Genomic DNA, 57671 nt, shown 5'->3' with positions numbered 1-57671 from the left:
CTCCGAGCACGACGAGCCCATCACCGCTTACCTGCGCAAGACGGGTGCCGGCCAGGTCACTGCTGCCGACATCTCCGCTCCCGCGGGTGTCGAGGTGCACAACCCCGACCTCGTCATCGCGACGCTCAACGAGAAGGCCAAGTTCGAACTCGAGCTGACCATCGAGCGTGGCCGTGGCTATGTGTCGTCCGCCCAGAACCGCAACGAGTTCAGCGAAGCCGGCCAGATTCCGGTCGACTCGATCTACTCGCCCGTTCTCAAGGTCACCTACCGCGTCGAGGCAACTCGTGCCGGTGAGCGCACCGACTTCGACCGCCTCGTGGTCGACGTCGAAACCAAGAACGCGATCACCCCGCGCGACGCCATCGCGTCGGCAGGACGCACCCTCACCGAGCTGTTCGGTCTCGCCCGCGAGCTGAACAACCAGGCTGAGGGCATCGAGATTGGCCCGGCACCCGTCGACGCCGTTCTCTCGAACGAGCTCTCGATCCCGATCGAAGATCTCGACCTCTCGGTTCGCTCCTACAACTGCCTGAAGCGCGAAGGCATCAACACGGTCTCCGAGCTCGTCGCTCTGAGCGAGACCCAGCTGATGAACATCCGCAACTTCGGTCAGAAGTCGGTCGACGAGGTTCGCGACAAGCTCACCGAAATGGGTCTGTCGCTGAAGGATTCGGTGCCCGGTTTCGACGGCGCCCACTTCTACAGCGGCTACGAAGAAGAGACCATCTAAGTCTCGTCCTCGAGACACTTTTCACCACATAACTCTGGAGAACGACAAGAATGCCTAAGCCAACTAAGGGCCCCCGCCTCGGAGGCGGTCCTGCACACGAGCGCCTCATGCTGGCGAACCTCGCCGCCGCGCTGTTCACCCACAAGCGCATCACCACCACCGAGACCAAGGCCAAGCGCCTGCGTCCCGTCGCCGAGCGTCTCGTGACGTTCGCGAAGCGTGGCGACCTGCACGCGCGCCGTCGCGTCATGGGAATTATCAGCGACAAGTCCGTCGTGCACGAACTCTTCACCGAGATCGCGCCCCTCGTGGCCGAGCGCGAAGGCGGCTACACCCGCATCATCAAGACCGGTTACCGCAAGGGCGACAACGCCCCCATGGCCGTGATCGAGCTCGTTCTCGAGCCCGTCACGCCCAAGGTGAAGTCGGCCAAGAAGTCCGCAGCCGCTCAGCCGGTCGCCACCGAGGCTCCGGCCGAGGAAGCGCCCGTCGAAGAGACCGCTGCTGACGAGACCGTCGTCGCCGATGACGCTGCCGAGGCCGACACCTCCGCTGCCGCCACCGACGAGGCTGCCGCCGACGAGAAGGCCGACGACGCCAAGTAGTCGACCTCTTCATCACGAACGAAGCCCCCGCGCCCTCGAGGCGGCGGGGGTTTCGTCGTTCCCGGGCGCAGAGGGGAGATCCATCGGGGTGGGGTGACGCCTCCCAGAGGGCCTCAGTAGGGTGGATGGATGACCGAGAGCCTGACACCCCTGGACGAGCGAGTCGATGCGCCCCTCGAACTGCCGGGGCTCGAGCATCCCGACGTCGCGGTGTGGCGACCGGCCACCGAAGAAGACCTGGACGCACTCGTCGAGGCGCAACATGCCATCGATGCGGCCGATCACCCCACGCATGCCACCACGAGGGAGTGGATTGCCGAACAGCTGACCTCGTCGGCCGTCGACAACGCCGCCGACACGATCGTGGGGTTCGACGGGGCGGGGGTCGTCGTCGCGTACGGCGCGGTGGTGCTGCATCCGCTGCACGACACGCGCGTGCAGGTGTACCTCATGGGCGGTGTGCACCCCGAGCATCGTGCGCGCGGCATCGGGCGACAACTCTTCGCCTGGCAGCATGCCCGTGCGCAGCAGCAATTAGCCGCGACATCCGCGACGCTGCCCGGGTGGGTGATGGCCTATGAGGACGAGGGGAACGCGGATGCCGTTTCGGTGGCGAAGCGCACGGGGCTGAAGGTTGCTCGGTACTTCACGACCATGGTGCGCGAGGTGGGCGATCCGATTCCCGAGCTCGTGCCGCCCGAGGGTGTCGAGATCCGCGCATTCGGTGCGGATGTGGCCGAGGAGGCGCGGCTGGCGCGCAACGACGCTTTTCGCGACCACTGGGGGAGTCAGCCGACCGCGACGGAGCGGTGGGAGCACTTCACGGGTGCGCCGAACTTCAGGAACGAGCTGTCGCGCGTGGCCGTCGAGGTGGCGACCGGGCGTGTCGTCGCGTTCTGTCTCGTGACCGTGAACGAGGCGGACTGGGCGGCGCAGGGTTTCACGAGTGGGTACATCGAACTCGTCGGCGTGGCGAGGGACTTTCGCCGTCAGGGGCTGGCACCCGCCACCATCGCGGCCACGCTCGCGGCGCTGCGGACAGTGGGCTACGAACGAGCCATCCTCGACGTCGACTCGGAGAGCCCGACCGGTGCCGACACGTTGTACACGAACCTGGGGTTCCGGCCCGACACGCGCGAGGTCGCGCTGGTGGCCGCGTACTAGACGAGCGCAGGCGGGCAGGATGCAGAAGAGCGGTCGGGATGTGAGGACATCCCGACCGCTCTTGCGTCTCGTGCGTGTGGTGCGTTGTGCGTGTGGTGCGCGGCGCGGTTAGCCGAGGGGGCCGTAGAGCGCCGGGGTGGTGCGGTAGTGGGTGGCCTGCTCGAACGCGTAAGCGAGCCCGATGATGGTGCCCTCGGCGTAGTCGCGGCCGAGGAACTCGAGGTTCACGCCCGCACCCGTGATGGTGTTGTCGGCCGCGATGGCCTGCCCCATGGGGACCGAGATGGCCGGCATACCCGTGTTGGGGCTGAGGCGCATGTTGGTCGACTGGGTGTTGTAGGGCGTGCCAGAGGGGTAGACGAGGGAGTCGAGGTCGAGGTCATCCATCATCTTGGTGACGAGTGCCTGGCCCGTGGCGATCTGGGTGGTGTGGGTTCCCGCGGGGCCGGCCCAGGCCTGGTACTGCGCCTCGGTGATGGCGTCGCGGCTGGTGTAGGTGGATTTGCGGCTGGGCACATAGGTGCCCGACTCGACGATGCCCTGCAGGGAGCGGGCGGCCACGTTCGGGGCGAGGTGCTTGGCGATGTACTCATTCAGGTCGTGCTTGAACTCGTTGGTCGAGCCGCTGCCCTCGTTGAGCACGCGAGTGAACTCGGCGGTCGGCGCGATCGGCACCACGGTGGCACCCTGCGCTTCGAGAGTCGCTTTGGCCTCGTTGAAGAGCCTCACGGTGGTGGCGTTCGTCTGGGTGGGCGTCGAAATCATGGTCGTCACGTAGCCGATGCGCTTACCCTTCAGCGCCTCGGGGTCGAGCGACGACGTGTAGGACTCGGGCACCTTGCCGGTCTGCTCGGATGTGACGGGGTCGGCCGCATCCACGCCCGTGACGGCGTCGAGGGCCACGGCGGCATCCGTCACGCTGCGGGCGATGGGCCCACCCGTGTCCTGGCTGAGGGCGAGGGGGATGATTCCGTCGCGGCTGGCGAGGCCGACGGTGGGGCGGATGCCGACCAGCTGGTTGTAGGTCGACGGGATGCGGATGGAGCCGCCCGTGTCGGTGCCGAAGCCGATGCCCGCGAGGTTGGCCGCGATGGACGCGCCCGTTCCGCCCGACGAACCGCCCGCCGTGCGCGACAGGTTGTAGGGGCTCGCGACGAGCGTCGAGGTGCCGGCCGGCTGGTAGGACGAGAACTCGGAGGCGAAACCGAACGCGAACTCGTCGAGGCTGGCCTTCGCGAGGATGACGGCGCCGGCGTCGCGCAGACCCGCCACCATGGCGGCATCCGTGGTCGTCTGGTTGTCGTTCCAGCAGCCGCAGCCGCCCGTCGTGGGCATGTCCTTGGTGTCGTAGTTGTCCTTGACCGCGATCGGGATGCCGAGCAACATGCTCGTCATGCCCTTCGACGCGCGTTCGGCGTCCGCCGCCGCCGCTGCCGTCAGGGCCTGCTTGTTGACCGTGATGATGGAGTTGAGGGCGCGACCCACGGCCGAGGCATCCGGTGTGGCCTTGTCGTAGGCGGCGATGCGGTCGATGTAGTCCTCGGTGAGCTCGACGGATGTCAGCACGCCCGCGTTCATGGCGGCCTGCATGTCGATGGTCGAGGCCTCGATCAGCTCGAAGTCGCCGTCGTCGTAGATCATGCGCTGCGAGAGGGCGGCGATATCCGTGGCGGTGATGGTCTTGTCGCCGTTGGTGTCCGCCGCGGAGACCGTCGACCACTCGGCGGATGCGCTGGTGTCACCCAGGTGCGAGGCGAGCAGTTCGAGGTCGGCCGTCGTCACCTGGCGGTCGCCCGTGAGGTCGAGGTCGGTGTAGTACGGCGCGAGCAGGGCGGCGGCCGACGGCTCGGCCACGGGCGTCGCGGCCGTGGCGGTGGGCACCACGGCGAGCGTGCCGAGTGCCAGCACGGAGGCGAGGCCCGTTGCGGCCGTCACCGTGAGGCGCGAGCGTCGGGAGAAAGCGGAGGTGTTGGGCACGGAGCGGTTCCTCTGGGAGACGAGGGGTCGGTCGACCCCGCTAGCGGTGGGGGAGGAGCGGAAGGAGCGCATCAGCGGGTACCCGCCTTGCGGCGTCGGGCGACGACGAGACCGGCACCCATGGCGGCGACGGCTGCGGCGGCGAGACCGGCAACGCCGAACCCGACACCCGTCGAGGCGAGCGGGCTGGTCGGGCGGTCTGCGACGGGCAGCGGTGTGGCCGTCGAGGAGGCCGCGGGGGCCGGTGCTGCGGTGGCGGACGACGTGGGTTCGGGTGAGGCCGTGGGGGTGGGGGTCGCGACGGGTTCGACGACGACATCGGCGGCTGCGGCATCCGCGACCGTCGCCGTGGTGTTGGCCGAATCGACGATGGTGACCGAAGAAACCTCGATGCTCGTGTCGCCGGCACCGATCGTGGCGAATTCGAGGCCCGCCGTGAGGTCGCCCGACACGGTGGGGGAGGTGCCGAGGCGCGTGTGCACGATCGTGAGGCTGCCGGTGTTCTCGTCGACGGTGTCGAAGCCGCCATCCGGGCCCGTGATGCTGTCGTCGACATAGTCGAAGACGGCCGGGTCGTAGTCGAGGGTCACGGTGTAGGTGAAGACATCCGCGGTGCCGATGAGGCCGACCGTCAGATCGACGGTGTCGCCGACGGTGACGGTTGCCGGGGCGGCGGTGAGGGTGACCGAGCCGGGCGCCACGGCCGCGAAGGCCGGGCCGGCCGACAGGGCGGTGAGGCCGAGGGCGAGGGTGCCGACGGCGAGAACCGATCGGAGTGGTGGGCGACGCAGGGCAGAGTTATGCATCAGGACGCAGTCCTACTTTCTTTCACGAAGAACGGCTCGAGCGGCGGGGAAGGCGAGGCCGCGGGGGGAGAAACCGTCGGGGAGTGGTGCAGGGTGCCTCACTGTATCCACGGCGTATTGCCGCCCCGGATCGGTGGTGTTTCTCGCGCGTTACGATGGTCGGATGGCTGAAACCCGACCGGATGGCGCAACCACGCGCCTGCGCCTCGACATCGCCTACGACGGCACGGCGTTCGCGGGCTGGGCCAAGCAGCCGGGTCTGCGCACCGTGCAGGGCGTGCTCGAAGAGGCGATCTCGCGCGTGCTCGGCAATCGCGGTCGCCCCATCGTGTTGACGGTCGCGGGCCGCACCGACGCGGGGGTGCACGCGACCGGTCAGGTGGCGCACGTCGACCTCGACGACTGGCAGCTCACGCGCTTCTCGACCTCGCAGAACGACCCGACCGTGACGCACGACCCCGGCCACATGCTGCTGAGACGGGCCAACGGCGCGATCGGCACCTACGCGGATGTCCTCATCCGCGGCGCCCGCATCGTTCCCGACGGTTTCGATGCGCGGTTCTCAGCCCTCTGGCGCCGCTACGAGTACCGCATCGCCGACAGTGTCTCGGTGCGCAACCCACTCGACCGCAACCCGGTGCTTTGGCTCACCGAGACGCTCGACGTCGATGCCATGCAGCGGGCGGCCGATGCGCTCGTCGGGCTGCACGACTTCGCGGCCTTCTGCAAACCGCGCGAGGGCGCCACGACCATCCGCACGTTGCAGGAGTTCCGCTGGCGTCGCGACGAGCACGGCGAACTGCGGGCCCACCTGCGGGCCGACGCCTTCTGCCACAGCATGGTGCGCGCGCTCGTGGGTGGATGCGTGGCCGTGGGGCTCGGCCGCATCCGCGTGTCCGATCTCCTCCCGCTCTTCGACCAGCAGAACCGCGCGGCGCTCTTCCCCGTCATGCCGGCGCGCGGCCTCACGTTCGTCGAGGTCGGTTATCCTGACGACGCCGAGCTCGCCGAACGCGCGCAACTCACGCGTCAGCGCCGCACCCTCAGCGGCCTCGTGGATGACGACGACGATGACGAGTAGCCGCGCCGACGGCCCGTGCGGCGCCTGCCTGAATTGACCGTCACATCGCCCGTGGGGTAATGTTGACCCTTGGTGTCTGCGCATGCTGTCAGACACCCGTAGTTGAGCCCTCCACCTGGCGCGTTCCCCGAGAATCTTCTCGTGAGAACACGCCGCACGGAGTGGGATTCACGAACGACCAACTTACGACAAGAAAGCAGCACTACTGTGACGCGCACTTACACCCCGAAGGCCAGTGAGATCCAGCGTGACTGGGTCATCATCGACGCCGAAGACGTGGTTCTCGGCCGCCTGGCCAGCCACGCCGCCGTTCTCCTCCGCGGCAAGCACAAGCCGACGTTCGCTCCCCACATGGACATGGGCGACTTCGTCATCATCATCAACGCCGACAAGGTGGCCCTGACCGGCTCGAAGGCCGACCAGAAGAAGGCTTACCGCCACTCGGGTTACCCGGGCGGCCTCAAGGCTGTCACCTACTCCGAACTGCTGGAGAAGAACCCGGCCCGCGCCGTCGAGAAGGCCGTCCGCGGCATGCTCCCCAAGAACTCCATCGGCCGCGCCCAGCTGCGCAAGCTGAAGGTCTACACGGGCAGCGAGCACCCTCACGCTGCTCAGCAGCCGAAGACCTACACCCTCGACCAGGTCGCCCAGTAAGCGCCGAGTAGACAGACTTTAAGGATTCCCACAGTGGCGAAGATCGCAGATTCCATCGAAACCCCGGAGACGTTCTCCACCGAGACGCCCGTCGAGGCCGCACCGTCGACCCCGCGCGCACCCCTCAGCGTTCCCGGCGCAGCCGTCGGTCGTCGCAAGCAGGCTATTGCCCGCGTGCGTTTGATCCCCGGCTCGGGCACCATCACGGTCAACGGCCGTGCGCTCGACGAGTACTTCCCCAACAAGCTGCACCAGCAGCTGATCAACGACCCGTTCACGGTTCTCGACCTTGCGGGTGGCTACGACGTCATCGCCCGCATCTCGGGTGGTGGCCCCTCCGGCCAGGCCGGCGCCCTGCGCCTCGGCATCGCCCGTGCCCTGAACGAGATCGACGAAGAGAACAACCGCGCCACCCTCAAGAAGGCCGGCTTCCTCTCGCGCGACGCTCGCGTCAAGGAGCGCAAGAAGGCTGGTCTCAAGAAGGCTCGTAAGGCTCCGCAGTTCTCCAAGCGTTAATCGCTCGCCGAACCTAGACTCAAGCTTTATGCCCCGTCTTTTCGGAACCGACGGCGTCCGTGGCGTCGCGAACCAACACCTCACTGTCGAGCTCGCGCTCGGTTTGGCCCAGGCCGCCGCGCGCGTGCTCGGTGAGGAAGCTCGCGACGCCGGACGCCGTCCGGTTGCAGTGCTCGCCCGAGACCCCCGTGTCTCGGGCGAGTTCATTTCCGCCGCCGTCGCCGCCGGGCTCGCCTCGGCCGGCGTCGACGTGCTGGAAGCGGGCGTGCTGCCCACCCCGGCAGCCGCCTACCTGATCGCCGACATCGGCGCCGACTTCGGCGTCATGATCTCGGCATCACACAATCCCGCCCCCGACAACGGCATCAAATTCTTCGCCCGCGGGGGCCGCAAACTTGCCGATGAGGTCGAAGACCGCATCGAAGAGGCACTCGCCGAGCCGAAACTCGCACCCATCGGAGCCGATGTGGGGCGCATCCGCCGGTTCGCCGATGCCGAAGACCGCTACGTGGTGCACCTGCTCAGCACGCTGCCGCATCCGCTCGCGGGCATCCACGTCGTGCTCGACTGCGCGCACGGCGCCGCCGCCGGCGTCTCACCCGAGGCCTTCCGCGATGCGGGAGCCCAGGTCACCGTGATCGGCAACGATCCCGACGGCATGAACATCAACGACGGTGTCGGGTCGACGCACCTCGACCTGCTGGCCGAAGCCGTCCTCGCCCACGGCGCCCAGGTGGGAATCGCGCACGACGGCGACGCCGACCGCTGCCTGGCCGTCGACGCCGACGGCAACATCATCGACGGCGACCAGATCATGGCCATCCTCGCGGTCTCGATGAAAGAGCGCGGGCGCCTGCGCGACGACACGCTGGTCGCGACCGTCATGTCGAACCTCGGCCTGCGCATGGCCATGGCCGACAACGGCATCACCATGCTGCAGACGCGCGTCGGCGACCGCTACGTGCTCGAAGCCATGAACGAGGGCGGATTCTCGCTGGGCGGCGAACAGTCCGGCCACGTGATCATGAGCGATTTCGCCACGACGGGTGACGGCATCCTGACCGGTCTGCACCTCGTCAGCGAGATGGCGCGCACCGGCAAGAGCCTCGCAGAACTGGCCGGCGTCATGTCGGTCTACCCGCAGATCCTGGTCAACGTGAGCGGGGTCGACCGTGCCGCGCTGCACACCGACGAGCCCCTCGCTGTCGCACTGGCCGAGGCCGAGGCCGAGCTGGGCGAGACCGGACGCGTTCTGCTGCGGCCGAGTGGCACCGAGCCGCTCGTGCGCGTCATGGTGGAAGCCGCCGATCAGCCCACGGCCGACCGCCTGGCGCACCGACTCGCGGATGTCGTGCGCGAACGACTGAGCGTCTGACGCGTTCTCCGAACGCCTGCGTATTTGATGCGTTCTCCGAACGCCTGAGCTTCTGATGCGTTCTCTGAACGCTTGGGCGTCTGACGCGTTGCGCGGGTGCGCTCGCTAAACCTTGCGCAGCAGGACCGAGCTGACCGAGTGGTTCGAGTCCTTGCGCAGGACGAGTTTTGCGCGCGCCTTGGTGGGGCGGATGTTGTCGACCAGGTTGGGCTCGTTGATCTCGGTCCAGTAGAGTCGGGCCCGCTTGCGCGCCTCCTCGGCCGTGAGGTCGGTGAAGACGTTGAAGTAGGAGTTGGGGTTGGCGAAGGCGCCCTGCTGCAACTGCATGAAGCGGTCCTCGTACCACTGCGCGATATCCGATGTGCGGGCGTCGACGTAGATGCTGAAGTCGAAGAGGTCGCTCACCGCGAGGCTGCGACCGTTGGGGGCCGGCTGCAGCACATTGAGACCCTCGACGATCAGCACATCCGGTCGGCGCACCACGACATGCGCGTCCTCGACGATGTCGTATTTCATGTGCGAGTAGACGGGTGTGCGCACCTCGGAGCGGCCGCTCTTGACCTCGGTGATGAAGCGCAGCAGTGCCCGCCGGTCATAGGACTCGGGAAAGCCTTTGCGCGCCATGATGCCGCGGCGCTCGAGTTCGGCGTTGGGGTAGAGGAACCCGTCGGTGGTGACGAGCTCGACGCGCGGGGTGTCCGGCCAGCGGGCCATGAGTTCGCGCAGGAGCCGGGCGACGGTCGACTTGCCGACCGCGACCGAACCCGCCACGCCGATGACGAACGGCGTGCGCGCGGTGCTGCCGCCGAGAAAAGCGGTCGTGTCGTCGTGAAGCTTCTTCGCGTTGGCGACGTAGAGGCTGAGCAGGCGGCTGAGCGGCAGATAGACCTCGGCGACCTCGCCCATGTCGAGACGATCGCCGATGCCCCGCAGTTGCACGATCTCGGCATCCGTCAGCGGTGAGGACGTCGTGGGGGCCAGCCGTGCCCAGTCGGAGCGGAGGATCTCGACGAAGGGCGTCGACTCGGAGGCGGTCGTGACCTGGCCCGTCGCGGGGGACGGGGGTGTGGCCGACGCGTCGGCTCGAGGGGCTCCTGACATAGGGACACAGTCTATTCCGGGTAGGCTGTCGAACATGTGTGGAATCGTTGGATACGTCGGAAACGGCGACTCACTTGATGTCTTGCTCACCGGTCTCGGCCGCCTCGAATATCGCGGATACGACTCCGCGGGTGTGGCTGTGATCGACGACGACGGGGCCATGCACACGCGCAAACGTGCCGGCAAGCTCAAGGTTCTGGTCGACGACATCCAGGCCGACCCCCTGCCCGCCGGGCACACCGGCATCGGGCACACGCGGTGGGCCACGCACGGCGGCCCCACCGACGGCAACGCGCACCCGCACCTGGGCGACGACGGCCGCCTGGCCCTCATCCACAACGGCATCATCGAGAACTTCAACACGCTGAAGACCGAGCTGCTGGCCGAGGGCTTCACGTTCGAGAGCGAGACCGACACCGAGGTCGCCGCCGTCATGATCGGCCGCGAATACCGCCGCGTCGGCAACCTCGAAGAGGCGTTCCGCTCGGTCGTCTCGCGCCTCGAGGGCGCCTTCACGCTCCTCGCCGTGCACCAGGACTCGCCCGGCGTGGTCGTCGGAGCCCGCCGCAACTCGCCCCTCGTCATCGGCCTGGGCGACGGCGAGAACTTCCTCGGTTCGGATGTAGCGGCCTTCGTCGCCTTCACGCGCCGCGCCCTCGCCATCGGCCAGGACCAGATCGTCACCATCACACCCGAGTCGGTCACCGTCACGGACTTCGACGGCGCGCCCGTCGAGGTCGAAGCCTTCGAGGTGCAGTGGGATGCCGCGGCCGCCGAGAAGGGCGGATGGCCGAGCTTCATGGCCAAGGAGATCGACGAAGAGCCCGATGCGGTGGCCAACACTCTGCGCGGTCGCATCGAGGACGGGCAGATCGTCATCCCCGAACTCGCCGACCTCGACCAGCTCTTCAGCGACATCGACCGCATCGTCGTGATCGCCTGCGGCACGGCCGCCTATGCCGGCATGGTGGGCAAGTACGCGCTCGAGAAGTGGGCCGGCATACCCGTCGACGTCGAGCTCAGCCACGAGTTCCGCTACCGCGAACCCGTCATCACGCCGCGCACGCTCGTCGTCTCGATCAGCCAGTCGGGCGAGACCATGGACACGCTCATGGCCGTCAAGTTCGCGCGCGAGTCGGGCGCCAAGACGCTGTCCGTGTGCAACACGCAGGGCGCCACCATCCCGCGCGAATCGGATGCCGTCGTCTACACGCACGCGGGCCCCGAGGTCGCCGTCGCATCGACCAAGGCCTTCGTCGCCCAGATCACGGCCCTCTACCTCTTCGCGCTGCACCTCGCACGCATCCGTGGCACGCAGACGCCGGAGTTCCTCGCCGAGCAGGTCGAGGAGCTGCGCTCGATCCCCGAGAAGATCCGCTTCGTGCTCGACGAGAAGAAGGTCATCGGCGAGCTCGCGCACTGGATGTCCGACAGCCGCGCCGTTCTGTTCCTCGGCCGTCACGTGGGCTACCCGATCGCGCTCGAGGGCGCGCTCAAGCTCAAGGAGCTGGCCTACATCCACGCCGAGGGCTTCGCGGCCGGCGAGCTGAAGCACGGACCGATCGCCCTGATCGAGCCCGGCCAGCCCGTTTTCGTCATCGTGCCGAGCCCCCGCGGATCGGCCATGCTGCACGCCAAGGTCGTCTCGAACATCCAGGAGATCCGGGCCCGTGGCGCGCGCATCATCGCGATCGCCGAAGAGGGCGACGCCGCGGTGCTGCCGTTCGCCGACGAGGTGCTGCGCATCCCGCTCGCCGCGCCGTTGTTCGAACCGCTGCTGGCCGTCATCCCGATGCAGATCTTCGCGATGGAACTGTCGACGGCCAAGGGTCTCGACGTCGACCAGCCGCGCAACCTGGCCAAGTCCGTCACCGTCGAATAACCGAGATGGATGTGGGTCGCCGGTCTCGCGTCGGCGACCTCCCGTCGTCGGCCGTCACGTCAGTAGCCGCTCCCGGAGGTGCGCGATGATCGTCGGAATCGGCGTCGACCTCGTCGATCTGGCGCGTTTCGAGCGCTCGGTGTCGCGCACGCCGCGTTTGAAGGAGCGCCTGTTCACGGCGGCCGAGCGGGAGAAACCGTTGCGGTCGCTGGCCGGGCGGTTCGCCGCGAAGGAAGCTTTGATCAAGGCGCTCGGCTCGTCGGACGGCATCCGCTGGCTCGAGATCGAGGTGTCGAACGGCCCAGAGGGCGACCCGACGTTCCGCTTCACGGGCGGCACGGCCGAACGTGTCGCCGCGCGCGGAATCGACGTCGTGCACCTCTCGATGAGCCACGACGGTGGCGCCGCGATGGCATTCGTCGTGGCCGAGCGTCACTCGCCCGCCGAGCGGGCCCCAGAAGCTGAGGCAAAATAACACCATGACCGACTTCCGAAGCGCCACCATCGACCTTGCCGCGGTCGGCGCCAACCTGCGCCGTGTGCGCGAGATCGTCGGCGACGTCAAGGTGCTGACGGTCGTGAAGGCGGATGCCTACGGCCACGGTGCCGTCGAGGTGGCGCGCGCAGCGGTCGCGGCCGGAGCCGACTACCTGGGCACGGCCGACCTCGACGAGGCGCTGGCGCTGCGGGCGGCGGGCATCGAGGCGCCGATCCTCTGCTGGCTGCACGGGCCCGATGTCGCCTTCGACGAGGCGTTGGATGCGGGCATCGAGATCGGTGTGTCGTCGGCGTCGCAGTTGGAGCGCGTGGCGGCCGCGGCATCCCGCGAGCGACCGGCCGTCGTGCAGCTGAAGCTCGAGACGGGTCTGAGCCGCAACGGCGCCTCCGAGTACGAGTGGGACGCCCTGTTCGCGCGGGCCCAGGCGCTCGAATCGGACGGGCTGTTGCGCGTACACGGGTTGTTCACGCACGTGTCGAACACGTCGCCCGAGGAAGATCGCGCCGCCCTGGCCTGCTTCGAGCGCGGCATCCGCTTGGCCGCTCAGGCCGGTTTGCGACCCACCCTGCTGCACGCGGCGGCGACGGCGGCCGCGATCGACCTGCCCGAATCGCGCTACGACATGATCCGGCTGGGCGTCGGTCTCTACGGCCTCAGCCCCTTCGACGACCGGTCGTCGGCCGACCTCGGTCTCGTGCCCGTGATGCGGCTGTCGGCGCGCGTGGCGGCGGTCAGAACCGTGGATGCCGGAGCCGGCGTCTCCTACAACTACACGTACCGCACCGAAGCGCCCACACGGCTCGCGCTCGTGCCATTGGGCTACGCCGACGGCATCCCGCGGCACGCCTCGAATCGGGGACCCGTCTGGATCAACGGCCGCCGCTACACCGTGGCGGGGCGCGTGGCGATGGACCAGTTCGTCGTCGACGTGGGGTCGGACGAGGTGGCCGTCGGCGACGAGGTCGTGCTGTTCGGTGCGGGGCGAGACGGCGAACCGACGGCGGATGACTGGGCCGACGCCGCCGACACCATCAACTACGAGATCGTGACGCGGATCGGGCCGCGGGTGCGGAAGGAATACCGCTCGTGAGCGGGCCAGAAGCGCTCGTGCTGCCGTTCGACGCCGAGGTGCCGACGGCCGAGGACATGCACGAGCTCGGCATCCGCTTCGCGGGGCTGCTGCGGGCGGGCGACCTGGTGGTGCTCGACGGCCCCCTCGGCGCGGGGAAGACCACGTTGAGTCGCGGCATTGGCGAGGGCCTCGGCATCCGCGGGCCCGTGACCAGCCCCACGTTCGTGCTCGCGCGCACCCACCCCTCGCTCGTCGGCGGACCGCCGCTCGTGCACGTCGACGCTTACCGCCTGGGCAGTGCGCTCGAACTCGACGACCTCGACATCGACTTCGAGCGCTCGGTCGTGGTTGTCGAGTGGGGCAGCGGCATGCTGGATGGCGTGGCCGACGCCTGGTACGAGGTGCGCATCGAGCGCCCCACCGACGTGCGCCGCGTGCGCATCGAGCGGCGGGCGGCACACGCGGCCTCGGCCGAATGAGGCCAGCGCCCCGAAGGTAGGCTGGGGGAGTGCTATTGGTCCTGGATTCCTCCATCGGAACGAGCGTCGCCGTCGTCGACCTCGAACGCGGCGTGATCGCCGAACGCGGCGAGGCCGACACCATGCGCCACGCCGAGGTCGTGGGCGCACTCATCCGCGATGTGCTCGCCGAGGCGGATGTCTCGATCGACGAGTTGTCGGGTGTCGTGGCGGGAATGGGCCCCGGGCCCTTCACAGGTCTGCGCATCGGCATCGCCGCGGCCCGGGTGTTCGCGCTCGGCGCCGGCAAACCGCTCGTGCCCATGGTCAGCCACGACGCCATCGCCGCCGAGTGGTACGAGGCGGGCGGAACGGGCGAGCTGCTCGTCGTGACAGATGCGCGCCGCCGCGAGCGGTACTACTCCACCTACAGTGATGCAGATACGCGCGTGCAGGGGCCTGCCCTGGCGAAGCCCGACGACCTGCCCGAAGCCGCCAACCGGGTGGATGCGACATCCGTGTCGGCCGGCGCCCTCGGAATGGTGGCCGAACGACGATATGCGGCCGGGCTGCCCTTCCCCGCCGACGAACCGCTCTACCTGCGCTCGCCCGATGTGACACTGTCGGCGGGCCCCAAGCGGGTGACGGCGTGACCTGGCAGCTGCGACGCGCCACGGTCGACGACGTTGCGGCCATCATGGCCATCGAGACGAGCGTGTTCGAGACCGACGCGTGGAGCGACGAGATGATGCGAGCGGATGTCGCGTCGCCGCACACCTATTACGTGGTCGCCTTCCATCCCGAAACGCCCGACGCCATCGACGGCTACGCCGGTTTCCTCGCCCCAGCCGGATCGCGCGACGGCGACGTGCAGACCATCGCCGTGGCCGAACACGCACGACGCCGGGGCCTCGGCCGCGTGCTCATGGGCGCTCTCCTGGGTGAGGCGCGGCGCCGTCGCGTCTCAGAGGTTTTTCTCGAGGTGCGCGAAGACAATCCGGTCGCGCAGGGCCTCTACGAGAGCCTCGGTTTCGTGCCCATCGCGGTGCGGCCGCACTATTACCAACCGGATGACGTCGCCGCCGTCGTCATGAAACTCACCGTCCCCGAGCCGCAACCCGGCCTGGCGGTCGGCCACGAGATCACCGCCACGGAGGCACCCGCGTGAACACCGACAACCCGCTCGTCCTGGGCATCGAGACGTCGTGCGACGAAACCGGCATCGGCATCGTGCGCGGCCGCGAACTGCTCAGCAACACCATCGCGTCGTCCATGGATGAACACGCGCGGTACGGCGGCGTTGTGCCCGAGGTCGCCGCGCGGGCGCACCTCGAGGCCATCGTTCCCGCGATTCACGAGGCCGTCGCCGAGGCGGGCATCAGCCTGCACGACCTCGACGCGATCGCCGTCACGTCGGGCCCGGGGCTGTCTGGTGCGCTCATGGTGGGGATCGGCGCGGCCAAGGCGCTCGCCGTGTCGCTCGACAAGCCGCTCTACGCCGTGAACCACCTCGTCGGACACGTGGGCGCCGACATCCTCGACCCCGCGGGGGACGCCTTCGAGTACCCGACCGTGGCGCTGCTCGTGTCGGGCGGGCACACGTCGCTGCTGCTCGTGCGCGACCTCGTGAGCGACGTCGAGCTGCTGGGCGAGACAATCGACGACGCGGCCGGGGAGGCCTTCGACAAGGTTGCCCGCGTGCTCGGGCTGCCCTACCCGGGCGGGCCGCAGATCGACCGCGTGGCGGCATCCGGAGACCCGAAAGCGATTCGTTTTCCGCGCGGTTTGACGCTGCCGAAAGACCTCGAGAAACACCGCTACGACTTCTCGTTCTCGGGGTTGAAGACGGCCGTGGCGCGCTGGGTCGAGAAGAAACGTGACGACGGCGAAGAGGTGCCGGTGGCGGATGTCGCGGCAAGTTTTCGTGAGGCCGTGGCGGATGTCCTGCTGACCAAGGCCATCGCGGCGTGCCACGACTACGACGTGCCTCGTCTGCTGCTGGGCGGAGGCGTGGTCGCGAATGCCCGCGTGCGCGAGCTGGCCGCAGAGCGGGCTCAGGCCGCCGGGGTGCAGCTGAGGATTCCGCCGCTGTCGCTGTGCACCGACAACGGGGCCATGATCGCCGAGCTCGGGGCGCAGCTGATCATGAACGGGCACGCTCCGTCGACGCTCGACTTCCCGGCCGACTCGTCGCTGCCCGTGACCGAGATCCAGGTGCGCTGAGGCGAGGCCCTGCGCGGACGGTGCGCTCGGAGTTATCCACAGGCGGCCCCGTCGGTGGAGTCTGGGTCGGGAACTCAATACGCTAGACCCGGCGGCAGACGCCCGGCTAAGGAGACCTCATGACCGACGAACAACGTCCCCAGGGCGAGCCGCCCGTGCCGCCGCAGACGCAGCCGCAGCAGGGCTGGCAGGCCCCCGCGGTGAACGGCCAGGTTCCCGGCGCGAACGGGCAGGCTCCTGGCGCGAACGGGCAGGCTCCTGGGCAGCCGGCGCCGACGTGGCAGCAGGGCGGGGCGCCGCAGCCGCCTTACCGGCAATCGCAGTCCTATGGCCAGCCGCCGCAGTATGGCCAGCCGCAGCAGAACGGCCCCTCCCACTCGTATGGCCAGCCGCAGCAGTATGGGCAGTCACAGGGCTACGGCCAGCAGTCGTCGCAGAATGCTCAGCCGCAGTCGGCCGGGCAGCGAGACCAGGCATCGGGGTCGTCGCCGGTGTACGGGCAGCCAGCTCAGCAATATGGCCAGCCGCAGCCGCAGCCGCAGCCGCGCGAACAGTCGGCCGCATCGGGGCAGCCCGGCGGGAACGTGCCGGCTTATGGTCAGCCGCAGCAGTATGGACAGCCGCAGCAGTATGGACAACCGCAGCAGTACGGCCAGGCCTCGGCGACTGCTCAGCCTTCGGGCCAGCAGACCACGCAACAGCCGCAGAACCCCGGCTACGCGCACTACCCGACTCAACCGCAGCAGTACGGCCAGACGCAGAACCCCGGCCCGGCGCAGTACCCGGGCCAGCCGCAGCAGTACGGCCAGCCTCAATCCAGCGGCCAGGCGGCCTACGGCGCGCCCACGCAAGCTCCGGCCGGCTACGGCGCCTATCCCGGTTATGACCAGGGCATCGCCGCGGCCAACGCGATCCCCTCGAAGCCGTCGAAGCCCGGGCATCCGCTCGCCACGACGGGTGTCGTATTGGGCGTCATCGGCGTGATCGGCGGCATCATCTTCGGATGGACGCTGCCTGTCGCCATCGTCGCGCTCGTGCTCGGCCTGCGCGCCCGCCGCAAGGAACCGCACGCATCGGGCATGGCGCTCGCCGCGGTGGTGACGGGCGGCGTGGGAACGCTGCTGTCGCTCGCCTGGCTGGCCTACAGCATCCTGACGATCATCGACTATCTGCAGTAACGCGCTCCACGAGAAGCGCCGTGTGGCGGCCGGCGACCCGGGTCAAGATGAGGGTCGCCGAGCCGCGGCCCTTCGGGGCCAAGCGTTTGCGGAATGCGGCGGGGTCGACATCCACACCACGTTTCTTGATCTCGACGGTGCCCACGCCGCGCTCCTTCAGCTCACGCTTGATGCGCTTCTCGTCGAGCGGCCACCGCTCGAGCACCCGGAACACCGACGCGAAAGGCGTCTGCACGGCCTCGTCACCCGTCAGATAAGCGATCCCGTCGCTCACCATGCCCGCGCCGACCCGCGACGCCAGCTGACCGATCAGACGCGCACGGATGACCGCGCCATCCGGTTCGTAGACGAACTCGCCGAGCTCACGCACGTCCACGTCGGCGCTGTCGGCATCGGCCACCAACTCGTCGCTGCCCGCTGCCGACAACACCAGGGCCGCGCGACGCACACCCGCGCGAGCCAGCGAGCCGAACCACAAACCCATCTCGACCACCTGACCGTCGACGCTCACCCACTGCGCCTCGGCCTCGGCCGGAATCAGATCGCGATCGAACCCGGGGCCGAGCTTCACACCCGTCGGCATGCGCGACGCGACATCGAAGACCAGATCGAGCGACGGCGAATAGTCCGACGGTTTCGTCAACCGCGACGTGTTCTGGTGCCCCGCCGTGCGCCGGGCCGGGTCGAAGAACACCGCATCGACGGCATCCACATCGAAAGCCGCCGCATCGCCGTGCTCGGCCCGCGCCGACGGGAACGGCGCCAGGTTGTAGCTCGCCACGACCGCCGTCACCTCGTCGGAATCGACAGCGGTGACCTCGAGATCGAGCGCGGCCAGAGCCATCGCGTCGCCCCCGTTGCCGCACCCCAGATCGGCAACCGAACGGATGCCGGCCGCCTGGAACCGCCCCGCGTGCACTGCCGCGACGCGCAACCGGGTGGCCTGCTCGAGCCCCGCCTCGGTGAACAACATGCGGCTCGCGAAATCACCGAACTTGGTGACGGCCTTGCGGCGCAACCGCGCCTGCGTGAGCACGGCCTGTACGAGCGCCGGTGCATGGCCCGCCTCGCGTAACCGGGCGACAGTCGTCACCGGATCGGACGCCAACGCATCGACGTCGATCGAGTCGAGTAGCGTGAGGCCTGCGGGGGTCAGAAGTTCGACGAGCTCGGTTTTCTCCACCTCGTCAACCTACCGTCAACCTTCCCGGGCCGAGATCAGACGACCGGGCTCGGATCGCCGCAATAATTGGCACTCACGTTGCACGAGTGCCAGCCGGTTGCCTACACTGGCATTAGCACTCTCGCAGTGAGGGTGCTAACGCCCGCCGGGCCTCACGTCCATCGGGCCACCAGTCCATTTCGTACGTTGTTCAGAAAGAGGTCAACCGTGTCGGTCTCCATCAAGCCGCTCGAGGATCGCATCGTCATCAAGCAGGTCGAAGCCGAGCAGACCACTGCTTCCGGTCTCGTCATCCCCGACACCGCCAAAGAAAAGCCCCAGGAGGGCGAAGTCGTCGCCGTCGGCCCCGGCCGCATCGACGACAACGGCAACCGCGTTCCTCTCGACGTCGCCACCGGCGACCGCGTCATCTACTCCAAGTACGGCGGAACCGAAGTGAAGTTCGACGGCAACGACTACCTCGTGCTCTCGGCTCGCGACGTGCTCGCGGTCATCGTCCGATAACGACGACCCCCGGCGCGGCATCACCGCCGCGCACCAGAACCACCGCAACGCCCCGGCTGCTTCGGCACCGGGGCGTTGTCGCGTGTCGGGGCGCTGTCGCCTGGCAGGAACGTGCGCACGCGTGACCGTTCCGACGCGCGACCTGGCCCGAACCCGGGTCTAACATCGAGAGAGTGCAGAACCCCTCGGACCCGTCAGAGGTCGACTTCGACCTGAACCTCTCGAACACCCCCGCCGCCGCGCCCGGAGCCGCCTCGAACGCCGCCTCGAGCGCCGCGCCCCAGTCATCCGGCGGCGCGGCCGAGAAAGCCACGGCCCCCGCCCTGACCGACGCCTCGAACCGCCGCGCCGGCCTCATCTACGCCGTGTCCGCCTACGGCCTCTGGGGTGTGCTGCCCCTCTACTTCCTTACGCTCGTGCCCGCCGGCCCGTGGGAGGTCGTCGCGCTCCGCATCCTGTTCTCGCTCGTCTTCTGCGCCATCCTCATCGCCGTCACGCGCGCGTGGAAGCCCTTCGTGGCCGTCGTGAAGCAGCCGCGCATCCTCTTCACCATGGGGCTCGCGGGCCTCTTCATCTATGCCAACTGGCAGACCTACGTCATCGCGACCCTCACGGGGCACGTCGTCGAGGCGGCGCTCGGCTACTTCATCAACCCCATCGTCACAATCTTCCTCGGCGTGCTCCTACTCAAAGAGCGGCTGCGCGTGTCGCAGTGGCTGGCGGTCGGCATCAGCATCCTCGCCGTCGTCGTGCTCACGATCGGTTACGGCCGTCTGCCGTGGATCTCGCTCGTGCTCGCCTTCTCGTTCGGCTTCTACGGTCTCATCAAGAAGCGCGTCGGCGGGTCGGTGGATGCCGTGTCGGGCCTCGCACTCGAGACCGTGTGGCTCGCACCCGTCGCCATCGTGCAACTCGTCATCGTGGGGCTCACGACGGGCATCACGTTCGGAAACGTGAGCATCTGGCACACGCTGCTGCTCATCGCATCCGGTGTCATCACGGCCGTTCCGCTGCTGTTCTTCGCCTCGGCCGCCCGGCGGTTGCCGCTCGTCTGGATGGGGTTCATCCAATACGTGGCGCCCATCATCCAGTTCGCCGTCGGTGTGGCGATCCTGCACGAGGCCATGCCCCTCGAGCGATGGGTCGGATTCGGCCTGGTCTGGGTCGCGCTGGTCATTCTCAGCGTCGACGCGATAGTGGCCACAAAACGCCAGCGCAAATAAACCTTCCCCCAGAGCGTTACACGCGCGTAACATGACCGGAACGTGGCGGAACCTTCCCGCCTTTAACGTGACCTAACGGCACCTTCGCAGTTGTCGTGCCCTTACATCAGCGACGTCATAAGGAGCACCATGAGCAACACAGCGCCACTTAGTTCCATTCGCAAGAAGCCGCTGCGCTACGCAGCGGGTATCGCCGCCTTCACCGTGTCAGCTCTCGTGCTGACCGCGTGTTCGAGCGGTGGGTCCGGCGAGGAGACGACCTCTTCCGCCTCGGCCGAATCGTGCGGGCCCGACGCGGCCACCTCGACTCCGAACCTCAGCCCCGCAGAACCCGCGGCGGCCGTTGCTCGTGACACCAAACTCAAGATCGGCACCATCCTGCCGACGACCGGTAGCCTCGCCTTCCTCGGCCCGCCCGAGATCGCCGGTGTGCAGCTCGCCGCCGACGACATCAACGCGTCGAAGGACGGCGTCCTCGGCGGCAACGTCGAGATCATCAACCGCGACTCCGGTGACACCACCACCGACATCGCCACCCAGTCGGCCACCGACCTGCTCAGCCAAGGCGTTTCGGGCATCGTCGGCGCGGCATCCTCGGGTGTCACCAAGACGTTCATCGACCAGGTGACGCAGGCTCAGGTCGTGCAGATCTCGCCGGCCAACACGGCCCCCGAATTCAGCGACTACCCCGATGGCGGCTACTACTTCCGCACCGCCCCCTCCGACGTGCTGCAGGGCCGCGTGCTCGGCAACACCATCGTGGGCGACGGCAACGAGAACGTCGGCATCATCTACCTGAACGATGCCTACGGCACCGGACTGACCGAGAACGTGACGCAGGCTATTGAGGCAGCCGGCGGCAAGGTTGTCGCATCCGAGGCCTTCAACGAGGGTGACAGCCAGTTCAGCGCCCAGATCGACGCCGTCCTGGCCGAAGACCCCGACGCCATCGCCGTGATCGCCTTCGACCAGACGAAGGTCATCATGCCCGAGCTCGTCGGCACCAAGGGCTTCTCCGGCGGCCAGACGTACTTCGTCGACGGAAACCTGTCCGACTACTCGAAGGACTTCGACAAGGGCCTCCTCAACTGCGCCAAGGGCACCCTGCCCGGTGTGTTCGCCGAGGATGACTTCAAGTCGAAGCTGCTGGGTGTCGACCCCGACCTGGCCGACTACAGCTACTCCGCCGAGTCGTACGACGCCGTGATCCTCATGGGTCTCGCCGCGATCGCCGCCGGTGACGCCACGGGCCCGGCCATCCAGTCGAAGCTGAAGGATGTTTCGGAGGGCGGCACCAAGTGCACGGCCTTCGAAGAGTGCGCCGACCTGCTCGCAGCCGGCACCGACATCGACTACGACGGCATCTCCGGTCCGATCACGTTCGACGACAACGGTGACCCCACCGAGGCGTACATGGGCATCTACCAGTACGGCAAGGACAACACCTACGCCCCGCTGAACGTCGAGTTCGGCTCGCTCAAGTAAGGCACAACTGCAACGGTCTCGGGCCGGGTCTCCTCACGGAGGCCCGGCCCGTTCGTGTTTCCGCGTCGCGTCGGTGCTGTTGGTTCGTCAGGGCTGTTTGCGCGACGCCGAGTACCTCATCCAGACATCCACGATGTTCCATGCGGCGAGTGCGCCGACCGCGATGGCCACGACGATGTTGACGACCTTGCCGCGGCCCGTCCACTCGGCGATGCCGACGGCGCGCGCGAACTCGGGGTTGATCACATCCTGGGTGAGAAGGATGGAGGCGATCACGGCGAAGGCGACGGACAGTGCCGCGCTGGTGAGGAACAGCATCCGGGTGTATCGGCCCGTCGACCACAGCGCATACGCCCAGACGATCTCGAGAAGCGCGAGCAAGACGAAGACGCCGACCCACAGCGGCCACAGCGCGGGTGCGAGAACCGGGACGGTCTCGCCCGACGCGTCGGTCACGAACGGCCAGAACTGCTGCCCGATGAGCGCCGCGATCCACGCCGCCAACAACACGGTCGTGCAGACGAAGCCCGCGAGGCCCGGCTGCCCGGCGCGCGGGGGCTGAGGCAGGGTGTCGAGCGAGAACGGCACGAGGGGCGACCTCTCGGTGCGCGTGCGCTCGACGATGACGAAGGCGAGCGTGGTCCAGAACGCGACGTGCACGCCGGCCGAGATCGCGAGCCCGATGGCCGAGCCGATGACGCCGCCGAACGTCGCGCCCGTGAGTGCCTGGATGGTGGCCGAGGCGACGGCCGCGAGCGGCATGACGATGGCCAGCAGAAGGATGAGCAGCTGCTTCCAGGCCAGGTAGTACTCGGGGCCGACGAGGTGCAGCGGCCGATCGGCGTAGCGGGCCGCCAGACGGGCGGGTTCGCCGAGATCGCTCAGGATGTCGCGCTCGGCGCGTGAGGCGTCCTCACCGCCCTCCAGGCGCGCCTCGAGGGCGTCCGTGATGCTGGCGCGCAATTCGCGTTCGACGTCGGCGCGCTGTGACTCGGGGAGCGCGCGCACGACGGCCCAGACATAACGGTCGGTGAGGGTGACCCCGGAGGTGGCAGCGTTGCCAGTGCCGGCGGCGCCGGCAGGGGGGGAAGTGGAGGCGGAGGTGTTCATCGTGCGGTCCCTTCGATCAGGTGCCGGAGCGAGTCGGTGAGCCGCTCCCAATCGTCGGCCAGGCGGTGGGCGAGATCGACGCCCTCCTGGCTCGTGCGGTAGAACTTGCGCGGACGGGCCTCGTCGGTGTTCCACTCGCTCGTGAGCAGGCCCTGGGCCTCGAGGCGCCGGAGCAGCGGGTAGAGCGTGTTGCCCTCGACCTCGATGCCCGCGGCCTCGAGGTGCTCGAGCAGGGCGTAGCCGTAGTTGGGCGTGCGTAGCGCCAGCAGGCAGGCGAGCACGGCCGTTCCGCGCCTGAGCTCCTGAAAGTACGTCGCATCCTTGTCTTGCATGTGCCACACGTTAGTGTGTGCCACACAGTATGTCAACGAGAGGTGACAGCCCGGCGCGCACAAAGAAGCCCCGACCGTGCACGCGGTCGGGGCTTCCTGCGTCGCGGGTCGCGCAACGCGTGGGGGGATGCTCGGGGCTAGATCCCCCGCGCCGCATCCTGATCGGCGGCCAAGGTGCCGAGATACAGCTCGATCACCTTGGGGTCCTTCATGAGGTCGCGGCCGGTGCCCGTGTAGGCGTCGCGTCCCTGGTCGAGCACGTAGCCGCGGTCGCAGATCTGCAGGCAGCGGCGCGCGTTCTGCTCGACCATGATGACCGAGACGCCCGTCTTGTTGATCTGCTTGACGCGCAGGAACGTCTCGTCCTGGCGCACGGGGGAGAGGCCGGCGGAGGGCTCGTCGAGCAGCAGAACGCTCGGCTCCATCATGAGCGCGCGACCCATGGCCACCATCTGGCGCTCGCCGCCCGACAGCGACCCGGCGCGCTGCTTGCGGCGCTTGCCGAGCTCGGGGAACAGCGTCGTGACGAAGTCGATGCGCTCGTTCAGCAGCTTGGGCTTCTGGAAGATGCCCATCTCGAGATTCTCTTCGATCGTCAGACCGGGGAACACGTTGTTGTTCTGCGGCACCATGCCGACACCCTTGGCCACGAGCTTGTCGGCCTTGAGCCCCGTGATGTCTTCGCCGTTCAGGTGCACGGTGCCGGAGCGCACGTTCACCTGCCCGAAGATGGCCTTCAGCAGCGTCGACTTTCCGGCGCCGTTGGGGCCGATGATGCCGATGAGCTCACCGGGCATGGCCTCGATGCTGCATCCGTTCAAGATGTTGACGCCCGGCAGGTAGCCGGCGACGAGCACATCGGTGCGGATGACGGCGCGGTCGGCGGTCGCGGTGCCGGTGGTCGAGGTGCCCGTTGTCGGGGCGCCCGCCGTCGTGGGGGTTCCGGATGCATCCGGCTCGGCTGCGTGGCTCATGCCTCGTCCTTCCCGTGCTTGTGTTCGGTGCCAGCGTGTCCGGCGTGGTCGTCGGCGTGACGCGCGGCCGCGGCCTTCTCGGCCTCTTCGACCGGGTTGGGCCCGTCGATGTCGCCGAGGTCGGTGTCGTGGTGTGCGCCCAGGTAGGCGTCGATCACGGCCGGGTCCTCCATGACCTTCTCGGGCGGCCCCTCGGCCACGATCTTGCCCTCGGCCATGACGATGACCCAGTCCGAGATGTGACGAACCATGTGCATATCGTGCTCGACGAAGAGCACGCTCATGCCCTCGCTCTTCAGGTCCTTGATGTGACCGAGGAGCGACTGCGTGAGCGCCGGGTTGACGCCGGCCATGGGCTCGTCGAGCATGACGAGGCGGGGGTTGGTCATGAGGGCGCGTGCCATCTCGAGCAGCTTGCGCTGGCCGCCCGACAGGGATGCCGCGTAGTCCTCGGACTTCTCGTCGAGCTTGAAGCGCGCGAGCAGTTCCTCGGCCTTGGTCGTGATCTCGGCCTCTTCACCCTTCCACAGCGCGCGGAACAGGGCACGGAACAGGTTCTCGCCCTTCTGCTTCTGCGCACCGAGCAGCATGTTCTGCAGCACGGTGAGGCGGCCGAGGGACTTGGTCAGCTGGAACGTGCGCACCATGCCCGAGCGCGACACCTTGTAGGCAGAGACGCCCGCGAGCGACTTGCCGTCGAACTGCCACGTGCCCGTGTTGGGCTTGTCGAAACCCGTCAGCAGGTTGAAGAGCGTGGTCTTGCCGGCGCCGTTCGGTCCGATGAGGGCCGTGATCTGGCCGCGCGGGATCTCGACGTGCTCGACGTCGACGGCCGTCAGGCCCCCGAACTGCCGCGTCACGCCGTCGGCGATCACGATGGGGTCGGTCTTGCGGCATCCGGGGCCGACGGGGCCGTCGACGAGCGGATGTTCGAGCACGGAGGTCGCCGTGCCCGTGGGCGTTGCTGCAGAAGACGAGTGATCAGACACTGAACGACAGCTCCTTCTTGTTACCGAAAATGCCTTGTGGCCTGAATATCACCAGCAGCATGAGCGCGAGGCCCACGAGGATGAACCGGATCTGGCCGGCCTGGCTGGTCGAGATGAACGACAGGATGCCGACATCGATGAGTCCATAGAGGATGCCCTGCGTGAGCGACAGCACGACCCAGAAGATCATGGCGCCGACGATCGGGCCGAAGAGGGTCGCCGCCCCACCGAGGAGCATGATCGTCCAGATGAAGAACGTGAGTGCCGTTCCATAGTTCGCGGGCTGAACGGCACGCGGCAGGATGAAGATCACGCCGGCCAGTGAGCCGAAGACGCCACCGAGCACGAGCGCCTGCATCTTGTAGGAGTAGACGTTCTTGCCGAGGGCGCGCACGGCATCCTCGTCTTCGCGAACGGCCTTGACGACACGGCCCCACGGGCTGCGCATCAACAGGAACACGAGCAGCGTGGCGATGAGCACGACGCCCCAGCCGACGAGGCGCACCCACCACTGATCCGCCGAGTAGACGAACGGGCCGAAGCCGTAGCGGCCGTCGGGCAGCGGGTTGATGGCGTAGAAGCCGCTCGAGAAGTTGCTGAGTCCGTTGGCGGCGCCCGTGACATCCGTGAGGCCCGTGGTGGTGACCACGAAGCGCATGATCTCGGCCGACGCGATGGTCACGATGGCCAGATAGTCGGCCCGCAACCTCAGCGTCGGAATACCGAGCACGAAGGCGAACAGAACGGATGCCAGGATCGCGGCCAGCACGGCCACCCACAGTGGCGCACCGAACGTGAGAACCGAGATGGCGAACGCATATGCTCCGACGAGCATGAAGGCTGCCTGACCGAAGTTGAGCAGACCCGTGTAGCCGAAGTGGATGTTGAGGCCGATGGCCGCGAGGGCGTAGGCGGCGGTGGTCGGGCTGATCAGCTCGCCCGCCGCATTGCCGAGAATATTTCCCCAGTCCATGAGTATCTCCCTAACCGATCCGCTCGCGGCGGCCGAGTATGCCCTGCGGGCGAACGAGCAAAACGAGAATGAGAACGACGAGAGCCGAGGCGTACTTCAGGTCGGGCGGCAGCACGAGCGTCGAGAGTTCGACGAACAGGCCGACGACGATCGAGCCGATGAGCGCCCCGAAGGCCGTTCCGAGGCCGCCGAGCGTGACGGCGGCGAACATCATCAGCAGGATCTGGAAGCCCATGTCCCACGAGACCTGGCGGTACAGCGCGAACATCACACCGGCCAGGGCCGACAGGGCGCCGGCCAGGATCCACACGATGCGGATGATGCGGTCGACGTTGATGCCGGATGCGGCGGCGAGCGACGCATTGTCCGACACGGCGCGCGTGGCCTTACCGATGCGCGTGCGGGTGAGGAAGTATCCGACCGCCAGCAACACGACGACGCTGAGGCCCATGCTGATGAGCGTGGCGATCGTCAGACGCAGCGGACCGATGATGACGGGCGTCGAGAGCCCCACGTTCATGGTCTTCGTCTGACCGCCGATGTTGAAGAGGTAGACGTAGCGCAGCACGATCGACAGGCCGATGGACACCACCATGGCCTGCACGAGTCTCACCCCCCTGCGCCTCAAGGGTTTCCAGAGCACGGCGTCGTTCAGATAGCCGAAGACGGCGCCCAGCAGCACGGCGACGATAGTCGCCACGACGATGTTGAGGCCGAGCAGCACCCCGAACACCCACGACATGATGGCGCCGAACGTGACCATCTCGCCCTGGGCGAAGTTGTTGAGGCCCGTCGTGCCGAAGATCAGCGTGATGCCGATGGCGGCGAGGGCGAGAAGCAGGCCGAAGTTGAGGCCGGCGACGATTCGGATGAGCAGCTGTTCGCCGAACCCGGTGGTCTGCCGGGTGTCCTCACCCGTGGGGAACAGCACGCTGACCGAGTTCGTCTGGGCGAGCGTGATCTCCTTGCTGGCCTCTGTGCCATCGCGCAGGGCGACCCCGTCGGGCAGGGTCGACTCGTCGAGCTCGACCGTGTAGGTGCCGGCTTCGGGAACGTTCACCGTCCAGCGGCCCTGATCGTTGGTGCTGACGGTTTCGTCGAATCCGTTGCCCGAGACGGCGACATCGACATCCGCGACGCCCTCGTCCCCGGACTTGATGATTCCCGACACCGTGAAGGTGCTGGTGAAGTCGCTCGTGGGTTCCGGGCTGGGCGCCGGGGTCGCCGACAGGTGCACGGTGTCGACGGATGCCGGAGCGGCCGCAGAGGCGCTGGCGGCCGGCATGCCGATACTGACGACGAGAGCGAAACAGACGGATAGGACACTGGCAAATACCAGGGCGAGGCGACCCACCATCGCGTGTGGTCGTGAACGGCCCAAGCTGCACCTCCATTGTGTGAGACGGGAGGGCGGTCGCCCCCAGTTTCCGTCTTCGTGCGCTGACTGGTGGCCGACGCTACAGCGGGTATGTGTCGAATATGTTTCCGGCACAGCACTCGTTTTTTTCACCCCGTCCACTTTGACGGCCACTGCCCGATAGTGGGGCCTGCGGCCGAGGAATACAAGGGGGTACAGCTCGTTTAGTATTAAGTACCGGATCCCCAGAGGTGTGAATCCGCCTTCTGCTCGGCCTCGAACATGGAAAAGAGAAATGATGGATCAGCCGGATCCCTTCGGTTTTGTCGGTCTCACCTACGACGATGTGCTGCTTCTGCCCGGGCACACCGACGTCATCCCCAGTGAAGCCGAGACGTCATCGCGTCTCACCAAGCGCATCCGGTTGAATACCCCCTTGCTCTCGAGCGCCATGGATACTGTCACCGAGGCGCGCATGGCTATCGCCATGGCCCGCGAGGGTGGAATCGGCATCCTGCACCGCAACCTGTCGATCCAAGACCAGGCCGACCAGGTCGACCGCGTCAAGCGCAGCGAATCTGGCATGATCACCAACCCCGTCACGACCACGCCCACCGCAACGGTGGCCGAGGTCGATGCGCTCTGCGGACAATTCCGCGTTTCTGGTCTGCCCGTCGTCGACGGTGAGGGCGTGCTGGTGGGCATCGTCACCAACCGCGACATGCGCTTCGTCTCCCCGTTTGAAAAGGCCACGACGCTCGTGCGCGACGTGATGACGAGCGAGAACCTCGTCACGGCCCCGGTGGGTGTCTCCTCCGACGAGGCCATGGCCCTGCTGGCCCAGCACCGCATCGAGAAGCTGCCGCTCATCGACGAGCGCCGCAAGCTCAAGGGCCTCATCACGGTCAAGGACTTCGTCAAGACCGAGCAGTACCCGCTGTCCACCAAGGATGACGAGGGCCGCCTGCGCGTCGGTGCCGCCATCGGCTTCTTCGGTGACGCGTGGCAGCGTGCCGGCGCCCTGCTCGAGGCGGGCGTCGACGTGCTCGTTGTCGACACGGCCAACGGCGACTCCGCGGGTGTGCTCGATGTCATCCGCAAGCTGAAGAAAGACCCGGCTTTCGCGGCCGTCGACATCATCGGCGGCAACGTGGCGACGCGTTCGGGTGCTCAGGCGATCATCGACGCCGGTGCGGATGCCATCAAGGTGGGCGTCGGGCCGGGGTCCATCTGCACCACGCGCGTCGTGGCCGGTGTGGGCGTGCCCCAGGTGACCGCCGTGTACGAGGCATCCCTCGCAGCTCGCGAATCGGGAACGCCCGTAATCGCCGACGGCGGCCTGCAGTACTCCGGTGACATCGCCAAGGCGCTCGTCGCCGGCGCCGACACCGTCATGCTGGGCTCGCTGCTCGCGGGCACCGACGAGAGCCCCGGCGACCTGATCTTCCAGGGCGGCAAGCAGTTCAAGAGCTACCGTGGCATGGGTTCGCTCGGCGCTCTGCAGACGCGCGGCACCAAGACGTCCTACTCGAAGGACCGCTACTTCCAGTCGGATGTCCCCTCCGACGACAAGCTCATCCCCGAGGGCATCGAGGGACAGGTTCCCTATCGCGGACCCGTTTCGGCGGTCTCCTACCAGCTCATCGGCGGCCTGCGTCAGTCGATGTTCTACGTGGGTGCCCGCTCGATCGAGGAGCTCAAGATGAAGGGCAAGTTCGTGCGCATCACGCCGGCCGGCCTGAAAGAGTCGCACCCGCACGACGTGCAGATCGTGGTCGAGGCTCCGAACTACCGCTAGCGGTCGTTTTCCTCGCGCGAGAGCGAATGCCCGGTCGGCCGACACGCCGACCGGGCATTTTTGTGCGCGAGGTGCGGGTGGATGAGGGAAAATGCGGCTTTAGGTCAGGTGAACGCCTGTTTGGGGGGTTTGGTCGGCGGGTCGACCAACGGGTAGCGAGGCGCCGTCGCGTTCGTCGAACCGGCCTGAAGATGCTCCCAGGTGGGGGTGTCGGGTGGGCGGAACAGTTGCTGGCGTGGTCGGCCCGGCTGGCCATGGAAACCCGCTCGTTCAACCTCAAAGGAAGATTTATGAAGAAGTCAACCTCAGCCCTCGCGTCCCTCGTCCTCGCCGGCGGGATCGCCGCCGCCAGCTTCGCGCCCGTGCACGCGGCGCCCGTCTCGCACAGCGCTTTCGGCGCGGCTGCTTCGGCGTCCGTGTCAGCGAACGCCGCTACGACGGCCGCGGCCTCGGCGGCGGCTAACGCCTCGTCCGGCGCCGCTTCGAACGCTGCCGCGTCTGCGTCGTCGCGTGGCACCGGTTCGTCGGTTGGCGTGTCGGGTGCCGCTTCCGCTGCTGCGTCGAATGCTGCGTCGAATGCCGCTTCCGCTGCTGCGTCGAATGCCGCTTCCACTGCTGCTGGTTCCGCGTCGGGCAACGCCAACGGGATTCCGGTGAGCGGTTCGACGTCGGCCGAGAAGGCTGCGGCTGCGAAGGCTGCCGCTGCCAAGGCTGCCGCCGAGAAGAAGGCTGCTGCTGCGAAGGTTGCCGCCGAGAAGAAGGCTGCTGCTGCGAAGGTTGCCGCCGAGAAGAAGGCTGCTGCTGCGAAGGTTGCCGCCGAGAAGAAGGCTGCCGCCGCACAGGCTGCTGCCGAGAAGGCAGCGAAGGACAAGGCGGCCGCAGCACAGCCCGCCCCCACTAAGCCGGTCGTTCCTGCCAAGCCCGTGACCCCGGCGAAACCCGTCACCCCGGCGACCCCCGTCAAGCCCGTCCCCGTCACGAACTCGTCGCAGGGCTGGCTCTCGGGCACGCTCGACGTCGGCAGCAGCGAGGTGGGCGGTGTTCAGGACGGCACCGCCGTCACCGTGCGTCCCGGCGGACGGACTGTGGTGAACGGCGTTGTGGTCGCGCCCGGTCAGTACACGATCGTCAGCGGCAAGCCCGTTCCGGCCAAGAAGTAGGAACGGGCCGTCGCTCGGCGACGGCATCCATTGGTGCGGCCCGCGTCGTTCGCTTCGGCGCGCGATGTGGGCCGCTCGCGCATCGGTGCCGATCGGCCCGGTGATCGAGACGACGATAGGGTAGGAGCGTGAGCTACGAAAACGAAATCGGCGTGTCGAAACGAGCCCGACGCGCGTACGCCTTCGACGACATCGCCGTGGTGCCCTCGCGGCGCACCCGCGACCCCGAAGACGTGTCCGTCACTTGGTCGATCGACGCGTACCAGTTCGGCATCCCGTTCCTGGCCGCGCCGATGGACTCTGTGGTGTCTCCATCCACTGCCATCATGATGGGGCAGCTCGGCGGACTCGGCGTTCTCGACCTCGAAGGTCTGTGGACGCGTTACGAGAACCCCGAGCCCTATCTGGCCGAGATCGCTCAGCTGAGCGCTGCCCAGGCCACATCGCGTATGCAGGAGATCTACTCCGAGCCGATCAAACCCGAGCTCGTCACGGCTCGCCTCGCCGAAATTCGCGCGGCTGGTGTCACGGTCGCCGGCGCGCTGTCGCCGCAGCGCACCCAAGAGCTGTACGAGACGGTCGTCGCGGCCGGTGTCGACCTGTTCGTCATCCGCGGCACCACGGTGTCGGCCGAGCACGTTTCGAAGAACCAAGAGCCGCTCAACCTGAAGAAGTTCATCTACGAACTCGACGTTCCGGTCATCGTGGGTGGGGCATCCACCTACACCGCGGCGCTGCACCTGATGCGCACGGGCGCGGCCGGCGTGCTCGTCGGTTTCGGCGGGGGAGCGGCGTCGACCACACGCGCGACCCTCGGCATCCACGCGCCCATGGCGACAGCTGTCGCCGATGTCGCCGGCGCTCGCCGCGACTACATGGACGAGTCCGGCGGCCGTTACGTGCACGTCATCGCCGACGGTGGCCTCGGCACGTCGGGCGACATCGTCAAGGCCATCGCCTGCGGCGCCGACGCGGTCATGCTGGGCAGCGCCCTCGCGCGGTCGACCGATGCACCCGGTCAGGGCTACCACTGGGGCGCCGAGGCGCACCACTCGAAGCTTCCGCGCGGCAACCGTGTTCCCGTCGAGCAGATCGGCACGCTCGAAGAGGTCCTCTACGGCCCCGCGACGTCGGCCGATGGCACGGCCAACCTGGTCGGCGCGCTGCGGCGTTCGATGGCGACGACGGGCTACTCCGACCTCAAGGAATTCCAGCGCATCGACGTCGTCGTGGCGCCCTACCGCGTGAGCTAACTTCACGTTTCTCGCGCAATCTTCGTGATGCCGGCTCCTTCGGGGGCCGGCATCATGCGTTTTCGGCGGCCTCATACTGTGAGCGGATGTGCGGCACAAGCGCTTGTTCGCATGCCGCGCGCGTATTAGCGTCGGGAACGTGGCCGACATCGCCTGTCGTGGCGGTCACCGATCCGGCGGAAGCGGCAGGCGGTTACCCAGGAGGACTCCGATGGCGCATCCGAATCACGGCCGAGACGACAACGGCAGAACGACGAAGCTCGGGCCGGAGGAACGCGCCCAGGCGATCGCCGCTCTGAAAGAGAAAGAGCTCGACATCCTGGTCGTGGGTGGCGGCATCGTGGGCGCGGGCAGTGCGCTCGACGCCGTGACGCGCGGCCTGTCGACGGGAATTCTCGAGGCCAGGGACTGGTCGTCGGGAACGTCGAGCCGGTCGTCGAAACTGGTGCACGGCGGCATCCGCTATCTCGAGCAGCTCGACTTCCGGCTGGTGCGGGAGGCCCTGACCGAGCGCGGCTTGCTCCTGCAGCGCATCGCGCCGCACCTCGTGAAGCCCGTGCGTTTCCTCTACCCGCTGAAGAAGCGGTTCTATGAGCGTTTCTATATCGGCGCGGGCATGTTGCTCTATGACCTGTTCTCTTACACGGGCGGACGCCCGCCCGGTGTGCCGCACCACCGCCACCTCTCTAAGCGTGGCGTGCAGCGGGCGCTCCCGTCGCTCGCTTCGGACGCGTTCGTCGGCGGGCTCACCTATTACGACGCGCAGGTCGACGACGCGCGCTATGGCGCCTCCGTGGTCCGCACGGCCGCCTACTACGGCGCGCATGCCGCGAGCCGCGTGCGGGTCGAAGGATTCCTCAAGGTCGGCCAGCGGGTCGTCGGCGTCAAGGCGCACGACCTCGAGACGGGTGAGCGATTCGAGGTGCGCGCGAAGCAGGTCGTGAACGCGACGGGTGTGTGGACCGACGACACCCAGTCGATGGTGGGGGAGCGCGGGCAGTTCAAGGTGCGCGCGTCGAAGGGTGTGCACCTCGTGGTGCCGCGCGACCGCTTCCAATCGAACATGGGTCTGCTGCTGCGCACCGAGAAGAGCGTGTTGTTCGTCATCCCGTGGGGCCGGCACTGGCTGATCGGCACGACCGACACGGATTGGCACCTCGACAAGGCGCACCCCGCCGCGACGGCGGCCGACATCGATTACATCCTCGAGCACGTCAACTCGGTGCTCGCGGTGCCGCTGACGCGCGACGATGTCGAGGGTGTCTACGCGGGTCTGCGTCCGCTGCTGGCGGGCGAGAGCGATCAGACATCCAAGCTGTCGCGCGAGCACCTGGTGGCGCATTCGGTGCCGGGGCTCGTGGTGATCGCGGGCGGCAAGTGGACCACGTATCGGATCATGGCCAAGGACGCGGTGGATGCTGCGGCATCCGCTCTCGACGGCAAGATCCCCGAGAGCGTGACCGAGAACGTGGCGCTGCTGGGGGCCGAGGGCTATCAGGCGGCGTGGAACAAGCGCGCGAAGATCGCGAAGGCGTTCGACGTGCACCCCACGCGCGTCGAGCACCTGCTCAACCGCTTCGGGGTGTTGTCGGATGAGGTGCTCGACCTCATCCGCGAACGCCCCGAGTTGAAGGAGCCGCTGCCCGGCGCCGACGACTACCTGCAGGCGGAGGTCGTCTATGCGGCCACACATGAGGGGGCCTTGCACCTCGAGGATGTGCTCGCCCGCCGCACGCGCATTTCGATCGAGGCCTGGGATCGCGGCGTTTCGGCGGCACCGGTCGCGGCCAAGCTCATGCAGGAGGCGCTCGGCTGGGACGATGAGCGCACGCAGCGCGAGATCGACAACTACCTGAAGCGCGTGGAAGCCGAGCGTGCTTCGCAGGAGCAGCCCGACGACGAGTCGGCGGACCGGATCCGTCTGGCGGCGCCCGACATCCAGTCCGGTGCGCACGAATCGGATGTCTCGACGGCCGAGGACCCGCAGCAGCCCGACGAGTCTGCCGCCGAGGCCTCGGCCGACGAGCCGTCGCGCGACGAGGTCACGCACGGCGACACCGACGGCACGGCCGACGACCCGGGCCACGAGAACGACACATCCGGCGTCGAAAAAAGCTAGCTGCACCTGACTCAGGGGCGTGGGAGCGCAGGCGCGCGCCACGCCCCCTTTTCACGCCCAACCGGCACGGGCATCTTTTTCTCGATTTTCCTATTCCAGATGGACTATTCCAGATGAACTATTCCGGATGGAATATTCCAATCGGAACAGTCCTCTCCCGCGACCAGATTGGGCGGAGACCGGGGTAGTTGTGGCGACGGCGAGCGTGAAACCGCGGTATGACATCGCCAGCCGTGACGTCTCGTCTATATTCCAGATGGAATATTCCGGCGGGAATGGTTCAGATGGAATATCTCAGACGCGAAAAAGATGTTCCGTGAGGCTGGTCAGTCGAAGATGCGACGCAGGACGTTGGTGTTGGCGAGATCGACGAGTTCGTCGCCGCGGCCCGAGAGCACGGTGCGGAGCGCGTAGAGCGTGAAGCCGCTCGCCTGCTCGGCCGTGATGGTCGGCGGGATGGACAACTCTTGGCGCGCCGTGACGACGTCGACGAGCGCCGGGCCGTCGTGCTCGAAGGCCTCGCGCAGCGCCTCAGACAGGTCGTTGGGCTTCTCGACGCGAACGCCGTGGATGCCCATGGCCTTCGCGACCTCGGCAAAGTTCGGGTTGACCAGGTCGGTGCCGTAGTTGACGATGCCGGCGGCCTTCATCTCGACCTCGACGAAGTTGAGCGACGAGTTGTTGAAGACGACGATCTTGACGGGCAGCTTGTTCTGCACCAGCGACAGCAACTCGCCCATGAGCATGGTGAGGCCGCCGTCGCCCGCCAGCGCGATGATTTGGCGATCGGGGTGGGATGCCTGTGCGCCCAGCCCCTGCGACACGGCGTTCGCCATGGTGCCGTGGCTGAACGATCCGATGAGGCGGCGCCTGCCGTTCATGTGCAGGTAGCGCGCCGCCCAGGTGACGGGGGAGCCGACATCCGGAATGAAGACGGCATCGTCAGAGGCCAGCTCGTCGATCAGGCGCGTCAGATATTGCGGGTGGATGGGCGAGCGGTTGTGGTCGTTGTCGGCCAGGTCGTCGAGGCCCTTGCGCGACTTCTTGTAGTGCTTGAGGGCGTCCTCGAGGTGAGAACGCTTCTTCTTGCGCTCGACGAGGTTGGTGAGGGCCGCCGCGGTGTCCTTGACGGTTCCGACGAGGCCCAGCGTGAGCGGCGTGCGGCGGCCGAGCTGTTCGCCGCGGACATCCACCTGGATCTTGACGGCCTTCTCGGGGAAGAACTGTTGGTACGGGAAATCGGAGCCCAACACGAGGAGTGTGTCGCACGTCTCCATGGCGCGATAGCCCGACGCGAAACCGAGCAGACCCGTCATGCCGACGTCGAAGGGGTTGTCGTATTCGACATGCTCCTTGCCGCGCAACGCGTGCACGATCGGCGCGCCCAGCGTGTCGGCCAGGGCCAACAGCTCGTCGTGCGCACCCGCGGCTCCCGCTCCGGCCAGAATCGTGACCTTCTCGCCCTTGTTCAAGAGGGCCGCGGCCTCGGCGAGACCCTCGGCCGACGGCAGCACCGAGCTCTGGGTTGGGCGGATCGACACCGTGCGCGGGCTATCGGCCTTCTTCAACAGGATGTCGCCCGGGATCACGATGACCGCGACACCCTTCTTCTCGATGGCCGTGCGCATGGCGATCTCGAGCACACGCGGCATCTGGGCAGGATCGGAGACGAGCTCGCAATAGACGCTGCACTCGCGGAACAGCTCCTGCGGGTGCGTCTCCTGGAAATAGTTCGAGCCGATCTCGGCACTCGGGATGTGGGCGGCGATGGCCAGCACGGGCACCCGAGAGCGGTTCGCGTCGTAGAGCCCGTTGACGAGGTGCGTGTTGCCGGGCCCGCAGCTGGCCGCGCACACGGTCAGCTCACCCGTCAGGGCGGCCTCGGCCGAGGCGGCGAACGCGGCACCTTCCTCATGGCGCACGTGCACCCACTGCAGGTCGCCGTCGGCGCGCAACGCATCGGTGAAGCCGTTGAGCGAATCGCCCGGCAGACCGTAGACGCGTCTCACCCCCGATGCCTTCAGAGTGTCGACGATGTTCGCTGCGATCGTGCCCATGTTTCAGCCCTTCGTGTGCGGATGATTCGTCGGGCGGTCCGCGCTGATCGCCCACCACCATCCGATCACACCGAGCGATCGAATGTGAGGGGTTGCCACGTTATTTTCGACGGCGGGCACGGCGACGGAAGGCCGGGCGGAGGAAAGGGCAGGTGGGCGGCGGAGCGGGCAGGCGGGGCGGCTCGGCTAGGAAGTCGGCGCGACGCGGGCTGCGAAGGGAGCCGTCGACGCGCGCTCGACGAGGCGCACCGGCACGATGGTGGTGCCCGCCGCCGCCGCGTTCTGCTCGATCTCGGCAAGGAGGCGCTGCACGCAGATGCGGCCGACGGCCGAGAAGTCCTGGTGCACCGTCGTGAGTGGAGGCCAATAGGACGAGGACTCTTCGGTGTCGTCGAAGCCCACGACGCTGACGTCGTCCGGCACGGGCCGCCCGGCCTCGTGCAGGGCGCGCAAGACGCCGAGTGCCATCTGATCGTTGGCCGCGAAAATGGCCGTGACGGCCGGGTTCTGCGCCAGCCGCGCCCCGATGCGATAGCCCGACTCTGCAGACCAATCGCCCACGAGCGGTTCGTCGACGGGCGCGCCGACCGCCTCGAGCGACGCGCGCCACGCCTCGGTGCGCCGCGCCGACGAGAACGAGCTCGGCGGGCCGGCCACATGGTGCACGGTCGGGTGTCCGAGCGCCAGAAGGTGCTCTGTGGCGAGCCGGGCGCCCTGACGCTGATCGGTGTCGACCACGGTGTAGGGGTCTGCGGCATCCGAATCGACGATCACGACGGGGATGCCGGCCGGCAACGAGATATCGGCGCGGTCGAGGATGTGTGCCTCGATGATGATGAGGATGCCGTCGACAGCCTGCTCGCTCAAACGCGTGAAGGCACCCGCGACCTCACCCTGGGTCGGATGACTGAGCGGCATGAGCGTGATCGAATAACCCGCCTCGGCCGTGGCCGTCGCGATGGCGTCGAGCGTGCGCATGTTGCCGAAGGTCGAGAGCGTGAACATGATGACGCCGATGGTGCGGAAGCGACCCGTCTTGAGCGCACGAGCGGCGCTATTGGGGCGGTAGCCGACCGCGGCCATGGCGGCCAGCACGCGGTCGCGGGTGTCGGCATCGACGTTCTGGTGACCGTTCGAGACGCGCGACACCGTCTGCGAGGAGACGCCAGCGCGCTTCGCCACATCGGCCATCGAGGGACCGCGCACGCGCGAGGTTGCCGCGCCCAGAGGTGCCGAGGTGGCGTCGTCGACAGGCACTCGAGACCCCCTTCTCGCCGCACTTGACGCGACGCTGTTGTCGTGTAAAGGTGTAACCCACACCCCATGTTTACGTAAACACGCTACCATCAGAACGCAGATGTTTACGCAAACATCGCACCACACCGAAACTCGCTCCCAACGAACCGGATTTCCCATGACGACGCTGTCAGCAGACGCCCCCGCCACCCCGCGGCCGGCCGCTCTCCGGCGAGACAAGCGCAGATGGACGGGATGGGCCTTCGTGGCCCCGTTCCTGGTCGTCTTCGCGCTCGTGCTCGTCGCACCCGTGATCTATGCGATCTACCTCAGCCTCTTCAAAGAGCAGCTGATCGGCGGCAACGCGTTCGTCGGCATCTCGAACTACACGCAGGCCCTCTCCGACCCCAAGTTCTGGGACTCGCTCGGCCGCGTCGCCCTGTTCCTCTGCGTGCAGGTGCCCATCATGCTGGGCCTCGCCCTCTTCGCGGCGCTCGCCATCGACTCGGCGCGCCTCTACCTGTCGTCGTTCTTCCGCATCTCGATCTTCCTGCCCTACGCCGTTCCCGCCGTCGTCGCGACGCTCATGTGGGGCTTCATGTACGGCAACCGCTTCGGCCTCGTCGGAAACGTCAACGACTTCTTCGGCATCCAGCTGCCAGACCCGCTGTCGAACAACTGGGTGCTGCTGTCGATCGGCAACATCGTCACATGGGAGTTCGTGGGCTACAACATGCTCATCTTCTACGCCGCACTGCGCGTCATCTCGACGGACCTCTATGAGGCGGCCGAGCTCGACGGTGCCAGCCAGTGGCGCATCATCCGCAGCATCAAGCTGCCCGCCATCCGTGGTGCCATCGTCATCGCCGGCATCTTCTCGGTCATCGGCAGCTTCCAACTGTTCAACGAGCCGAACATCCTGCAATCGCTGGCGCCCAACACGATCTCGACGTTCTTCACGCCGAACATGTACGCCTACAACCTGTCGTTCTCGGGCCAGCAGTACAACTACTCGGCCGCCATCGCCATCATCATGGGCGTCGTCACCGCCGTGATCGCCTACATCGTGCAGAACTCCGGTTCGCGCAAGGAGAAGTGACGCCATGACCAGCGTGCAACAGGGCGCAGCCCCCGCCCCCTCGAACCAGCCCACCGACAAGATCGACGCCACGACCGGCCGCGTGCGCCCCGCCAGGCGTTCGTCGACCGGCCAGCGCCGCCCGCGTTTCGCCAAACCGCAGGAGGGCGGCTTCCGCAAAAAGCGTTCCGTCTGGCTGACCGTCGTCATGGCCGTCATGCTCGTCTACGCGCTGCTTCCGCTGTTCTGGCTCTTCGTCAACTCGACCAAGACGCAGGACGTGCTCTTCAACTCGTTCGGCCTGTGGTTCTCGGGCGACTTCTCGTTGTTCGCGAACATCGGCGAGACGCTGGCCTACCACGACGGCGAATTCATCCGCTGGTTCGGCAACACCGTGCTCTACGTGGTCGTCGGCGCCGGTGGGGCCACCTTCCTCGCCACACTGGCGGGTTACGGCCTGGCCAAGTACGACTTCCCCGGCAAGAAGGGCGTCTTCGCGGTCGTCCTCGGCGCCGTGGCCGTGCCCGGAACCGCCCTGGCCGTTCCCACGTTCCTCATGTTCAGCCAGCTGGGTCTGACCAACACGCCGTGGGCCATCATCCTGCCCTCGCTCATCAGCCCCTTCGGCCTCTACCTCATCTGGACCTATGCCATCGATTCGGTGCCCACCGAGTTGCTCGAGGCGGCGCGGATGGATGGGGCGGGCGAATTCCGAACCTTCTTCACCATCTCGCTCAAGTTGCTGAGCCCCGGTCTCATCACGGTGTTGCTCTTCACCATGGTCGCCACCTGGAACAACTACTTCCTGCCGCTCATCATGCTGTCCGAGTCGACGTGGTACCCCCTCACGGTGGGTCTCAACCAGTGGAACAACCAGGCCTCCACGGCCGGCGGCGAGGCCATCTACAACCTCGTCATCACGGGCTCGTTCCTCACCATCATCCCGATCGTCATCGCGTTCCTCTTCATGCAGCGCTACTGGCAGTCGGGGCTCGCCGCGGGCAGCGTCAAGCAGTAACGACGACCCGCGGATGTCTCACCCGCAGCACCCTTCACCGCATCACCCGCAACACAGCTCCGCAACCACACCAGAACCCGAACACCGTTTACAACGACGTGAAAGGAAAACGATGAACAGTCGTTTCAAGAAGACCGTCTGGCGCACGCTCGCCACGGCAACTGTCGGCATCGCCGCCGGCGCCTCGCTCGTGGCCTGCTCGTCGGGCCCCGGGGGCTCGGCCGACTCCGGCTCGGCAGAGGACCTCGAGAAGGCCCTGCAGACCGAATCATCCATCACCGTGTGGGCCTGGGCCCCCGCGGTCGAGGACATTGCCAAGGCCTTCGAGGAGAAGTACCCGAAGATCACCGTCAACGTGGAAAACGTCGGCACGGGCAACGACCAGTACACCAAGCTGCAGAACGCGATCAAGGCCGGCTCGGGCGCCCCCGACGTGGCCCAGATCGAGTACTACGCGCTGCCGCAGTTCGCGCTCGGCAACTCGCTCGCCGACCTGTCGAAGTTCGGCTTCGACGACCTGGAAGACAAGTTCACGGCATCGACGTGGAACTCGGTCAACCTGAACGACAAGCTCTACGCGCTGCCGCAGGACTCCGGCCCCATGGCGATGTTCTATCGCAAGGACGTCTTCGACAAGTACGGCATCGCCGTGCCCGAGACCTGGGACCAGTACATCGCGGCCGCGAAGACCATCCACGACGCCGACCCCAACGCCTACATCACCAACGACACGGGCGACGCGGGCTTCACCACGAGCATGATCTGGCAGGCCGGCGGCAAGCCGTACACGGTCGACGGCGAGAACGTGGGCATCAACCTGCAGGACGAGGGCTCGAAGAAGTGGGCCGATACCTGGAACCAGCTGGTCGAGGGCGGCTACGTGGCCCAGACCTCCTCCTGGAGCGACGAATGGTTCCGCGGCCTGTCCGACGGCTCGATCGCCACGCTCATCATCGGCTCGTGGATGCCCGGCAACCTCGAAGGCCAGGCCCCCGACGGCTCCGGCCAGTGGCGCGTCGCCCCCATGCCCCAGTACGAGGCCGGGGGAACCGCGACGGCCGAGAACGGTGGCGGTGGAGACGCCGTGCTCGAGCAGTCGAAGAACAAACTCGTCGCCGCAGCCTTCCTGAAGTACATGAACGCCGAAGAGGGCACGCAGATCTCGATCGACAAGGGCGGCTTCCCGTCGACCAACGCCGACCTCGAGTCTGACGAATTCCTCGGCTACGAGAGCGAGTACTTCGGCGGCCAGAAGATCAACGAGGTCTTCGCCGACTCGGCCAAGAACGTCGTCAAGGGATGGCAGTACCTGCCCTTCCAGGTCTACGCCAACAGCATCTACAACGACACCGTCGGCCAGGCCTACGCCAACAAGTCCGACCTCAACGAGGGTCTGACCGCCTGGCAGAAGGCCTCGGCCAGCTACGGCTCCGAGCAGGGCTTCACGGTCTCCGAGAAGTAGCTCGCCCGAGTCAGAACGACCAGATGGCGGGCGGATCCCCCCTCCGCCCGCCATCTCCTTCCCCCTCGAAAGGTTCCCCGTGCTCACCGCCTCGCTGCGCCTGAACACCCGCACCCCCATCGCCCCCGTCAACCCGCGACTCTTCGGCTCGTTCGTCGAGCACATGGGCCGCGCGGTCTACACGGGCATCTTCGAACCCGGCCACGAGACGGCGGATGCTCGGGGCTTCCGTTCCGACGTCGCCGACCTCGTGCGCGAGCTCGGCGTCAGCATCGTGCGCTACCCGGGCGGCAACTTCGTCTCGGGTTTCAAGTGGGAAGACAGCGTGGGACCGGTCGACGAACGACCCGTGCGATTGGATGCCGCGTGGCACTCGATCGAGACGAACCGCGTCGGCATCCACGAGTTCGCCGCCTGGGCCGCATCGGCGGGAGTCGAGGTCATGCAGGCCGTGAACCTCGGCACCCGCGGCGTCGCCGAAGCCGCAGAACTGCTCGAATACTGCAACATTCCGCGCGGCACCGCGTTGAGCGATGCCCGCCGGGCCAACGGGGCCGACGAGCCCTTCGACATCCGCGTCTGGTGCCTCGGCAACGAGATGGACGGCCCCTGGCAGATCGGCCACAAGACGGCCGACGAATATGGCCGCCTCGCCGCCGAGACCGCGCGCCTCATGCGCTTCGTCGACCCGCGCATCGAGCTGGTGGCGGCGGGTTCGTCGAACGCCGATATGCCCACGTTCGGCAGCTGGGAGCGCACGGTGCTGACGCACACGGCCGGGCTCGTCGACCACATCTCGGTGCACGCCTATTACGAGGAACTGGATGGCGACGCCGACAGCTTCCTGGCCTCGGCCGTGGGGCTCGACCGCTACCTCGACGAGGTCGCCCAGATCATCGACGAGGTGCGCGCCGAGGCCGGCATCGAGCGGCCCATCGGCATCAGCGTCGACGAGTGGAACGTCTGGTACCAGACGCGTTTCAACGAGGTCGACAAGGAACCCCTGCTGACCGGGGAGTGGAACGAGGCGCCGCGTCTGATCGAGGACGAGTACGGCGTGACCGATGCCGTGGTCGTCGGCTCGCTGCTGAACTCGCTGCTGCGCCACGGCGACCGCGTGTCGATGGCCAACCTCGCGCAGCTCGTCAACGTGATCGCGCCCATCCGCTCCGAACCCGCCGGGCCCGCCTGGCGGCAGACCACCTTCCACCCGTTCGAGCGCACGGCGCGGTTCGCGCGCGGCGAGATCCTCGCGGTGGATGTCTCGGGCGCACCTGCCGTGGAAACGACGAAGTACGGCGCCGTTCCCGTCGTCGATGCCGCGGCGACGCGCGACGGCGACGACGTCGTGCTGTTCCTCGTGAACCGGTCGACGACCGAGGAGCTCACCCTGAGCGTCGAGATTCCGGATGTCGCGGGGCTCGCGCTCGTCGACGCCGAGACGTTGACCGTGCCGGACGGATTAGACCGGCACGCCTCGAACACGGCGACCGAACCGGCGCGCGTGGGGCTCGTGCCGCTCGCGGGCGTCAAGGTTTCTTCGGAGTCCGCGTCGGAGGCCGCTTCGGCTGCCGCTGGAACCGCCTCTGTCTCGGCCAGCCTGCCCGCGCTCTCCTGGTCGATCATCCGCCTGGCCGCGACCGCCGCTGCCGAAACGCTTCCCGCCGCGACATCCGCTGCCGCATCATCCGCCTCTCCGTCGTCCGACGCTTCGGACGCACCGACATCTTCCCTGGGGGACACCCGTGCCTGACTTCCGCATCGGCGAGACCGACTTCGAGCTCGACGGTCAGCCGTTCCGCGTGCTCGCCGGCGCGCTGCACTACTTCCGTGTGCACCCCGAACAGTGGGCCGACCGCATTCACAAGGCCAAGCTCATGGGCCTCAACACCATCGAGACCTACGTGCCGTGGAACCTGCACGAGCCGAACCCCGGCCACTTCGACCTGACGGGCCGCCTCGACCTCGAACGCTTCCTGCAGCTCATCGCCGACGCGGGCATGTACGCCATCGTGCGCCCGGGCCCCTACATCTGCGCCGAGTGGGACAACGGCGGCCTGCCCGCCTGGCTGTTCCGCGACGAGGCCGTGGGTGTGCGCCGCTTCGAGCCCCTCTACATGGCCGAGGTGGAGCGCTACTTCGACCGCGTGCTGCCCATCGTCGAACGCGCGCAGATCTCGCACGGCGGCCCCGTCATCCTCGTGCAGATCGAGAACGAATACGGTGCCTACGGCGACGACAAGCAGTACCTCGAGGCGCTCGTCGCCCTCAACCGCGCCCACGGCATCACGGTTCCGCTGACGACCATCGACCAGCCCACCGACGAGATGCTCGCAAACGGCAGCCTGCCGGGCCTCCACAAGACCGGATCGTTCGGGTCGCGCGCCACCGAGCGTCTCGCCACGCTGCGCCGTCATCAACCCACCGGCCCCCTCATGTGCGCCGAGTTCTGGAACGGCTGGTTCGACTTCTGGGGCTCGCACCACCACACCACGCCGGCCGCCGAAGCCGCGCGCGAGCTCGACGAGCTGCTCGCCACTGGGGCATCCGTCAACCTGTACATGTTCCACGGCGGCACCAACTTCGGTTTCACCAACGGTGCCAACGACAAGGGCGTCTATCAGCCCACCGTCACGAGCTACGACTACGACGCCCCGCTCGACGAGGCCGGCAACCCGGGCCCCAAGTTCTGGGCGTTCCGCGACGTGATCGCGAAGTACGCGCCGGTTCCCGACGAGGTTCCGGATGCCGCGACCCCCGCTCCGTCGTTCCGAGCCCCGCTCGACGCCGTCGTCCCCTTCTGGCAGGTCGCCTCGGCGCTCGGCGAGAGCGTGCCGCACCGCAGCATCCCGACCTTCGACCAGGTGGAGCACTACACGGGCTTCGGCGTCTACTGCACCGAGATCGACTTCCGCGGCACCGGGCGCGCGCCCGTCCTGACCATCGGCGAGGTGCGCGACCGCGCGCTCGTCTACCTGAACCGCCAGCCCGTCGGTGTGCTGTCTCGCGACAACCACGACCGCGCGCTCGGCCTCCCGTTCGAGGCCTCGGGCACGCTCGAGATCCTCGTCGAAGACCAGGGTCGCGTGAACTACGGGCACCGTATCGGCGAGGACAAGGGCCTGATCGGGCCCGTCACGATCGACGGTCACGCGCACGAGCGCTGGGAGTTGCAGCCGCTCGGGCTCGGCGACCTGGCGCCCGTGTCCGAGGCGTTCGCGCGGTCAGCGGCACCCGACCCCGACGCATCCGCCATCGCCGGCCCCGCGTTCGTGCGCGCCACCGTCGAGCTCGACGCCCCGACCGACCTGTTCCTCGACACGACCACGCTCGGCAAGGGTGTGGCCTGGGTGAACGGTTTCAACCTCGGCCGCTACTGGCGCCGAGGCCCGCAGAACACGCTCTACGTGCCCGCCTCGACCCTCGTGCCCGGCGCCAACGAGATCGTGCTCTTCGAACTGCACGCCATCCCCGACGCGACCCTCACCTTCGTGAGCGCCGCCGACCTCGGACACACCGAGTTCTAGATCTCCGCGGGCCGGCCACGGTCGGCCCGCGGAACCAACCCCGAAGTACGACATACCCGCAGCACTGAAACATCCGCACCACCCGCATGACCCGATGCACCCTCATCACACGCAATGAAGCGAAAGGGCACGTCCTATGACAGCACGAACACCCCGGGGGCGCCGACTCCGGCGCACCGTCTCGATGGCACTGACGGGCGCGCTCGCCGCGTCCGGTGTCGCCCTCGCCGGAGCGGGTGCGCACGCAGCGCCCGCGGCGACGGCGCCGGCCCAGGCCGTCTCCTCCCAGGCAGCCGTGGCCGCGGCATCCGCGACGAAGACGATCACGCCGGACCCGTCCTACCAGCAGCCCGAATTCGAGGGCTGGGGAACAAGCCTCGTCTGGTTCGCCAACGCCACGGGCGACTACCCCGACGAGGTGCGCAACAAGCTCGCCGACATGGTCTTCGGAAAAGACGGCCTCAACCTCAACATCGCGCGCTACAACGTGGGCGGCGGCGACGCGCCCGAGACGCGCTCCTACCTGCGCCCGGGCGGCGACGTCGAGGGCTGGTGGAAACGCCCAGCCGGTCTCGACCAGAACGCGCGTGACTGGTGGAACCCCGACGATGACAGCATGTGGAACTTCGACGCCGACCCCACGCAGCGCTGGTGGGTGCAGGCCGCCAAGGCCCGCGGCGTCGACAAATGGGAGACGTTCTCGAACTCGCCGCCCTACTTCATGACCAACAGCGGCGTGGTCTCGGGCGCCGTCGACAAGAACGCCGACCAGATGCGGGCGGCCGACATCGACGACTTCGCGGCCTACATGGCCCGCGCCACCGAACACCTCGAAGACGCCGAGGGCATCACGGTCGACACGATCGACCCCCTCAACGAGCCGTGGAATGGGTACTGGACCGCCTACGGGCGACAGGAGGGCGCGAACATCCCGCCCGCCACGCAAGAGAAGATCTTCGCCGCGCTGGCGAAGGCCCAGGCGAAGTACGACAGCGACTCGAAGATCTCGGGCATGGACGAGACCAACCCGGGCCGGTTCGCCAGCACGTGGAACGGTTACGCCGACGCCACCAAGAACCTCATCGAACAGCTCAACGTGCACACCTACGGCACGGGTCAGCGCACGAGCGTGCGCGACATCGCCAAGGCCGCCGACAAACCGCTCTGGATGAGCGAGGTCGAGGGCTCATGGGGCAACGGTCAGAACTTCGAGTCGATGGCCCCGGGCCTCGGCATGGCCGGTCGCATCACCGACGACCTGCGCGAACTGGAGCCGTCGGCCTGGGTGTTCTGGCAGCCCGTCGAGGACTACGACAACATGACGCCCGCCGCCGAGAACGCCAACTGGGGAAGCATCCAGCTGCCCTTCAACGGCAACGAGACGGGCGACTACACGATTCGCACGAACACCAAATACAACACGGTGCGCAACTACACGCACTACATCGAGCCGGGTGACCACATCGTCGGCGTCAACGACACCAAGACGACGGCCGCGATCGACGGGGATGGCTCGGGCGCGACGCTCGTCTCCATCAACGATGCGACGGCCCCCAAGACCGTGGCCATCGACCTGACGAAGTTCGCCTCGACCGCGGGCGCCACCGTGACGCCCATCGTGACCGACGCGTCGGGCGCGCTCGTGGCGCAGCCCGCCATCCCCGTGACCGACGGATCGGCCACCGTCACGCTGCCGGCCGCCTCCGTCACGACCCTCGTGGTCGACGGTGTCTCGGGTGTCGCCGACGACGCGAGCGTCTTCACCGACCGCGGCGTCTACCAGCTGACGAGCGCCCACGCCTCGAAGGCCCTGTCGGCCACCGCCGGGAAGGTCACGCAGGAGAACGTCGACCAGACGAAGGGCGCGCAGCACTGGCGCGTCGAGAAGCTGACCGACGGCGTCTCGAACCGCGAGGAATACCGCGTGCTCAACGTGGCGAGCGGACAGGCCCTGTCGGCCTCGTCGCGCACGGCTCTGACCACCGCGGCCACCGCTGAAAACGCGGGCACGCAGCCCGCCGCCTCGCGCTGGATCCTGTCGACGACGGGTGACGGCAGCTACACGTTCGTGAACAAGGCATACGGCACGCTGCTCGACGTGGGCGGTCAGTCGACGGCGGCCGGAGCATCCGTGGGTCTGTGGACGGGATCGTCGGCCGACAACCAGCGCTTCGTCGTGTCTGACCTGTCGCTGTCGGATGTCGCCCCCGTGCGCGTCTTCACGGCACCCGGCGTGACTCCCGCGCTGCCCGAGACGGTTTCGGCCACGCAGGCTTCCGGTGCAACGGCGCAGGTGCCCGTTGTGTGGACCACCGACGGGGTCGACTTCTCGGCCACCGGCGTCGTCACCGTGTCAGGTGTCGCGACGGGGCCCGCGGGGGACACGCGCGACGTGACCGCCGAGGTGGTCGTCGGAACGCTCGCCTCCACACTGCCCGCCCGCGCCAAGACCTGGCTGGGGCACGAACCCGAGCTGCCCTCCACCGTCACCGCCGTGACGGAGGGCGGCGAACAGGTCGACGTGGCCGTCACATGGGACCTCGACGAGATCGCCGCCGACGCCTGGGGCACCGTCGGAACCGTGACCGTTGCGGGCGCGACGACCGCGGGCTCGGTGCCCGCGACCGTGCGCGTGCAGGTCACGAACCCGTCGCTCGTGAACGTGGCGCTCGCGCCGAACGGCACGCCCACGGCATCCTTCAGCGGACAGTGGGACAAGGTGACCAACGTGAACGACGGCGTGGTCGACTCGAACCGCTGGACGAACTGGGTGTCTGGCCAGTGGCGCCCGAGCGACTGGGTGCAGATGGATCTCGCCACCGAGACCACCATCGACCACGTCACGCTGCGCTTCTACAACGACAACGGCGGAACCCTGCCGGCCGACACCGTGCAGCTGAGCTGGTGGGATGCCGCGGCCTCGGCCTGGGTGCCCGTCAACGCCCAGCCCACCACGGTGACCGAGGATGTCTTCGAGCTCGCCACCCCGGTGACGACGTCGAAGCTGCGCGCCACCATGACGGCTCGCGCCAACGCGTGCATCGCGCTGTCGGAGTTCGAGGTGTGGGCACCCGGTGCGCCCGGTGTCGGAACCGATGCGACGCTCGATCAGTTGACCGTGAACGGTGAGGTCGTTGCCGGGTTCGATGCCGAGACGCTCGAGTACCGGGTGCCGATCGCGGCGCTGACCGAGGGCGCGGATGCGGCAGCCGATGCCGCTCCGGCCGCGGGGGTGTCGTCGGCCGCGGGTTCGAGCGCTGTCGCCGTCGCCGCCGTTCCGGCTTCGCGGTTCTCCGCGCTCGCGGTTGCCGCCGAAGCACCCGTTTTGGGTGCACGCTCGGCCGACCCGTATGCGACCGTGTCGATCGCGCAGCCCGATGCGGCCGCCGCCGAACCCGTCGGAACCGTGACGGTCGCCGCCGAGAACGGTGAGGCGTCGTCGACCTATACGGTTCGTTTCGTGGCCGATGCCGTGGAGCCGGTCGACCCGACCGACCCGACCGGCCCGGGTGCCGGCGGCGGTACGCCCGCTCCCGGCACGCCCGGTGCGGGGAGCGGTTCTGGTTCTGGCGCTGGTTCGGGTTCCGGGGCCGGAACGGCCAACGGTTCGAACTGGCTCGCGAACTCGGGTGCGCAGGTGGGCGGCTTCGCTGCCCTCGGCGCGCTGCTGCTCGCGGCCGGCGCGGCGCTCGTCGTCGTGCGTCGACGCCGCGCGGGTTCGACCAGTGCAGGTTCGACAAGCGCGGAGTAGCTGAGACGGGTGCGGGTCGTTCGTCGGCCCGCACCCGCTCCTCGCCCTCTGCACCTCTTTTCTCCTTCCACACCGACGTGAAAGCGATTCAATGACCTCTCGTTCCTTCAAGCGGCCGTGCGCGGCCGCCCTCGCCCTCGCCGGGGGTCTCCTCCTGGCCACGGGCCCGGTCTCGGCGGCGCTCGCCGCGGCCGCCCCGACTCCGTCGGCTACTGCCGGCGATTCCGCACCCACCCCTGTGGCCTGGGGCTCCTCGGCCGTGCCCGCCGAGCTCGCCACAGCATCGGGTGCTGGCCTCGCAGCCGGCCTCGACCACACCCTCTTCCTCGCCGCCGACGGTGGCGTGGCGGCCTGGGGCGCGAACGGTTTCGGCCAAGCATCCGTGCCCGCCGCGCTCGCCGACCGCACCGTGACGCAGATCGCGGCCGGCGCCAACCACTCCCTCGCTCTCACGGCCGAGGGCGACGTCGTGGCCTGGGGCCGCGATGGCGACGACCAGACCGACGTGCCATCCGCGGCCACGCGTGTGCTGCAGATCGCCGCCGGCGGCTCCAACTCGCTCGCCGTGCTCGAAAACGGCTCCCTCGTGGCCTGGGGTGACAACGGCTTCGGCCAGAACGACGTCCCCGCCGCGCTCGACGGCGAAACGGTCACGAGCGCGGCCATCGGCTCGGGCTTCACGCTCGCCGCCACCGCCGACGGGGATGTCGTGGCCTGGGGTCGCTCCGATGTGGGCCAGCTCGAGGTTCCCGACGCCCTCGCCGACGAAGAGGTCGTGCAGGTCGCGGCCGGCACCGACCAGGCGCTCGCGCTCACCGACGACGGTCGCGTCTTCGCCTGGGGTGGAGATGCCTTCGGCCAGGCGGATGCGCCGGCCACCGTCACCGCGCCCGGATCCGACATCGCGGCCCTCGCCGCGGGGCCGTACTTCTCGGCGGCACTGACGGCCGACGGCGAGGCCATCGCGTGGGGCAAACAGGATGCCCGCGCGGCCGACCTGCCGGACGGACCCCTCGCCGCGATCGCCGCCACCGAAACGGGTGCTACGGCTCTCGCCGGCGCTGCACCTGCTCTCGGTGTGGCACCGGGAGGCGCGGGCAACACGCCCGAGTCTCTCCCCGGCGAGCCGACGACGCCCACCGAACCCGGCCAGCCCGGCACACAGCCCGGCGCACAGCCCGGCGCCGGCGCGGGCTCCGGCTCCGGAACGGGCGCCGGCACGGGCGCCGGAACGACCATCGGTTCGGGAACGAACGGCTCGAGCCCCGGAGGCCTCGCGCTCTCGGGCGTCGACCTCGCCACGATGCTCGCGCTCGCGGTCGCCATCCTCGGTGCCGCGACCGGTCTGCTCGTCGCCGTCCGCCGTTCGCGCCACGCAGTTTCGTCGGCAAGTGCAGCGTCGTTCCTCGACGAGGATCCAGCCTCTGCCCCCTCCGCGCCGGTCGGAGCCACCTCAGCAGACGCCGAGACGGCAGCCGCCGCATCCGAACCCCGCCGCTCTCGCAACCCCAAGCTGCGTCGCACCCTCGGCCGCGGCGCCGCGCTCACCACGGCCCTCGGGCTCGCGGTCACGGGTTCCCTCGTCGCCCAGCCGCCCACAGCGGCCGATGCCGCCCCGCTCGCGCCCACCTACCCGAGCCCCACCCTGCAGCAGTTGGTCGACAACGACTTCGTGCTCTACTTCGTCAACGCGGGAACGGCCAACCCCGGCGCGGTGTCGCCCGGCGACCACATCGGCCTCTTCCAGAAGAAGACCGACCAGCCCTACGGCGTCGACCAGACCACGGGCGGCAGCTGGGGCTTTGTGTCCGACGCCAACAGCACGCCGACCGCCAACGATTCGGCCGGCACCGACAAGACGGCCTCGCTGCGCTACGACAAACCGCCGACCGGCGCCAAGCTCGACACGCGTTCCGTCGACTACGCCTTCGACCTTCCCGAGGGTTCGTATGACGTGAGCTTCGGCTTCCAGCTGCCCTCCGGCTGGACGAACCGCGACGTCGACCTGCGGGCAGAGGGCCGCAGCCTCGAACAGGTCAACGCGCCATGCGGAAGCCTGCTCGAGCGCACCTACACGGTCGAGGTCACCGACGGCACGCTCGACCTCGAGGTGCACAGCCCAGCCGGCCGCACCAACGCCTACACCGATCCGGCCGTCAACTACCTGATCGTGCGCGCGCCGAAGACCTACGGCGCCGAGCTGCTGGCCGAGAAGATCCGCACCGTCACCCTGGGCGCCGCTCAGCGCGAGGGCTATGCGGATGACTCGCTCGCCGCCCTCGACGCCGAGATCGCCCGCGCGCAGAAGCTCGTGACCGACGGCTCGACCGACACCGCCGCCATCCGGGCCTCGTATGACGCCCTCGGCTCGGCGTTCCTGGCGCTCCGCCCGCTCATCACCTACGACTCGTTCCGCCCGGGACAGGCGTGGGTCGACGACAACGGAAACCCGATCCAGGCTCACGGCGGACAGGTCGTGCCGTCGAAGGACGCCGACGGCCGCACGCTCTACTACTGGTACGGCGAGGACCGCTGGAACGGGTACTCGGCAAGCCGCGGTGTGCACGTCTACTCGTCGTACGACCTCTACAACTGGCACGACGAGGGTCTCGCCCTGCAGGCCATGTCGGCGCCCGGCCAATTCGAGGACGACGCGTACTTCGCCGAGCTCTACGCCGACTACACGGCGGAGCAGAAGGCCGCCGTCTACCGCGACCTCGGAACGGTGCAGACCGACCCGAACGTGAACGCCGCCATCCTCGAACGCCCCAAGGTGATCTACAACGAGAGCACCGACCAGTGGGTGCTATGGGTGCACGCCGACGGCCCGAGCGCGACGTCCAACGCGCAATACGCCAAGGCGAACGCGGGCGTCGCGGTGTCGGATTCGCCAACGGGCCCGTTCCGCTACGTCGACAGCTACCGGCTGAACGTGGCCCCAGAAGGTGAGCCGAACTATCAGCCCGACAGCCCCGGGATGGCGCGCGATATGAACCTCTTCGTCGACACCGACAAGACCGGTTACATCATCTACGCCAGCGAAGAAAACCTCACGCTGTTCGTCTCGAAACTGAGCTCGAACTACATGTTCCTCTCGACATCCGTGGAGAAAGCCGAAAAGGGTGTCGACTTCACCCGCGCCTACATCGGCGGACAACGTGAGGCCCCGGCCGTGTTCCTCTACCAGGGCACGTACTACCTGATCACGTCGGGGGCCACAGGCTGGAACCCGAACCCGGCGAAATACGCCACGGCGACGAGCATGCTGGGGGAGTGGACCGACAAGGGCAACCCGGCGACGGGTCCCACGGCATCCACCACGCACGGCAGCCAGTCGACATCGGTCATTCCGATCGACCCGGCCGCGGGAAAGTTCATCTACATGGGCGACCGGTGGACGCCCAACGACCTGAAGAACGCGCCCGCCGTCTGGCTGCCGCTCGAATTCGGCGAGCAGGGCCAGCTGTCGCTCAACTGGTATGACGAGTGGACGCTCGACGACCTCGAGGGTAAGGGCTCGGTGAGCGTCGACCTCGAACTCCCGGCGACCGTGACACTGGGGGATGCGGCGAGCCTGCCGACCTCCGCCACCGTTACGTCGTCGGGCGTCACGTCGACGCGCGGCGTCACCTGGGCCGCGGGATCCCTCGACGTGCCCGGCCCCGTCACGCTCACGGCATCCATCGACGGCATCGCCAAACCCATCACCCGCCAGACGATCGTCGTGCCGAAGGGCCTGCGCTACCTGGTGGATGCCGGGGGCGCCGCTTCACCCGAATACGACGCCATCCGTGCCGCCGTCGCCGACCAAACGCCCCTGCTGAACTCGACGTTCGATCAGCAACTCGCCGCCGACCCGGCGACGGGTCTCCGCTGGGGCAGCACCAACCCGGCCACGGGCACGAACACGGGGTCGCTGTTCGAGTCGCTGCGCTACGTCTCGGCCACGGCACCCGACAAGCGCCTCGGCTACCGCTTCGAGGGTCTGGATGCCGGCAGCTACGACGTCTATGTGGGCCTCTACGACCCGTGGTCGCAGTGGGCCAAGAACCGCCGCGCAGCCATCGCGGTCAACGGCGATCAGGTGGTCGCGGCCCAACCCATCACGGGCCAGAACACGGTCGCGTCGCTCACGAACCGCGCCGTCGCGGCCGACGGCTCCCTCGACCTGACGCTCACCCCGGTGGGCTCGGGCGACGGCACCGACGTGCAACTCAGCTGGATCATGATCGTCCAGCGCTAGCGCGCCGCGCGAATAGTCAGGGGTAGGTGCGATGTCGGCACCTACCCCTTTCGCTTGCCGTTCTCGGTGAACTATCAGTATGAGAAATACTCACCAGGAAAGGTGGAGGTATCAAAATTCGACGTCGAATAGGAGATCCACATGAAGCCTTCGCTCATCTTGATAGGCGCATCGTCGCCACTCATCGAGGTCTTTTGCCGAGCTACCGCCTCTGCGGTTGAACATGGTTACTGCCGATGAGTATCCGCACGCTTTTTGCCGCCGACAGCCGTCGAGCCGTGTCGGCTACACCGGGGCGTCGACTCGCCTCGCTCGGGTCGTTCATTCTTCTAGCCGGCGGCGCGGTCCTCCTGGGGCAGCACGTTTCGCCCTGGGTGTGGCCGGGCCTGGTTCTCATCGACATCCTGATTTTCGCCGTTCTCGGAAACCGGTGGGCCGATCAGGATGCTCACCGAGCCGCTGCGTTAAAACGGCAGGACCGCGCATGAGTGGCCAGTTTTCGTGATGAAGTCCAGCTGGCTCCGACTGGTCGGTCGTCTTTTCATATCAGCTTCGGTAGCAACGTTGCCCTTGCTCGTCGTCTGCGCTGTGACAGTGGAGGTATGGCCACGGTGGGCTGCGCTCGTGGTTAGTGTCTTCGTTCTTGCGGCGATGATGCGGGTGACGTGAGTCTTCGAGCCGTAAGGCGGCGAAACACCAGGCCTAGCGGTTCCTTCCGCAGAGAGGCGGGTCGGGAACATACGCTCCTGGCCCGCCTCTCGTCACGCGATAACCGTGGGGCTAGCCCTGGGCCAACACCGACACGTCGTTCCACTTCTCCCACGTGGCGATGCGGTTCTCGTAGTCGTGCTTGGCAATGCCGAGCGGCTGAGAACCGAAGAACACGCGCAGGGGCGGCTCGTCGGCATCCACGATCTTCAGGATGGCTGCGGCGCTCGCCGTGGGGTCGCCGGGGGTGCCGCCGCGCTGCTTGCGCCCCTCCTCCATCGCCCGGTGAGCGTCGGCGTAGGCGGGCAGCTCATCGGAACGCTTCGCCGACGGGCCCGACCAGTCGGTCGAGAAGCCGCCGGGCTCGATGAGCGTGACATGGATGCCGAACGACTCGACCTCCTGCGCCAGCGACTGGCTGAAGCCCTCGAGCGCCCACTTCGACGCGTGGTAGAGCCCGATGCCGGGGAAAGCGCTGATGCCGCCGATCGACGACACCTGGATGATGTGACCGCTCTTCTGCTCGCGCAGGTACGGCAGCGCGGCCTGCGTCACCCAGAGGGCGCCGAACACGTTGGTCTCGATCTGCGCGCGAGCCTCCTCTTCGGTGACCTCTTCGATGAAGCCGAAGTGGCCATAGCCGGCGTTGTTGACGACGACGTCGAGGCGGCCGAAGTACTCCGCGGCCTGCTTCACGGCGGCCAGGTCGGCCTCGCGGTCGGTGACGTCGAGTGTGAGGGGCAGGATGTTGTCGCCGTACTTCTCGACGAGATCGTCGAGCGTGTCGACGTTGCGGGCTGTGGCGGCGACTTTGTCGCCGCGTTCGAGTGCGGCCGTGGCCCACTCGCGGCCGAAGCCCTTGGATGTGCCGGTGATGAACCAGACTTTCTCGGTCATGCGATTCCTTTCGATGACGACGGGCCCCGTCGAGGGGTCACCTCTGATCGAACGTGGTGTGTGGTGTCGTCATTCCCCTCAGGCCGTGGCGGCGCGCGGAGCTCGCGAAGTCCGTCCGCGGCGGGAGGCGATGACGGCGTCGACGCTGAAGGCCCCGGCGCCGGTGAGGGCTGGCACGACGGATGCGACGGCGAGCAGGAGCGTGAACTCGATGCCGCCGTCCTGGGCGAAGAAGCCGGCCGGCAGATGTGCGGTGACGAGCGCGCCCACCGACACGATGGCGAGGGCGACACCAGCGACACGGGTGCCGAGACCCAGCATGAGCAGCAGGCCGCCGACGAGTTCGACGAGCGCCACGACAGGGGCGAGGATGGCGGGAGCGGGAAGCCCCATGCCCTCGAACATCTGCTGCGCACCGGGCAGCCCGATGACGAACAGTTTCTGGGCGCCGTGGGCGACGAAGATGCCGCCGACGGCGAGGCGCAGCAGCAGAAGGCCGGCAGAGGTCGAGGTGCGCTGGAACATGTGTCTCCTGACGTGGAACGAGTGACGGACGGGAGACCGGGCGGGGGACATCGGTGGCCGGCCTCCGCGAAAACAGCTTGGCGAAGCATCCCGACAGCGAGCCGCTTGTCCCCTGAAAGAGGGGTGGATGTCGGTGTGTCGAACTCTCGGCTGCGGTATGGGCTGGAGGCGTCAACGGGGTTTCGTCGGCGAGCACGGCGGCGTAGCGTTGCAGTCAACCGAAGGAGACAGCATGAGCGACATCAACGGCTTCGCAGCCGCCGACTTCCCCGACGACGCACGCACCCCGGTCGGCGACGACCTGCCGGGCCAGGAGACCGACGCCGAGGCGATCTTCCGCGAGCGCCTCGAAGAACAGGACGACGAGGCTGCCGGCAAGAAGCCGTAGCCTCGCGCATCCTCGCGCCGCAGCATCCGAAGCCCTCTCCGCCCTGGGGAGGGCTTCGCTGCGCTTCCGCGGGTTCCTTCGGTATGGACCGGGGGTCAGATTGAGATCGCTATAGCGGTTAGGCGCGCTGGAAGCTGCGTTCGTCGATCAGCCGAACTCGATGAACTGGATGGCGATGCCCACGATGGCGGCGACGATGCCGATGCCGAGCAGCAGCCACCCGATCAGCCGAAAGGTGCGGCCGTCGATCTCGGGTTCGCGCGTGCGGCAGATCCACGGGGCGCGGTGGTTGAACCACAGGGGGATGTCATCGCCCACCTGCGCGCGCAACGCCTCGGCCGTCGAGGCGGGGGCTTCATGCACGTCGTGGTCGTCATCGAGCCAGCGCACGATGTTGCCCTTGGGACCCGTGGCGATGACGCCGTCCACCTGGATCCACCGTTTGCGCACGCTGCCGAGGATGAGCCCGATGCCGAGCAACACGATGCCGAGACCCAACCCGAACCACGTGAAGACCTCACTGATCAGACCGACAGCGGTGTGACCATCCATGTCGTGCCTTTCGCGTCGATCGGTTCTTCGTCGATGCTAGCGGAGGCGCGTGACGGCTTCCTGCGCGTTAGACGACGCCGAGCGGGCGGTGCGGTTCGGCGGGCAACTCGATCTCGATGGGGTCGCCCGCGCGCACCATGCCGCCCGTGACGACGATGCTCATGACGCCGGCTTTGCGGATGACATTGCCCTCGGCATCCTTGCCCAGCACGGCTTTCATGAGCCCGCGTTCTTTGCCGTTGATCTGGGTGCACGGGTTGCGCAGCCCCGTGATCTCGATGAGTGCGTCGGAGCCGAGCCGCAGCCGCGTGCCCTCTGGCAACCCCAGCAGGTCGATGCCCTCGGTGGTCACGTTCTCGCCCAGCTCGCCGGGTGCCACTTCGAAGCCGCGCTCGCCGAGTTCGTCGAACAGCTCGCTGTGCATGAGGTGCACTTGCCGCAGGTTGGGCGATTCGGGGTCTCTCTTCAGGCGGTGCACGTGTTGCACGGTCTCGCCGAAGTGGGCATCGCCCTCGACCCCGCGGCCCGCGACCAGGCGGATGTCGGGGGCGGTCGGTTTGCTGAAATTGTGGGCGTCGTCGCGGCTCACGGCGACGACGCGGGCGGCGGTTCCCTGTGCGCTCATGCCTCGAGTCTGCCACCCCGGCGAATGTCGGTGGTGGCGGCTAGCATTGGTTTCGTGGTCACCGCCTTATATCGCCGTTATCGGCCAGAGAATTTCGCCGAAATGATCGGTCAGTCGCAGGTGACCGATCCACTCATGACGGCGTTGCGCACCAACCGTGTCAATCACGCCTACCTCTTCAGCGGCCCGCGCGGCTGTGGCAAGACGACGTCGGCCCGCATCCTCGCGCGCTGCCTCAACTGTGCCGAGGGGCCCACCGACACCCCCTGCGGCGTGTGCCCCAGCTGTGTCGAGCTGGGTCGCGACGGCGGCGGTTCGCTCGACGTCGTCGAGATCGACGCGGCGAGCCACAACGGTGTCGACGACGCGCGCGATCTGCGCGAGCGTGCCGTGTTCGCCCCCGCGCGCGACCGCTACAAGATCTTCATCCTCGACGAGGCCCACATGGTCACGCCGCAGGGTTTCAACGCGCTGCTCAAGATCGTCGAAGAGCCGCCAGAGCACATCAAGTTCATCTTCGCCACGACCGAGCCAGACAAGGTCATCGGCACGATCCGCTCGCGCACCCATCACTACCCGTTCCGGCTCATTCCGTCGGCGCAGATGCTCGAATACGTGCAGCACATGTGCGATCTCGAGGGCGTCACGGTCGAGCCCGGTGTTCTTCCGCTCGTGGTGCGTGCCGGTGGCGGTTCGGCGCGCGACACGCTGTCGCTGCTCGACCAGCTGATGGCCGGGTCCGATGGCACGAGCGTCGACTACGAGCGCGCCGTCGCGCTGCTGGGCTACACGCACGCCACGCTGCTCGACGACGCCGTCGAGGCGCTCGGCGCTCGAGACGCGGCGGCGGCCTTCAACGCGGTCGACCGGGTCATCCAGACGGGCCAAGACCCCCGCCGCTTCGTCGACGACCTCCTCGAGCGCCTGCGCGACCTGATCGTCGTGGGCGCGACCGGCGCTGCCGGGGCTCAGGCGGTGTTGCGCGGCATCCCGCAAGACGAGCTCGATCGCATGGCTGTGCAGGCCGACAGCTTCGGGCAGGCCGAGCTGAGCCGCACGGCAGATATCGTCAACGCGGCCCTCAGTGAGATGACGGGCGCCACGTCGCCCAAGTTGCACCTCGAGCTGATGACGGCGCGCATTCTGGTGCCGTCGATGGATGACAGCTCGCGCGGCGCCCTGGCGCGTGTCGAGCGGCTCGAGCGGCGCGTGGGCGTCGACGGCTCGGGCGGAAACAACGCCGAGCCGGCACCGCGCGGCGAGGCTGCCCGCCCAGGCGGCGGAGCGGCTGCCGCACCGGCACGCGACGCTGGCCCGGCGCGCACCCAGGCCCCGACGCACACCCAGGCCCCGTCGCAAACGCAGGCCTCGACTCCGCCACGTGCGCCGGCTTCTTCGCGCGCTCACGATGTTTCGGGCGAACAAGCTCCCGTGCGCTCCCAGGTTCCAGGTGCTGATGCGGCGACCGCCGCTCCGGCTCCGGCTGCGGATGTCGTCGCAGCTCCGTCGAGCGACGCGGCCGCAACGACAGCGGCAACCGGTGAAGCGCTGGCGAAGGCGGCGGCAGCGTCCTGGGGCATCGACGTCGCAGAGACCACAACCGAGCCCGCCACTGCTCGTTCGACCTCGGCGCAGCCCTCGGCTGAGTCCGCTCAGGCCGAGTCCGCGCCGGCCGAGTCCAGTCAGGCCGAACCGACCCCGGCGCAGTCCACGCCCGCCGAGTTGGCTCGCGATGCAGCCGACGAGACTTCGCCGAACCCGCAAAATGCGTCTTCTGTGTCTATCAACGAGCCGTCTATCAACGAGCCGTCTGCCGACGA

General features: G+C 67.9%; 47 protein-coding genes (2 of these 47 cut by a window edge). 31 read left to right on the top strand and 16 right to left on the bottom strand.

Annotation, left to right across the window (positions count from 1 at the left end; genetic code table 11):
- From ACZ6IE_RS11295 to ACZ6IE_RS11285, 3 genes are all read left to right on the top strand, one after another.
- Positions 1-733 carry the 3' portion of a DNA-directed RNA polymerase subunit alpha gene (locus tag ACZ6IE_RS11295; protein ID WP_077055109.1) on the top strand. 257 nt of this gene lie to the left of the window's left edge, so the window shows 733 of its 990 coding nt (coding positions 258-990); its start codon lies off the left edge, out of view; it ends in the stop codon at positions 731-733.
- 50 nt (positions 734-783) lie between these two features.
- Positions 784-1338, top strand: a complete 555-nt coding sequence (rplQ, locus tag ACZ6IE_RS11290) for a 50S ribosomal protein L17 (protein ID WP_079728064.1) — start codon at positions 784-786, stop codon at positions 1336-1338.
- Between the two features lie 129 nt (positions 1339-1467).
- The gene (locus ACZ6IE_RS11285; protein WP_464608032.1) at positions 1468-2502 is read left to right on the top strand and encodes a GNAT family N-acetyltransferase; all 1035 of its coding nucleotides are present in this window, start codon (positions 1468-1470) and stop codon (positions 2500-2502) included.
- Between the two features lie 108 nt (positions 2503-2610).
- Here ACZ6IE_RS11285 and ACZ6IE_RS11280 read toward each other — a convergent pair whose 3' ends face one another.
- Both ACZ6IE_RS11280 and ACZ6IE_RS11275 read right to left on the bottom strand, forming a co-directional pair.
- Complete coding sequence (locus ACZ6IE_RS11280) at positions 2611-4479, bottom strand: amidase family protein (RefSeq protein ID WP_464608031.1); 1869 nt, start codon at positions 4477-4479, stop codon at positions 2611-2613.
- Positions 4480-4550: 71 nt separating this feature from the next.
- On the bottom strand, positions 4551-5285 hold the full coding sequence (locus tag ACZ6IE_RS11275; RefSeq protein WP_464608030.1) for a cohesin domain-containing protein: 735 nt from the start codon (positions 5283-5285) through the stop codon (positions 4551-4553).
- Positions 5286-5448: 163 nt separating this feature from the next.
- On the opposite strand from ACZ6IE_RS11275, the gene truA reads away from it, so the two are divergent.
- The 4 genes from truA to glmM all read left to right on the top strand — a co-directional run bounded on the left by truA (position 5449) and on the right by glmM (position 8911).
- Positions 5449-6366 carry a tRNA pseudouridine(38-40) synthase TruA gene (truA, locus tag ACZ6IE_RS11270; RefSeq protein WP_464608029.1) on the top strand — a complete coding sequence of 306 codons (918 nt, stop codon included), beginning with the start codon at positions 5449-5451 and terminating at the stop codon, positions 6364-6366.
- Between the two features lie 207 nt (positions 6367-6573).
- A complete protein-coding gene (rplM, locus tag ACZ6IE_RS11265; protein WP_077055115.1) occupies positions 6574-7020 on the top strand; it encodes a 50S ribosomal protein L13 in 447 nt (148 codons plus the stop codon).
- Positions 7021-7053: 33 nt separating this feature from the next.
- The gene (gene rpsI, locus ACZ6IE_RS11260) at positions 7054-7536 is read left to right on the top strand and encodes a 30S ribosomal protein S9 (RefSeq protein ID WP_077055116.1); all 483 of its coding nucleotides are present in this window, start codon (positions 7054-7056) and stop codon (positions 7534-7536) included.
- Positions 7537-7564: 28 nt separating this feature from the next.
- Positions 7565-8911 carry a phosphoglucosamine mutase gene (gene glmM / locus ACZ6IE_RS11255; protein WP_464608028.1) on the top strand — a complete coding sequence of 449 codons (1347 nt, stop codon included), beginning with the start codon at positions 7565-7567 and terminating at the stop codon, positions 8909-8911.
- 105 nt (positions 8912-9016) lie between these two features.
- On the opposite strand, the gene coaA is transcribed toward glmM, so the two are convergent.
- Positions 9017-10012, bottom strand: coding sequence for a type I pantothenate kinase (gene coaA / locus ACZ6IE_RS11250; protein WP_464608027.1), 996 nt, complete (start codon positions 10010-10012; stop codon positions 9017-9019).
- Positions 10013-10046: 34 nt separating this feature from the next.
- Between coaA and glmS the strand changes: the two genes are divergently transcribed.
- From glmS to ACZ6IE_RS11210, 8 genes are all read left to right on the top strand, one after another.
- Positions 10047-11894 carry a glutamine--fructose-6-phosphate transaminase (isomerizing) gene (gene glmS / locus ACZ6IE_RS11245; protein ID WP_445996385.1) on the top strand — a complete coding sequence of 616 codons (1848 nt, stop codon included), beginning with the start codon at positions 10047-10049 and terminating at the stop codon, positions 11892-11894.
- Between the two features lie 85 nt (positions 11895-11979).
- Positions 11980-12369 (top strand): holo-ACP synthase, encoded by a 390-nt coding sequence (locus ACZ6IE_RS11240; RefSeq protein WP_464608026.1) that lies wholly within the window; start codon positions 11980-11982, stop codon positions 12367-12369.
- 4 nt (positions 12370-12373) lie between these two features.
- Positions 12374-13483 (top strand): alanine racemase, encoded by a 1110-nt coding sequence (gene alr / locus ACZ6IE_RS11235; RefSeq protein WP_464608025.1) that lies wholly within the window; start codon positions 12374-12376, stop codon positions 13481-13483.
- Positions 13480-13944 carry a tRNA (adenosine(37)-N6)-threonylcarbamoyltransferase complex ATPase subunit type 1 TsaE gene (tsaE, locus tag ACZ6IE_RS11230; RefSeq protein WP_464608024.1) on the top strand — a complete coding sequence of 155 codons (465 nt, stop codon included), beginning with the start codon at positions 13480-13482 and terminating at the stop codon, positions 13942-13944. Before alr ends, tsaE begins: the two co-directional genes overlap by 4 nt.
- 29 nt (positions 13945-13973) lie before the next feature.
- Positions 13974-14576, top strand: a complete 603-nt coding sequence (gene tsaB, locus ACZ6IE_RS11225) for a tRNA (adenosine(37)-N6)-threonylcarbamoyltransferase complex dimerization subunit type 1 TsaB (protein ID WP_464608023.1) — start codon at positions 13974-13976, stop codon at positions 14574-14576.
- Complete coding sequence (gene rimI / locus ACZ6IE_RS11220; protein WP_464608022.1) at positions 14573-15091, top strand: ribosomal protein S18-alanine N-acetyltransferase; 519 nt, start codon at positions 14573-14575, stop codon at positions 15089-15091. The genes tsaB and rimI overlap by 4 nt, the downstream gene beginning before the upstream one ends.
- A complete protein-coding gene (gene tsaD / locus ACZ6IE_RS11215; protein ID WP_464608021.1) occupies positions 15088-16146 on the top strand; it encodes a tRNA (adenosine(37)-N6)-threonylcarbamoyltransferase complex transferase subunit TsaD in 1059 nt (352 codons plus the stop codon). Before rimI ends, tsaD begins: the two co-directional genes overlap by 4 nt.
- Before the next feature lie 119 nt (positions 16147-16265).
- Entirely contained in the window at positions 16266-17324 is a 1059-nt protein-coding gene (locus ACZ6IE_RS11210) for a DUF4190 domain-containing protein (RefSeq protein ID WP_464608020.1), read from the top strand.
- Here the strand turns inward: ACZ6IE_RS11210 and ACZ6IE_RS11205 are convergent.
- On the bottom strand, positions 17305-18507 hold the full coding sequence (locus tag ACZ6IE_RS11205; RefSeq protein WP_464608019.1) for a class I SAM-dependent methyltransferase: 1203 nt from the start codon (positions 18505-18507) through the stop codon (positions 17305-17307). The genes ACZ6IE_RS11210 and ACZ6IE_RS11205 overlap by 20 nt on opposite strands.
- Before the next feature lie 207 nt (positions 18508-18714).
- On the opposite strand from ACZ6IE_RS11205, the gene groES reads away from it, so the two are divergent.
- The 3 genes from groES to ACZ6IE_RS11190 all read left to right on the top strand — a co-directional run bounded on the left by groES (position 18715) and on the right by ACZ6IE_RS11190 (position 21719).
- Positions 18715-19011: a co-chaperone GroES gene (groES, locus tag ACZ6IE_RS11200; RefSeq protein WP_077055127.1), complete on the top strand. Its 297-nt coding sequence runs from the start codon at positions 18715-18717 to the stop codon at positions 19009-19011.
- A 323-nt stretch (positions 19012-19334) separates the two neighbouring features.
- Positions 19335-20234, top strand: a complete 900-nt coding sequence (rarD, locus tag ACZ6IE_RS11195) for an EamA family transporter RarD (RefSeq protein ID WP_464608632.1) — start codon at positions 19335-19337, stop codon at positions 20232-20234.
- A 129-nt stretch (positions 20235-20363) separates the two neighbouring features.
- Positions 20364-21719: an ABC transporter substrate-binding protein gene (locus tag ACZ6IE_RS11190; protein ID WP_083710033.1), complete on the top strand. Its 1356-nt coding sequence runs from the start codon at positions 20364-20366 to the stop codon at positions 21717-21719.
- Between the two features lie 87 nt (positions 21720-21806).
- Here the strand turns inward: ACZ6IE_RS11190 and ACZ6IE_RS11185 are convergent, their stop codons facing one another.
- The 6 genes from ACZ6IE_RS11185 to ACZ6IE_RS11160 form a co-directional block, all read right to left on the bottom strand.
- Positions 21807-22829 carry an HAAS signaling domain-containing protein gene (locus ACZ6IE_RS11185; protein ID WP_464608018.1) on the bottom strand — a complete coding sequence of 341 codons (1023 nt, stop codon included), beginning with the start codon at positions 22827-22829 and terminating at the stop codon, positions 21807-21809.
- On the bottom strand, positions 22826-23161 hold the full coding sequence (locus ACZ6IE_RS11180) for a PadR family transcriptional regulator (RefSeq protein WP_464608017.1): 336 nt from the start codon (positions 23159-23161) through the stop codon (positions 22826-22828). Before ACZ6IE_RS11180 ends, ACZ6IE_RS11185 begins: the two co-directional genes overlap by 4 nt.
- 137 nt (positions 23162-23298) lie before the next feature.
- A complete protein-coding gene (locus ACZ6IE_RS11175; RefSeq protein ID WP_464608016.1) occupies positions 23299-24135 on the bottom strand; it encodes an ABC transporter ATP-binding protein in 837 nt (278 codons plus the stop codon).
- Positions 24132-25073, bottom strand: a complete 942-nt coding sequence (locus ACZ6IE_RS11170) for an ABC transporter ATP-binding protein (RefSeq protein ID WP_464608631.1) — start codon at positions 25071-25073, stop codon at positions 24132-24134. The genes ACZ6IE_RS11175 and ACZ6IE_RS11170 overlap by 4 nt, the downstream gene beginning before the upstream one ends.
- 43 nt (positions 25074-25116) lie before the next feature.
- The gene (locus tag ACZ6IE_RS11165) at positions 25117-26097 is read right to left on the bottom strand and encodes a branched-chain amino acid ABC transporter permease (RefSeq protein ID WP_464608015.1); all 981 of its coding nucleotides are present in this window, start codon (positions 26095-26097) and stop codon (positions 25117-25119) included.
- A gap of 10 nt (positions 26098-26107) precedes the next feature.
- A complete protein-coding gene (locus ACZ6IE_RS11160) occupies positions 26108-27382 on the bottom strand; it encodes an ABC transporter permease subunit (protein ID WP_464608014.1) in 1275 nt (424 codons plus the stop codon).
- A 370-nt stretch (positions 27383-27752) separates the two neighbouring features.
- On the opposite strand from ACZ6IE_RS11160, the gene guaB reads away from it, so the two are divergent.
- From guaB to ACZ6IE_RS11140, 4 genes are all read left to right on the top strand, one after another.
- A complete protein-coding gene (gene guaB, locus ACZ6IE_RS11155; RefSeq protein ID WP_464608013.1) occupies positions 27753-29252 on the top strand; it encodes an IMP dehydrogenase in 1500 nt (499 codons plus the stop codon).
- A gap of 290 nt (positions 29253-29542) precedes the next feature.
- A complete protein-coding gene (locus ACZ6IE_RS11150; protein ID WP_464608012.1) occupies positions 29543-30412 on the top strand; it encodes a hypothetical protein in 870 nt (289 codons plus the stop codon).
- A 128-nt stretch (positions 30413-30540) separates the two neighbouring features.
- Positions 30541-31665, top strand: a complete 1125-nt coding sequence (locus tag ACZ6IE_RS11145; protein ID WP_464608011.1) for a GuaB3 family IMP dehydrogenase-related protein — start codon at positions 30541-30543, stop codon at positions 31663-31665.
- Between the two features lie 211 nt (positions 31666-31876).
- Positions 31877-33784: a glycerol-3-phosphate dehydrogenase/oxidase gene (locus tag ACZ6IE_RS11140; RefSeq protein WP_464608010.1), complete on the top strand. Its 1908-nt coding sequence runs from the start codon at positions 31877-31879 to the stop codon at positions 33782-33784.
- Positions 33785-34110: 326 nt separating this feature from the next.
- Here ACZ6IE_RS11140 and poxB read toward each other — a convergent pair whose 3' ends face one another.
- Entirely contained in the window at positions 34111-35841 is a 1731-nt protein-coding gene (gene poxB, locus ACZ6IE_RS11135; protein ID WP_464608009.1) for a ubiquinone-dependent pyruvate dehydrogenase, read from the bottom strand.
- Positions 35842-36027: 186 nt separating this feature from the next.
- Positions 36028-37032 (bottom strand): LacI family DNA-binding transcriptional regulator, encoded by a 1005-nt coding sequence (locus ACZ6IE_RS11130; protein ID WP_464608630.1) that lies wholly within the window; start codon positions 37030-37032, stop codon positions 36028-36030.
- 223 nt (positions 37033-37255) lie between these two features.
- Here ACZ6IE_RS11130 and ACZ6IE_RS11125 point away from each other — a divergent pair, with 223 nt between their 5' ends.
- From ACZ6IE_RS11125 to ACZ6IE_RS11095, 7 genes are all read left to right on the top strand, one after another.
- Positions 37256-38176, top strand: coding sequence for a carbohydrate ABC transporter permease (locus ACZ6IE_RS11125; protein ID WP_077055136.1), 921 nt, complete (start codon positions 37256-37258; stop codon positions 38174-38176).
- A 4-nt stretch (positions 38177-38180) separates the two neighbouring features.
- Positions 38181-39173 (top strand): carbohydrate ABC transporter permease, encoded by a 993-nt coding sequence (locus ACZ6IE_RS11120; RefSeq protein ID WP_077055137.1) that lies wholly within the window; start codon positions 38181-38183, stop codon positions 39171-39173.
- A 112-nt stretch (positions 39174-39285) separates the two neighbouring features.
- Positions 39286-40635 (top strand): ABC transporter substrate-binding protein, encoded by a 1350-nt coding sequence (locus tag ACZ6IE_RS11115; RefSeq protein WP_464608008.1) that lies wholly within the window; start codon positions 39286-39288, stop codon positions 40633-40635.
- Positions 40636-40714: 79 nt separating this feature from the next.
- Positions 40715-42388, top strand: coding sequence for an arabinosylfuranosidase ArfA (arfA, locus tag ACZ6IE_RS11110; RefSeq protein ID WP_464608007.1), 1674 nt, complete (start codon positions 40715-40717; stop codon positions 42386-42388).
- The gene (locus ACZ6IE_RS11105) at positions 42381-44162 is read left to right on the top strand and encodes a glycoside hydrolase family 35 protein (RefSeq protein WP_464608006.1); all 1782 of its coding nucleotides are present in this window, start codon (positions 42381-42383) and stop codon (positions 44160-44162) included. Before arfA ends, ACZ6IE_RS11105 begins: the two co-directional genes overlap by 8 nt.
- A gap of 136 nt (positions 44163-44298) precedes the next feature.
- Complete coding sequence (locus tag ACZ6IE_RS11100; RefSeq protein ID WP_464608005.1) at positions 44299-47913, top strand: glycoside hydrolase; 3615 nt, start codon at positions 44299-44301, stop codon at positions 47911-47913.
- A gap of 91 nt (positions 47914-48004) precedes the next feature.
- A complete protein-coding gene (locus ACZ6IE_RS11095; protein ID WP_464608004.1) occupies positions 48005-52156 on the top strand; it encodes a hypothetical protein in 4152 nt (1383 codons plus the stop codon).
- Between the two features lie 780 nt (positions 52157-52936).
- On the opposite strand, the gene ACZ6IE_RS11090 is transcribed toward ACZ6IE_RS11095, so the two are convergent.
- Both ACZ6IE_RS11090 and ACZ6IE_RS11085 read right to left on the bottom strand, forming a co-directional pair.
- Complete coding sequence (locus ACZ6IE_RS11090) at positions 52937-53761, bottom strand: SDR family oxidoreductase (protein WP_464608003.1); 825 nt, start codon at positions 53759-53761, stop codon at positions 52937-52939.
- Between the two features lie 78 nt (positions 53762-53839).
- Positions 53840-54286: a DoxX family protein gene (locus ACZ6IE_RS11085; RefSeq protein WP_464608002.1), complete on the bottom strand. Its 447-nt coding sequence runs from the start codon at positions 54284-54286 to the stop codon at positions 53840-53842.
- 232 nt (positions 54287-54518) lie between these two features.
- On the opposite strand from ACZ6IE_RS11085, the gene ACZ6IE_RS11080 reads away from it, so the two are divergent.
- Positions 54519-54674 carry a hypothetical protein gene (locus tag ACZ6IE_RS11080; RefSeq protein WP_179100274.1) on the top strand — a complete coding sequence of 52 codons (156 nt, stop codon included), beginning with the start codon at positions 54519-54521 and terminating at the stop codon, positions 54672-54674.
- 147 nt (positions 54675-54821) lie between these two features.
- Here ACZ6IE_RS11080 and ACZ6IE_RS11075 read toward each other — a convergent pair whose 3' ends face one another.
- Together ACZ6IE_RS11075 and ACZ6IE_RS11070 are read right to left on the bottom strand one after the other, a co-directional pair.
- Positions 54822-55226, bottom strand: coding sequence for a sortase (locus ACZ6IE_RS11075; protein WP_464608001.1), 405 nt, complete (start codon positions 55224-55226; stop codon positions 54822-54824).
- Positions 55227-55293: 67 nt separating this feature from the next.
- Positions 55294-55851, bottom strand: a complete 558-nt coding sequence (locus ACZ6IE_RS11070) for an MOSC domain-containing protein (protein ID WP_464608000.1) — start codon at positions 55849-55851, stop codon at positions 55294-55296.
- A gap of 54 nt (positions 55852-55905) precedes the next feature.
- On the opposite strand from ACZ6IE_RS11070, the gene ACZ6IE_RS11065 reads away from it, so the two are divergent.
- Positions 55906-57671: the 5' portion of a DNA polymerase III subunit gamma and tau gene (locus tag ACZ6IE_RS11065; RefSeq protein ID WP_464607999.1), read on the top strand. Its footprint extends 1429 nt past the window's final position; 1766 of the gene's 3195 nt are visible here — the first part of the coding sequence; the start codon lies at positions 55906-55908; its stop codon lies off the right edge, out of view.

It is taken from the genome of Okibacterium sp. AC114 (genome assembly GCF_979253355.1).
The sequence above is the reverse complement of the archived record's forward strand: the minus strand, read 5'-3'. Positions and strand labels throughout refer to the sequence as shown.

Coding starts and splice junctions, on each gene's coding strand:
- glmM (WP_464608028.1), top strand. CDS start 7,565: ATGCCCCGTCTTTTCGGAACCGACGGCGTCCGTGGCGTCGCGAACCAA.
- ACZ6IE_RS11075 (WP_464608001.1), bottom strand. CDS start 55,226: ATGGATGGTCACACCGCTGTCGGTCTGATCAGTGAGGTCTTCACGTGG.
- ACZ6IE_RS11130 (WP_464608630.1), bottom strand. CDS start 37,032: ATGGCCGATGTGGCGAAGCGCGCTGGCGTCTCCTCGCAGACGGTGTCG.
- ACZ6IE_RS11285 (WP_464608032.1), top strand. CDS start 1,468: ATGACCGAGAGCCTGACACCCCTGGACGAGCGAGTCGATGCGCCCCTC.
- ACZ6IE_RS11275 (WP_464608030.1), bottom strand. CDS start 5,285: ATGCATAACTCTGCCCTGCGTCGCCCACCACTCCGATCGGTTCTCGCC.
- ACZ6IE_RS11140 (WP_464608010.1), top strand. CDS start 31,877: ATGGCGCATCCGAATCACGGCCGAGACGACAACGGCAGAACGACGAAG.
- coaA (WP_464608027.1), bottom strand. CDS start 10,012: ATGTCAGGAGCCCCTCGAGCCGACGCGTCGGCCACACCCCCGTCCCCC.
- ACZ6IE_RS11090 (WP_464608003.1), bottom strand. CDS start 53,761: ATGACCGAGAAAGTCTGGTTCATCACCGGCACATCCAAGGGCTTCGGC.
- ACZ6IE_RS11120 (WP_077055137.1), top strand. CDS start 38,181: ATGACCAGCGTGCAACAGGGCGCAGCCCCCGCCCCCTCGAACCAGCCC.
- poxB (WP_464608009.1), bottom strand. CDS start 35,841: ATGGGCACGATCGCAGCGAACATCGTCGACACTCTGAAGGCATCGGGG.
- glmS (WP_445996385.1), top strand. CDS start 10,047: ATGTGTGGAATCGTTGGATACGTCGGAAACGGCGACTCACTTGATGTC.
- ACZ6IE_RS11175 (WP_464608016.1), bottom strand. CDS start 24,135: ATGAGCCACGCAGCCGAGCCGGATGCATCCGGAACCCCCACGACGGCG.
- ACZ6IE_RS11160 (WP_464608014.1), bottom strand. CDS start 27,382: ATGCCGGCCGCCAGCGCCTCTGCGGCCGCTCCGGCATCCGTCGACACC.
- alr (WP_464608025.1), top strand. CDS start 12,374: ATGACCGACTTCCGAAGCGCCACCATCGACCTTGCCGCGGTCGGCGCC.
- ACZ6IE_RS11125 (WP_077055136.1), top strand. CDS start 37,256: ATGACGACGCTGTCAGCAGACGCCCCCGCCACCCCGCGGCCGGCCGCT.
- guaB (WP_464608013.1), top strand. CDS start 27,753: ATGGATCAGCCGGATCCCTTCGGTTTTGTCGGTCTCACCTACGACGAT.
- ACZ6IE_RS11100 (WP_464608005.1), top strand. CDS start 44,299: ATGACAGCACGAACACCCCGGGGGCGCCGACTCCGGCGCACCGTCTCG.
- ACZ6IE_RS11080 (WP_179100274.1), top strand. CDS start 54,519: ATGAGCGACATCAACGGCTTCGCAGCCGCCGACTTCCCCGACGACGCA.
- ACZ6IE_RS11180 (WP_464608017.1), bottom strand. CDS start 23,161: ATGCAAGACAAGGATGCGACGTACTTTCAGGAGCTCAGGCGCGGAACG.
- ACZ6IE_RS11165 (WP_464608015.1), bottom strand. CDS start 26,097: ATGGACTGGGGAAATATTCTCGGCAATGCGGCGGGCGAGCTGATCAGC.
- ACZ6IE_RS11185 (WP_464608018.1), bottom strand. CDS start 22,829: ATGAACACCTCCGCCTCCACTTCCCCCCCTGCCGGCGCCGCCGGCACT.
- ACZ6IE_RS11240 (WP_464608026.1), top strand. CDS start 11,980: ATGATCGTCGGAATCGGCGTCGACCTCGTCGATCTGGCGCGTTTCGAG.
- ACZ6IE_RS11210 (WP_464608020.1), top strand. CDS start 16,266: ATGACCGACGAACAACGTCCCCAGGGCGAGCCGCCCGTGCCGCCGCAG.
- ACZ6IE_RS11095 (WP_464608004.1), top strand. CDS start 48,005: ATGACCTCTCGTTCCTTCAAGCGGCCGTGCGCGGCCGCCCTCGCCCTC.
- ACZ6IE_RS11070 (WP_464608000.1), bottom strand. CDS start 55,851: ATGAGCGCACAGGGAACCGCCGCCCGCGTCGTCGCCGTGAGCCGCGAC.
- truA (WP_464608029.1), top strand. CDS start 5,449: ATGGCTGAAACCCGACCGGATGGCGCAACCACGCGCCTGCGCCTCGAC.
- ACZ6IE_RS11190 (WP_083710033.1), top strand. CDS start 20,364: ATGAGCAACACAGCGCCACTTAGTTCCATTCGCAAGAAGCCGCTGCGC.
- ACZ6IE_RS11150 (WP_464608012.1), top strand. CDS start 29,543: ATGAAGAAGTCAACCTCAGCCCTCGCGTCCCTCGTCCTCGCCGGCGGG.
- rplQ (WP_079728064.1), top strand. CDS start 784: ATGCCTAAGCCAACTAAGGGCCCCCGCCTCGGAGGCGGTCCTGCACAC.
- ACZ6IE_RS11085 (WP_464608002.1), bottom strand. CDS start 54,286: ATGTTCCAGCGCACCTCGACCTCTGCCGGCCTTCTGCTGCTGCGCCTC.
- ACZ6IE_RS11115 (WP_464608008.1), top strand. CDS start 39,286: ATGAACAGTCGTTTCAAGAAGACCGTCTGGCGCACGCTCGCCACGGCA.